Source organism: Bradyrhizobium sp. ARR65, assembly GCF_000472385.1.
Lineage (GTDB): Bacteria > Pseudomonadota > Alphaproteobacteria > Rhizobiales > Xanthobacteraceae > Bradyrhizobium.
In genome coordinates this window covers 1-56004 of the sequence record NZ_AWZU01000013.1, presented here as the reverse complement: position 1 = coordinate 56004, position 56004 = coordinate 1, and the positions used below count along the sequence as shown (strand labels likewise).

59 protein-coding genes (1 of these 59 only partly in view) are annotated in these 56004 nt (G+C 62.4%); 27 read left to right on the top strand and 32 right to left on the bottom strand.

What is annotated here, in order from left to right; all coding sequences use genetic code 11:
• From F758_RS0116515 to F758_RS0116490, 6 genes are all read right to left on the bottom strand, one after another.
• Positions 1–14, bottom strand: the beginning of a protein-coding gene (locus F758_RS0116515; protein WP_024508897.1) for a carbohydrate ABC transporter permease. Its footprint begins 859 nt before the window's first position; 14 of the gene's 873 nt are visible here — the first part of the coding sequence; the start codon lies at positions 12–14; its stop codon lies beyond the left edge, outside the window.
• A 91-nt stretch (positions 15–105) separates the two neighbouring features.
• A complete protein-coding gene (locus tag F758_RS0116510; protein WP_024508896.1) occupies positions 106–1419 on the bottom strand; it encodes an ABC transporter substrate-binding protein in 1314 nt (437 codons plus the stop codon).
• Between the two features lie 144 nt (positions 1420–1563).
• Entirely contained in the window at positions 1564–2517 is a 954-nt protein-coding gene (locus F758_RS0116505) for a sugar-binding transcriptional regulator (protein WP_024508895.1), read from the bottom strand.
• A 9-nt stretch (positions 2518–2526) separates the two neighbouring features.
• On the bottom strand, positions 2527–3186 hold the full coding sequence (locus F758_RS0116500) for an HAD family hydrolase (protein ID WP_024508894.1): 660 nt from the start codon (positions 3184–3186) through the stop codon (positions 2527–2529).
• 166 nt (positions 3187–3352) lie between these two features.
• Complete coding sequence (locus F758_RS0116495; RefSeq protein ID WP_024508893.1) at positions 3353–4630, bottom strand: MFS transporter; 1278 nt, start codon at positions 4628–4630, stop codon at positions 3353–3355.
• 207 nt (positions 4631–4837) lie between these two features.
• Entirely contained in the window at positions 4838–5308 is a 471-nt protein-coding gene (locus F758_RS0116490) for a metallophosphoesterase family protein (RefSeq protein WP_024508892.1), read from the bottom strand.
• 310 nt (positions 5309–5618) lie between these two features.
• On the opposite strand from F758_RS0116490, the gene F758_RS0116485 reads away from it, so the two are divergent.
• On the top strand, positions 5619–6260 hold the full coding sequence (locus F758_RS0116485) for a nuclear transport factor 2 family protein (protein WP_024508891.1): 642 nt from the start codon (positions 5619–5621) through the stop codon (positions 6258–6260).
• A gap of 94 nt (positions 6261–6354) precedes the next feature.
• Here F758_RS0116485 and F758_RS0116480 read toward each other — a convergent pair whose 3' ends face one another.
• Positions 6355–7089, bottom strand: coding sequence for a GntR family transcriptional regulator (locus F758_RS0116480; RefSeq protein WP_024508890.1), 735 nt, complete (start codon positions 7087–7089; stop codon positions 6355–6357).
• A 204-nt stretch (positions 7090–7293) separates the two neighbouring features.
• On the opposite strand from F758_RS0116480, the gene mdcA reads away from it, so the two are divergent.
• From mdcA to F758_RS0116440, 8 genes are all read left to right on the top strand, one after another.
• Positions 7294–8940 carry a malonate decarboxylase subunit alpha gene (mdcA, locus tag F758_RS0116475; RefSeq protein ID WP_024508889.1) on the top strand — a complete coding sequence of 549 codons (1647 nt, stop codon included), beginning with the start codon at positions 7294–7296 and terminating at the stop codon, positions 8938–8940.
• 15 nt (positions 8941–8955) lie between these two features.
• On the top strand, positions 8956–9273 hold the full coding sequence (gene mdcC, locus F758_RS0116470) for a malonate decarboxylase acyl carrier protein (protein ID WP_024508888.1): 318 nt from the start codon (positions 8956–8958) through the stop codon (positions 9271–9273).
• A complete protein-coding gene (locus F758_RS0116465) occupies positions 9270–10187 on the top strand; it encodes a biotin-independent malonate decarboxylase subunit beta (RefSeq protein WP_024508887.1) in 918 nt (305 codons plus the stop codon). The genes mdcC and F758_RS0116465 overlap by 4 nt, the downstream gene beginning before the upstream one ends.
• The gene (mdcE, locus tag F758_RS0116460) at positions 10174–10914 is read left to right on the top strand and encodes a biotin-independent malonate decarboxylase subunit gamma (RefSeq protein WP_024508886.1); all 741 of its coding nucleotides are present in this window, start codon (positions 10174–10176) and stop codon (positions 10912–10914) included. The genes F758_RS0116465 and mdcE overlap by 14 nt, the downstream gene beginning before the upstream one ends.
• Complete coding sequence (mdcG, locus tag F758_RS0116455; protein WP_024508885.1) at positions 10907–11554, top strand: malonate decarboxylase holo-[acyl-carrier-protein] synthase; 648 nt, start codon at positions 10907–10909, stop codon at positions 11552–11554. Before mdcE ends, mdcG begins: the two co-directional genes overlap by 8 nt.
• A complete protein-coding gene (gene mdcB / locus F758_RS0116450) occupies positions 11551–12399 on the top strand; it encodes a triphosphoribosyl-dephospho-CoA synthase MdcB (protein ID WP_024508884.1) in 849 nt (282 codons plus the stop codon). The genes mdcG and mdcB overlap by 4 nt, the downstream gene beginning before the upstream one ends.
• A complete protein-coding gene (locus tag F758_RS0116445) occupies positions 12399–13319 on the top strand; it encodes an acyltransferase domain-containing protein (protein WP_051386914.1) in 921 nt (306 codons plus the stop codon). The genes mdcB and F758_RS0116445 overlap by 1 nt, the downstream gene beginning before the upstream one ends.
• A gap of 147 nt (positions 13320–13466) precedes the next feature.
• Positions 13467–13892, top strand: coding sequence for a hypothetical protein (locus F758_RS0116440; protein WP_157450039.1), 426 nt, complete (start codon positions 13467–13469; stop codon positions 13890–13892).
• On the opposite strand, the gene F758_RS46530 is transcribed toward F758_RS0116440, so the two are convergent.
• The 4 genes from F758_RS46530 to F758_RS44075 all read right to left on the bottom strand — a co-directional run bounded on the left by F758_RS46530 (position 13879) and on the right by F758_RS44075 (position 16694).
• Positions 13879–14544: an EamA family transporter gene (locus tag F758_RS46530; RefSeq protein WP_051386912.1), complete on the bottom strand. Its 666-nt coding sequence runs from the start codon at positions 14542–14544 to the stop codon at positions 13879–13881. The two genes, F758_RS0116440 and F758_RS46530, sit on opposite strands and share 14 nt — an antisense overlap.
• Complete coding sequence (locus F758_RS0116430) at positions 14495–14887, bottom strand: hypothetical protein (protein ID WP_157450038.1); 393 nt, start codon at positions 14885–14887, stop codon at positions 14495–14497. The genes F758_RS46530 and F758_RS0116430 overlap by 50 nt, the downstream gene beginning before the upstream one ends.
• 253 nt (positions 14888–15140) lie before the next feature.
• The gene (locus tag F758_RS0116425) at positions 15141–15878 is read right to left on the bottom strand and encodes an SDR family oxidoreductase (RefSeq protein WP_024508880.1); all 738 of its coding nucleotides are present in this window, start codon (positions 15876–15878) and stop codon (positions 15141–15143) included.
• A 198-nt stretch (positions 15879–16076) separates the two neighbouring features.
• Complete coding sequence (locus F758_RS44075; protein ID WP_035722241.1) at positions 16077–16694, bottom strand: 2-hydroxychromene-2-carboxylate isomerase; 618 nt, start codon at positions 16692–16694, stop codon at positions 16077–16079.
• 244 nt (positions 16695–16938) lie between these two features.
• Here F758_RS44075 and F758_RS0116415 point away from each other — a divergent pair, with 244 nt between their 5' ends.
• Both F758_RS0116415 and F758_RS0116410 read left to right on the top strand, forming a co-directional pair.
• Complete coding sequence (locus F758_RS0116415; RefSeq protein WP_024508879.1) at positions 16939–17451, top strand: winged helix-turn-helix transcriptional regulator; 513 nt, start codon at positions 16939–16941, stop codon at positions 17449–17451.
• A 103-nt stretch (positions 17452–17554) separates the two neighbouring features.
• Positions 17555–18289, top strand: coding sequence for a DUF4396 domain-containing protein (locus F758_RS0116410; RefSeq protein ID WP_024508878.1), 735 nt, complete (start codon positions 17555–17557; stop codon positions 18287–18289).
• Between the two features lie 501 nt (positions 18290–18790).
• Here the strand turns inward: F758_RS0116410 and F758_RS0116405 are convergent.
• Both F758_RS0116405 and F758_RS0116400 read right to left on the bottom strand, forming a co-directional pair.
• The gene (locus tag F758_RS0116405; protein ID WP_024508877.1) at positions 18791–20044 is read right to left on the bottom strand and encodes an MFS transporter; all 1254 of its coding nucleotides are present in this window, start codon (positions 20042–20044) and stop codon (positions 18791–18793) included.
• Positions 20041–21372: an FAD-dependent oxidoreductase gene (locus tag F758_RS0116400; protein WP_035722266.1), complete on the bottom strand. Its 1332-nt coding sequence runs from the start codon at positions 21370–21372 to the stop codon at positions 20041–20043. The genes F758_RS0116405 and F758_RS0116400 overlap by 4 nt, the downstream gene beginning before the upstream one ends.
• A gap of 103 nt (positions 21373–21475) precedes the next feature.
• Here F758_RS0116400 and F758_RS0116395 point away from each other — a divergent pair, with 103 nt between their 5' ends.
• The gene (locus F758_RS0116395) at positions 21476–22387 is read left to right on the top strand and encodes a LysR family transcriptional regulator (protein ID WP_024508875.1); all 912 of its coding nucleotides are present in this window, start codon (positions 21476–21478) and stop codon (positions 22385–22387) included.
• A gap of 22 nt (positions 22388–22409) precedes the next feature.
• Here F758_RS0116395 and F758_RS0116390 read toward each other — a convergent pair whose 3' ends face one another.
• On the bottom strand, positions 22410–24335 hold the full coding sequence (locus F758_RS0116390) for an FAD-binding monooxygenase (protein ID WP_024508874.1): 1926 nt from the start codon (positions 24333–24335) through the stop codon (positions 22410–22412).
• A gap of 113 nt (positions 24336–24448) precedes the next feature.
• On the opposite strand from F758_RS0116390, the gene F758_RS0116385 reads away from it, so the two are divergent.
• Entirely contained in the window at positions 24449–24943 is a 495-nt protein-coding gene (locus tag F758_RS0116385; RefSeq protein ID WP_024508873.1) for a MarR family winged helix-turn-helix transcriptional regulator, read from the top strand.
• A gap of 103 nt (positions 24944–25046) precedes the next feature.
• Here the strand turns inward: F758_RS0116385 and F758_RS0116380 are convergent, their stop codons facing one another.
• Both F758_RS0116380 and F758_RS0116375 read right to left on the bottom strand, forming a co-directional pair.
• Positions 25047–25430 (bottom strand): carboxymuconolactone decarboxylase family protein, encoded by a 384-nt coding sequence (locus F758_RS0116380; protein ID WP_024508872.1) that lies wholly within the window; start codon positions 25428–25430, stop codon positions 25047–25049.
• A complete protein-coding gene (locus tag F758_RS0116375) occupies positions 25427–26836 on the bottom strand; it encodes an MmgE/PrpD family protein (RefSeq protein ID WP_024508871.1) in 1410 nt (469 codons plus the stop codon). The genes F758_RS0116380 and F758_RS0116375 overlap by 4 nt, the downstream gene beginning before the upstream one ends.
• Positions 26837–27063: 227 nt before the next feature.
• Here F758_RS0116375 and F758_RS0116370 point away from each other — a divergent pair, with 227 nt between their 5' ends.
• The 9 genes from F758_RS0116370 to F758_RS0116330 all read left to right on the top strand — a co-directional run bounded on the left by F758_RS0116370 (position 27064) and on the right by F758_RS0116330 (position 37014).
• Entirely contained in the window at positions 27064–27957 is an 894-nt protein-coding gene (locus F758_RS0116370) for an NAD(P)-dependent oxidoreductase (protein ID WP_024508870.1), read from the top strand.
• A gap of 32 nt (positions 27958–27989) precedes the next feature.
• Positions 27990–29384 carry an MmgE/PrpD family protein gene (locus tag F758_RS0116365; RefSeq protein ID WP_024508869.1) on the top strand — a complete coding sequence of 465 codons (1395 nt, stop codon included), beginning with the start codon at positions 27990–27992 and terminating at the stop codon, positions 29382–29384.
• Positions 29385–29496: 112 nt separating this feature from the next.
• Positions 29497–30432 (top strand): branched-chain amino acid ABC transporter permease, encoded by a 936-nt coding sequence (locus F758_RS0116360; protein WP_024508868.1) that lies wholly within the window; start codon positions 29497–29499, stop codon positions 30430–30432.
• A complete protein-coding gene (locus F758_RS0116355; protein WP_035722239.1) occupies positions 30429–32207 on the top strand; it encodes a branched-chain amino acid ABC transporter ATP-binding protein/permease in 1779 nt (592 codons plus the stop codon). The genes F758_RS0116360 and F758_RS0116355 overlap by 4 nt, the downstream gene beginning before the upstream one ends.
• Complete coding sequence (locus F758_RS0116350) at positions 32194–32901, top strand: ABC transporter ATP-binding protein (RefSeq protein WP_024508866.1); 708 nt, start codon at positions 32194–32196, stop codon at positions 32899–32901. The genes F758_RS0116355 and F758_RS0116350 overlap by 14 nt, the downstream gene beginning before the upstream one ends.
• Before the next feature lie 38 nt (positions 32902–32939).
• Positions 32940–34184 (top strand): ABC transporter substrate-binding protein, encoded by a 1245-nt coding sequence (locus tag F758_RS0116345; protein WP_024508865.1) that lies wholly within the window; start codon positions 32940–32942, stop codon positions 34182–34184.
• Between the two features lie 39 nt (positions 34185–34223).
• Positions 34224–35459: an ABC transporter substrate-binding protein gene (locus F758_RS0116340; protein ID WP_024508864.1), complete on the top strand. Its 1236-nt coding sequence runs from the start codon at positions 34224–34226 to the stop codon at positions 35457–35459.
• A 25-nt stretch (positions 35460–35484) separates the two neighbouring features.
• A complete protein-coding gene (locus tag F758_RS0116335; RefSeq protein ID WP_024508863.1) occupies positions 35485–36258 on the top strand; it encodes a 3-hydroxybutyrate dehydrogenase in 774 nt (257 codons plus the stop codon).
• A 48-nt stretch (positions 36259–36306) separates the two neighbouring features.
• Positions 36307–37014 (top strand): GntR family transcriptional regulator, encoded by a 708-nt coding sequence (locus tag F758_RS0116330; protein ID WP_024508862.1) that lies wholly within the window; start codon positions 36307–36309, stop codon positions 37012–37014.
• A gap of 9 nt (positions 37015–37023) precedes the next feature.
• Here the strand turns inward: F758_RS0116330 and F758_RS0116325 are convergent, their stop codons facing one another.
• Positions 37024–37662 (bottom strand): GntR family transcriptional regulator, encoded by a 639-nt coding sequence (locus F758_RS0116325; RefSeq protein ID WP_024508861.1) that lies wholly within the window; start codon positions 37660–37662, stop codon positions 37024–37026.
• Between the two features lie 123 nt (positions 37663–37785).
• Here F758_RS0116325 and bioB point away from each other — a divergent pair, with 123 nt between their 5' ends.
• From bioB to F758_RS0116305, 4 genes are read left to right on the top strand one after another with little or no spacing between them, the layout of a single operon-like run.
• Positions 37786–38793, top strand: coding sequence for a biotin synthase BioB (gene bioB, locus F758_RS0116320; protein WP_024508860.1), 1008 nt, complete (start codon positions 37786–37788; stop codon positions 38791–38793).
• 47 nt (positions 38794–38840) lie between these two features.
• Positions 38841–39995, top strand: coding sequence for an 8-amino-7-oxononanoate synthase (locus F758_RS0116315; RefSeq protein WP_024508859.1), 1155 nt, complete (start codon positions 38841–38843; stop codon positions 39993–39995).
• A complete protein-coding gene (bioD, locus tag F758_RS0116310) occupies positions 39992–40624 on the top strand; it encodes a dethiobiotin synthase (RefSeq protein ID WP_024508858.1) in 633 nt (210 codons plus the stop codon). Before F758_RS0116315 ends, bioD begins: the two co-directional genes overlap by 4 nt.
• Positions 40621–41886, top strand: coding sequence for an adenosylmethionine--8-amino-7-oxononanoate transaminase (locus tag F758_RS0116305; protein ID WP_024508857.1), 1266 nt, complete (start codon positions 40621–40623; stop codon positions 41884–41886). Before bioD ends, F758_RS0116305 begins: the two co-directional genes overlap by 4 nt.
• Positions 41887–41910: 24 nt before the next feature.
• Here F758_RS0116305 and F758_RS0116300 read toward each other — a convergent pair whose 3' ends face one another.
• The 15 genes from F758_RS0116300 to F758_RS0116230 form a co-directional block, all read right to left on the bottom strand.
• A complete protein-coding gene (locus tag F758_RS0116300; protein WP_024508856.1) occupies positions 41911–42183 on the bottom strand; it encodes a hypothetical protein in 273 nt (90 codons plus the stop codon).
• Positions 42184–42214: 31 nt separating this feature from the next.
• Positions 42215–43021: an NAD-dependent protein deacetylase gene (locus F758_RS0116295; protein ID WP_198026506.1), complete on the bottom strand. Its 807-nt coding sequence runs from the start codon at positions 43019–43021 to the stop codon at positions 42215–42217.
• Positions 43022–43220: 199 nt separating this feature from the next.
• Positions 43221–44231, bottom strand: a complete 1011-nt coding sequence (locus F758_RS0116290) for a pyridoxal phosphate-dependent aminotransferase (protein WP_051386923.1) — start codon at positions 44229–44231, stop codon at positions 43221–43223.
• A 308-nt stretch (positions 44232–44539) separates the two neighbouring features.
• The gene (locus F758_RS0116285; RefSeq protein ID WP_024508853.1) at positions 44540–45103 is read right to left on the bottom strand and encodes a carboxymuconolactone decarboxylase family protein; all 564 of its coding nucleotides are present in this window, start codon (positions 45101–45103) and stop codon (positions 44540–44542) included.
• The gene (locus tag F758_RS47840; protein WP_198026505.1) at positions 45069–45575 is read right to left on the bottom strand and encodes a 2Fe-2S iron-sulfur cluster-binding protein; all 507 of its coding nucleotides are present in this window, start codon (positions 45573–45575) and stop codon (positions 45069–45071) included. Before F758_RS47840 ends, F758_RS0116285 begins: the two co-directional genes overlap by 35 nt.
• Positions 45572–47230, bottom strand: coding sequence for an FAD-binding protein (locus tag F758_RS0116275; protein ID WP_283805863.1), 1659 nt, complete (start codon positions 47228–47230; stop codon positions 45572–45574). The genes F758_RS47840 and F758_RS0116275 overlap by 4 nt, the downstream gene beginning before the upstream one ends.
• A gap of 179 nt (positions 47231–47409) precedes the next feature.
• Positions 47410–47790 (bottom strand): cupin domain-containing protein, encoded by a 381-nt coding sequence (locus F758_RS0116270; protein WP_024508851.1) that lies wholly within the window; start codon positions 47788–47790, stop codon positions 47410–47412.
• Positions 47791–47804: 14 nt separating this feature from the next.
• Positions 47805–49283, bottom strand: coding sequence for a 4-hydroxyphenylacetate 3-hydroxylase family protein (locus tag F758_RS0116265; RefSeq protein ID WP_024508850.1), 1479 nt, complete (start codon positions 49281–49283; stop codon positions 47805–47807).
• 36 nt (positions 49284–49319) lie between these two features.
• Positions 49320–49838, bottom strand: a complete 519-nt coding sequence (locus F758_RS0116260) for a flavin reductase family protein (protein WP_024508849.1) — start codon at positions 49836–49838, stop codon at positions 49320–49322.
• Between the two features lie 133 nt (positions 49839–49971).
• Positions 49972–50655 carry a DUF2848 domain-containing protein gene (locus F758_RS0116255; RefSeq protein WP_035722232.1) on the bottom strand — a complete coding sequence of 228 codons (684 nt, stop codon included), beginning with the start codon at positions 50653–50655 and terminating at the stop codon, positions 49972–49974.
• Positions 50586–51329, bottom strand: coding sequence for an ABC transporter ATP-binding protein (locus tag F758_RS0116250; protein WP_024508847.1), 744 nt, complete (start codon positions 51327–51329; stop codon positions 50586–50588). Before F758_RS0116250 ends, F758_RS0116255 begins: the two co-directional genes overlap by 70 nt.
• Positions 51329–52075, bottom strand: coding sequence for an ABC transporter ATP-binding protein (locus F758_RS0116245; protein WP_024508846.1), 747 nt, complete (start codon positions 52073–52075; stop codon positions 51329–51331). The genes F758_RS0116250 and F758_RS0116245 overlap by 1 nt, the downstream gene beginning before the upstream one ends.
• Complete coding sequence (locus F758_RS0116240) at positions 52072–52995, bottom strand: branched-chain amino acid ABC transporter permease (RefSeq protein ID WP_024508845.1); 924 nt, start codon at positions 52993–52995, stop codon at positions 52072–52074. The genes F758_RS0116245 and F758_RS0116240 overlap by 4 nt, the downstream gene beginning before the upstream one ends.
• A 1-nt stretch (position 52996) precedes the next feature.
• On the bottom strand, positions 52997–53896 hold the full coding sequence (locus tag F758_RS0116235) for a branched-chain amino acid ABC transporter permease (RefSeq protein ID WP_024508844.1): 900 nt from the start codon (positions 53894–53896) through the stop codon (positions 52997–52999).
• Positions 53897–53935: 39 nt separating this feature from the next.
• Complete coding sequence (locus F758_RS0116230; RefSeq protein WP_024508843.1) at positions 53936–55228, bottom strand: ABC transporter substrate-binding protein; 1293 nt, start codon at positions 55226–55228, stop codon at positions 53936–53938.
• Between the two features lie 372 nt (positions 55229–55600).
• On the opposite strand from F758_RS0116230, the gene F758_RS44070 reads away from it, so the two are divergent.
• On the top strand, positions 55601–56004 hold a 404-nt coding region (locus F758_RS44070), incomplete at its 3' end, for a helix-turn-helix domain-containing protein (RefSeq protein ID WP_210200098.1).

Sequence of the window (56004 nt, the reverse complement as noted above, 5' to 3'; positions counted from 1 at the left end):
TGTCTGGTCGCCATAAATGCCTCCGCCCGCCGAGGGGAGCGAGAGCGGCCATCCGACAGGATGGCCGCAAGGCTCAGCTCGGGAGAGTGAGCTGACGTTCGCCGCCTATTTGATATAGCCGGCGCGCTTCATTTCCCGTTCGGTCGACGACTGTGCCGCCGCCAGCGCCGCATCAACCGTGGTCGAACCCGACAGCGCCGCCGAGAACTGCTGGCCGACGGCCGTGCCGATGCCCTGGAATTCCGGGATCGCCGCGTATTGCACTCCGACATAGGGCACGGGTTGGACCGTCGGCTTGTTCGGATCAGCCGCGTCGATCGACGCCAAGGTCAGCTTGGCGAACGGCGCGACCTTGAGATAGTCCGGGTTGTGGTACAGCGATGTACGTGTCCCCGGCGGCACGTTGGCCCAGCCCTCCTTGGACGCGACGAGGTTGGTGTAGTCCTTGCCTGTCGCCCAGGCGATGAACTTCTCGGCGGCCTCCACCTTCTTCGAGCCGGCCGGAATCGCAAGATTCCAGGCCCAAAGCCAATTCGCGTTCTTGCCGAGACCAGCGTTAGGTGCAAGCGCGAAGCCCACCTTGTCGGCAACCTTCGAATCCTTCGGATTGCTCACGAACGATGCCGCGACCGTCGCATCGATCCACATCGCGCATTTGCCGGCGTTGAACAGCGCCAGATTCTCATTAAAGCCGTTCGAGCTTGCACCGGGCGGGCCGGCCTGCTTCATCAGATCGACATAGACCGATAGCGTCTTCTTCCATTCCGGCTTGTCGAACTGCGGTTGCCATTTCTCGTCGAACCAACGCGCGCCGTAGGAGTTGGCCATGGCGGTCAGAAACGCCATGTTCTCGCCCCAGCCGGCCTTGCCGCGCAGGCAGATGCCGTAAACGCCGGCCTCCTTGTCGGTCAACTTCTTCGCCGCATCGATCACGAAATCCCAGCTTGGATTTTCCGGCATGGTGAGCCCGGCCTTTTGGAACAGGTCGGTGCGGTACATCGTCATCGAGCTCTCGCCGTAGAATGGTGCGGCATAGAGTTTTCCCGACAGCGACACCGCATCCCTGATCTTGGGAAGCAAATCGGCGATGTCGTAATCAGGACCGAGATTGTCGAGCGGAACCAGCCAATTCTTCTTCGCCCAGATCGGCACCTCATAGGTGCCGATGGTAAGCACGTCGAATTGGCCGCCCTTGGTGGCGATATCCGTGGTGACACGCTGGCGCAGGACATTTTCCTCAAGGGTCACCCATTTGACTGCGATGTCCGGATTCTTGGCGATGAACTCGCCAGTCAGTCCCTGCATGCGGATCATGTCGCCGTTGTTGACGGTGGCAATTGTCAGGGTGGTCTGGGCGATCGAGGGGGCCGAAAGCAAAAGCGCAGCCACGCCCACAAGGGCGCCATGGACGTTTTTCACGGTAACCTCCCATAGTCGCGTGCTTTGAGCATATGCCCACGCGTTGAGCGTATGTTCACATCAACCGCTCGGATTTGTCAAGCCGACGCCAGCCGTTCCGGCCGCGACAGCGTATCCAGAAAGATCTGATGCGGTGCGTGAGCCCTATCGGTCGAGAATGGCCCGTGCGGTCGCTTCGTCGGTGATGAGACCGTTGACCAGACGTCCGATCAGCGCGGCGCGGATCGCAGCGACCTTGGCTGCCCCGACCGCAACAGCGATCGTCGTCGTCTGCGCCGGCGTCTGTGGAGGAATGCTGGTCAGACGCTTGTTCGTACCGCCCTTGATAAGCCGACCTTTTTCGTCATAGGCCCAGCCGGTCACCTCACCCACGGCGCCCAGTCGCATCATCTCGAACAGTTCTTCGCGTGTGACGAAGCCGTCGACATGCACCTGCGCCTTTTGATCCATCTGGCCGATGCCGACCAGACGCAGATCGGCCTTGGCTGCGATCGCCTTGACCTTGGCGATGGGCTCGATCCGGACCATACGGTTGCGCTCGTCTTCCGATGACATCAGAAACGGCAGCGGCATGGGGTAATGGCGCGCCCCGGTGCGATCAGCAAGGCGCCCGACCGTATCGAAAAAGCTCGCCGACCCGTCAGCCGAGATATTCCCGACCAGGGAGACGATCTGGTGATTGGGCCTGTCGATCGGCGTGACCCGTTCCACCGCGGCGCGCACTGCCCGCCCCGTCCCCAAGGCGACGATGACGGGCGTCTCGGAGCGCAGGGTGAGATCGAGCAGATTGGCGCTGCGTTCCGCGACTCCGGCCGTCGTGTTCGGCGCCGCCGGATCGGCCGGCACCACCTCGCTGTGCACGAGGTTGAAGCGGTCCTTTAGCTGCGAGGCCAATTCCATGCATGCCGCAATGGGATGTTCGAGCCGAAAGGTGATCAGACGCTCCGCAAGACACAATGATACCAGGCGCTGGGCCGAGGCGCGCGACACCTGCAGCATCTTCGCGATCTCATCCTGAGTATGACCGGCGATGAAATAGAGCCAGCCGGCGCGCGCGGCATCGTCGAGACGGGACCTTTCGTTCTCGGGCGCAGCCATCATGATCCGCTAGGCTCCCTTCCAGAAGTTCGCCATCTGGTCGAAAACGCGATCGGCCCCGGCGTCGACCAGCATGCTGCGGCCATCGCGGGACCGGTAATGACTGCCACCAACAAATCCCCACACCATCATGCCCGCAGCTTTTGCGGCGCTGACGCCGCTGACGCTGTCTTCGACCACCAAGGTGCGCTGCGGATCGGCCTGCATTTGCGCCGCCGCATGGAGAAAGAGATCGGGAGCGGGCTTGCCGCGCGCCACCATCTGCGCGGTGTACAGCCGATCGCCGAAGTAACGCGCAAGATCGGTCAGCCCGAGCGACAAGCGGACGCGGTCGAGATCGCTCGAGGAGGCGACGCAAAACGGCACCGTAAGCTGCGATATCACCGCGCTCACACCCGGAATGGACCGCAACGACCGCCTGAATTGTTGAAACACCTGGGCCTTGAGCGCTCTCAGAAAGTTCTCAGGAACGAGACGGCCGTCATAGTGCTGCAAGACCGCAGCCGTGCTTCGACCAAGAAACAAGTCGAGTGCGTCGTGCTCGCTGAGCTCAATTCCGCACTGCCCAAGGACTTCCGAGAGACACCCACAACTCAAGACCTCGCTGTCGACGAGCACGCCGTCGCAGTCGAAGATGATCAGATCAGGTTCTGGAAAGCCGAACGTCATCCCGCCATCGGATCATATGCTCAGCAATTGAGCAATAGCCCAGGCCTTTCTATCCGGCCACTTCCGGTCGTGCAGGCCCGATCCCAATCCCGCGCGGATCAGCTTTTTCTCCGACCCGAACGGCGCGGGCCTCTACACGCGCCACGGCCCTTCGGCTCCTGTAAGCTCAGGTCCGCCTTACCTTCGCGGGTGCAGTCTCTGGCATCAAACTCATCGCGATGAGTCCAACCACCGCCGCCACAAGGAGATACCAGGACGGTGCGAGCGGATCGCCTGAAACGTGAAGCAGCCAGGTTACGACGAGTTGCGCGGTACCGCCAAAGCTCGCGATCGCGACCGCGTAAACGGTAGCGAATACCCCGCCGCGGATGTTTTGCGGCAGCGCCTCGGTGAAGGTCGCGTAGAACGCAGTGAACGGCAGCGATCCGATCAACGACAATACGCCAAAGCCAAACAGCAGCGACAACGCGCCGGGCGCATGGACGATCCACACGAAGATCGGATAGGTTAGCAGGAGCGCGATGAGCTGGGGCCAGACCATCACCGGCTTGCGGCCGAGGAGGTCGGCGAGCCAGCCTCCCAGGAGTGCGCCGGCGATCTGAAGACCATTGCTCACCAGCGAAACGGCAAAGGCCAGAGGCGACGGCACATGCAGCGTGTTCTGTGCATAGGTTGTCATGTATTGCGTCACATAGGTCGCAATCGTGCCGCTCGCCAAAATCATCAGAGCCAATACGATCACACGGATGTGCCGGCGCGCCAGCACGAGATGGTTCGAGGTTTCGCGCTCTGCGCCGGATTCATTTTGCGGGATCGTCTCCGGCAGAGTCCGGCGCATCCAGAGCCCGAACGGCAGACAGACGGCCCCGATCAGGAATGCCAAGCGCCAACCATAAGCTTCGAGCGCCTCGGGAGCCATGGTCTTGCTGAGGATCACGCCCACCAATGCGCCGGCGGTCGCAGCGATCTCCTGACTTGTCGGCTGCCACGACACCATCAGTGCCCGGCGTTCCGGCGGGGCGATCTCGATGAGATAGGCGGTGGTGGGCCCGACCTCGCCACCGAGCGCGAAGCCCTGTGTCATGCGTGCTATTATCACGATGATCGGCGCAGCAAGACCGATCGCCTTGTAGGATGGGGTGAGCGAGATGGCCAGGATCGCACCTCCCATCAACGCAAAGCTCAGCATCATTGCCGGCCGTCTGCCGACGCGATCGGAATAGATGCCGAGCACGATGCCGCCGACCGGTCGGGTGATAAAGCCGGCGCCGAAGGTCGCGAGCGACAGCATGAGGCTGCCGTACTCGCTTTGCGAGGGGAAGAAGGTGTGCCCGATCTGGATCGCAAAGAAGCTGTAGGTGATGAAGTCGTAGAACTCGAGCATATTGCCGATGGTTGCGGCAAATGCGGCGCGCTTCACACTGAATCCTTTGGTGCCTTCCATACTCCGCGACAATTTCGGCCCCGCTCGTGTTTCGACAGAGCAGCATATTGCCGCTCGCCCGATATTTGACAACGCATAAGGACGTCACTGCCCTATGTCCACACGGCAGTCGCGATTGTTGACCGTTGGATAGGGAGCTGGCGCGAATTGTCTTTCAAGTCGCGATAAGCCGCCAGATGGAACTCGGGCGCAACGGACCGGACCAGACTAGCGGGGGCTGGCAGAACCAAGATCGTGAAGGAATGGCCGAAGCCCGCTCTCGGTCAGCTGCAGTATTGCCAGAGTGACAGGCAAGTTAAAGCGCCGTGGCCCTGCACTTCCGGGATTAAGGTAGAGCACACCGCCAATGGTCTCGATCCGGGGCCGGTGCGAGTGGCCAGAGATGACCACGTCAACTCCGCTCGATGCCGGATCGAGCTGCAGTTGATGGATATCATGCAGGACGTAGATCGAGCGTCCGCCGAGTTTTACCATCCTGGTGTCGGGATAACATTCCGCCCAGTGAGCGGTATCGACATTCCCTCTGATCGCTATCACGGGCGCGATTCGGCGCAGCTCGGCGATGATCTCCGGCCGACCGATATCGCCGGCGTGGATGATTTGCGCTACTCCGGCGAGGCGTTGCACAGCCTCTGGACGTAGGAGGCCGTGGGTATCCGAAATGACTCCAACTCGCACCTGAACCAGCACCCTGCTTGTGTGGACTACGATAACGAATAGACGGCAGAACACTTTGAGCTTCGCCGACAACCAGGCCCGATTCTGGTCGGCGATGGTTGAGTTCAATAGCGGCGGGCTCCCAGTCAATCGGCGCCGGCACGAGCTTGCCAGCCGCAATATCGTCCTGCACGACTATGCCGCGGCTGGACGAGGATACCAGCGCCACAGAAGCGCTCGCTTGCTACAAGAAGGACACCGCGCGGACATGGCGAAGCCTCCCCTGGTGAGGCAAGTTCAGTTCTTCGGATGTAGCACGGGAGTCCAAGCAATGACCAACGAAGCCACTGTTCCTTCTGAAGAGAGAGACCGCCGCTCAATTCGCGACTTGATCGAGAACTGGGCGATCTGGCGTGATGCCGGCGATTGGGAACGCTTTCGAACCGTGTGGCACGATGACGGGCGCATGAATGCCACCTGGAAACAGGGAACGGCGGACGAGTTCATCGAGGCGTCCATCGAAGGCTGGAATCGGGGCGTCAGCATTCTCCATTTCCTTGGGGGCACTTCGATCGATCTTTCAGGTGAACGCGCGATTGCGCAGACGAAGATGACGATCTCCCAGAGAGCCCAGGTTCATGGAGTGATTTGCGACGTCGTTTGCACGGGGCGGTTCTATGATTTCCTGGAGAAGCGTTGGGGTCGTTGGGGTTTGGTGCTGCGCCAACCCATCTATGAGAAGGACCGAATCGATCCGGTCGATCCCAGCGCCTCGTTGAAGCTCGACGGCAGCCTGCTTTCGCAGTTTCCAATCGGCTATCGCCACCTGGCTTATATGCAGTCTCAGATCGGATATCCCGTTAAGAAAGACATGCCCGGCTTGAGAGGCCCGGAAATCGAAGCACTTTACGCATTGGGCCAAGGCTGGCTACGCGGCGAGCCGTTGACTTCCGTGCATCGAACCCAGACGTGACGGTACTTGCGACCGAATTGGCAAAACGAGCCAAATAGCACTCCGGTGGATCGCGACGGATCCACGATTCTCCGCCCCTCGTCCCGTCCGCCAGCTAGACACCATCCGGCGCCGAGTCCTCGGCCTCTCCGCGCGATCCCGCTCCGCCGAAGCGATCATCAATATAGCGCCTGAGTGCCGTGGCGGCATTGAGCATATGGGCACGCATGCGACGCGCCGCGGTATCGCCGTCCCCCTCCGCGATCGCCTGCATGATGGCCTCGTGCTCCTCCCGAGACCGCCTGATACGGTCGCCCTGACGCAACTGCGTGCGGCGGAAGCCGCTGAGCCGCGAACGGACAGCTTGCGCCTGCTCGGCCAGGAAGGAATTGTGCGTCGCCCGGTAGATGCATTCGTGGAACTCTCGGTTGAACGCGTCATAGGCGTCGACATTGCTAGCCTCGACCATAGCCCGCGAGGCTTCGTGAAGCTCGATCAGATGGCTGCGCTCGAGCGGCGTCATGCGATAGGTCGCAAGTCTGACGCACATGGCTTCCGCCTCCGCGCTGGTCTCGAACATGTCCATGATGCGTTCGGGAGTCATTCGCGCAACGACGACACCGCGACGTCCGCGCACTTCCACCAGGCCGCTGACCACGAGTTGGCGAAGAGCCTCCCGCACCGGCGTGCGCGACGCCCCAAAGCGATCGGCAAGCTGTTGCTCTTCCAGTGCTGAACCGGCCGCGAGTGCGCCGGATGCAATCTCATCAGTCAGCGCGTTGCGGATGCGATCGGAGAGAAGGCCCCCGTCCGCTTCCGCCTCGGCTGTGACTTCAAACAAACGTGTCATTTGGTTTCCTGTGATCGGGGGCACCGCGAAAGGGAGGACGGAGGTTTCGCGGGATACAGATTGTATGCACGAGCATCGCAAATTTCCTCCCATGCGTGCAAATAATTGTGATTACCAGTATTTTGCATACACAAATTGACATACATTCAAAATACGCATACAAAATCCCCTAGGCGCAGCTGACGACGCATGCCAGGAGCGACAATGAACGATTGGGGTATGCAAAAGAGAGCTCTGGGAGAGCGCCTGGCGGCCGGCAGACGGCACGCAGCAGGAAAGATCGTCCCAATCCCGGAACTTCCCGAGTTCCTGAAAGCGGTGATCAGGAGCGGCGATCGGGTGTGCCTCGAGGGAGACAATCAAAAGCAGGCCGATATCCTCGCCTCGGCTCTGGCCGACCTCGATTCCCGTGACATTCGCGATCTGCATATGGTCCAGTCAGGCGTGGTGCTGCCCGCCCATCTCGACATCTTCGAAAAGGGCATCGCGCGTCGGCTCGACTTCTCCTACTCCGGTCCGCAGTCGGCGCGCATTGCGCGTATGCTGTTCGGCGGCAAGATCGAGCTCGGCGCCGTCCACACCTACCTGGAGCTGTTCGCCCGCTACTTCATCGATCTCACGCCGCAAGTCGCCCTGATCGCTGCGGTGAGCGCCGACAAGCACGGCAACCTCTACACGGGGCCCAATACCGAAGACACCCCGACCGTCGTCGAGGCGACGAGTTACAAGAACGGGCTGGTCGTGGCCCAAGTGACCGAGATCGTCGACAAGGTGCCGCGCGTTGATATTCCCGGCGACCTCGTGCATTTCGTGGTCGAAGCAGGCAAGCCGTTCTATGTCGAGCCACTCTTCACCCGCGATCCGGCGGCCATCACCGAGACTCAAATCCTGACGGCGATGCTCGCCATCAAGGGAATCTACGCACCCTACGGCGTGCGCCGGCTCAACCATGGAATCGGCTTCAACACGGCCGCGATCGAACTCTTGCTGCCGACCTATGGCGAGCGGCTCGGCCTCAAGGGCAAGATCTGCACTCACTTCGCGCTCAATCCGCACCCGACGCTTATTCCAGCGATTGAATCCGGATGGGTCGAGCAAATTCACTGCTTTGGATCGGAAGTCGGCATGGAGGATTATGTCGCGGCGCGCCCGGACATCTTCTTCACGGGGCCCGACGGGTCACTGCGATCCAACCGCGCCTTCTGCCAGACGGCTGGCCTCTATGCCTGCGACATGTTCATAGGATCGACGCTCCAGATCGATCTCGATGGACACAGCTCGACGGTGACGACCAATCGCATCGCCGGATTCGGTGGCGCGCCCAATATGGGCTCCGATCCACGGGGCCGCCGCCATCCAAGCGAGCCTTGGCTCAAGGCCGGTGCCGAGGCGGCACCGGACTCCCTCGCTCCGCTGCGCCGCGGCCGGAAGCTCGTGGTGCAGATTGGCGAGACCTTCGGTGACCGCAACGTCCCGCTTTTTGTTGAGCGGTTGGATGCGCTCGAACTCGCGCGCGAACTCGATCTCGATCTTGCACCTGTGATGGTCTACTCCGACGATGTCACGCATATCGTCACAGAAGAAGGAATCGCCAATCTGCTTCTGTGCCGAAACAGGGACGAGCGCGAGCAGGCGATACGCGGCGTCGCGGGCTATACCGATATCGGCCGGGCCCGAGATCCCAGGATGGTCGAGCGGCTGCGGGAGCGCGGCGTGATCCGACGTCCCGAAGATCTCGACATCGATCCGCTCGACGCCGACCGCAGCCTCCTCGCGGCCCGCTCGATCAAGGATCTCATGCTGGCATCCGGCGGGCTCTATCGCCCACCCACCCGCTTCCGCAACTGGTGAGCGTGAGGCCCTCGTATGGAGAAGCTCAACTTCAAACTGAACGCTCCGAACCGCGCGAGGGGGACCCGCGCACAGGCGATCGTCGGCGTCGTCGCCTCGGGCAATCTCGAGGTCCTGCTGGAGCGGGTACTGCCGCCGGACGTCTGCATCATCGAGATCGCTACAGCGGCCCATGGTTTCGGCGCGGTATGGGAAGCGGTGGTCCGCGACTTCGTCACGCGCCGGGCCGCCGGCGGCTTGCGGGTTTCCGTCAACGACGGTGGTGCTAGACCCGACACCGTGGCGTTGCGCCTCGCGCAAGGCGTCCGCATGATCGAGGAGCCGGAAGCATGACAGCCGCTACCGCCAACACGAGCTCGCTGAGCTGGTACGAAGCAGGTGCGCGCCAGCGCATCGACGCCCTCCTCGATCCCCGCAGCTTCAGCGAATTCATCGGCCCTGAGCAGCGCGAAACGAGTCCGCATCTCCCGATCTTCGACCTTCCCCGGCAATTCGACGACGGCATCATTGTCGGCCGCGGCCGCCTCGGCGGGTTGCCGGTACTTCTCGCCGCGCAGGAGGGGCGCTTCATGGGTGGCGCTTTCGGTGAAGTCCATGGCGCGAAGCTCACCGGCCTGCTACGCGCCGCTCGCATGCTGGGCCAGAACGTGCTGATCCTGTTCGACACGGGCGGCGTGCGTCTTCAGGAGGCGAATGCCGGCGAACTCGCGATTGCGGAAATCATGCGCGCGGTCATCGAAGCACGGCGAGCGGGCGTCAGAGTCATCGGGCTGATCGGAGGACGCGCCGGATGCTATGGCGGCGGCAGCCTGATCGCCGGCACCTGCTCGAGCTTGATCGTATCGGAACAAGGTCGGATCAGTGTCAGCGGCCCCGAGGTCATCGAAACCAACAAAGGCGTCGAGGAGTTCGACTCGCGCGACCGAGCTCTCGTGTGGCGCACGATGGGTGGCAAACATCGCTATCTGATCGGCGGCGCCGACATATTCGTTGATGATGACGCATCCGCTTTCCGCCAGGCATCGATCGAAGCGCTCCAGTGCCAGGCCCGGTGCGATCTCCCGATGATTGAAGCTGAGCAGCGGCGACTCGAACGGCGGTTGAAGCACTTCGGCGAAGCCAACGACGCTGTCGAGATCTGGCAGGCGGTCGGTATCGACAAGCCAGCGGAAATCCCCGGGCTTCCCACTGAAGAGTATCTTCGCCGCGCGGCGGATAAGAGGGAGAACGCCGATGACGCTCGATGAAGTCCTGGCCGGGCTTTTCCCGAACGGAAGCGATATCACGCTGACCGGCGGCATCGTATCTGGAAAGGGGTTTCTGGCTGGAGACAGCCAGATCCACGTGCTGGGCGTTGCGCAGGGCTTGCCGCTCGGTGTTGACGAAGCGATTGCGCTGGCACGGCGCGTGATCGACATCATCAAATCGGGTGACCAAACTCCGATCCTGCTCTTGGTGGATTCCGCCAGCCAGCGCATGAGCAGGCGCGAGGAGTTGCTCGGCCTCAACGAATACCTTGCCCACCTTGCCAAAACCTTGCTGCTTGCGGAAGCCGAGGGACACCGCACCATCGGCCTGCTCTATGGCGGCAGCGCCGCCGGTGCGTTCATTGCAACGGCACTTGCGACCGGCAAGCTGGTCGCGCTTCCCGGCGCACATCCCGCGGTCATGGATCTGCCGTCGATGGCCCGGGTGACCAAGCTGCCGATCGACGTTCTGAAGGCCAAGGCGGAGGCGACGCCGGTCTTTGCCCCAGGGCTCGACAACATGGTACGGACCGGCGGCATCCAACTTGTTTGGGACGACAGTACGTCGTTGGCAGCGCAGCTCGCGGCGATTCTGGGGCAACCTGCCGGACAGGATGAGCGCGATCGGCTGGGCGCCGCGCGCGGCGGGCGACTGAAAGCAGCCGAGATTGCCGAGCGCGTCACTTCGCTCGCGGTGAACTCACCCGCCGAGTCGCGTCGTGTCTGAAGCTCTACACCGTCACACCATAGTGAAGCCGTCGAAAGCAGGCTGGACGGCGATCCTGGCACAGCGTCCGGAACTCGCCGAGCAGCCGATCATCGAGAGTTGGGCGCGGGCCGGCAATCCCCTCGTCGTGCGTCGGCGAAGTTGCGGCGATCTCGCGGGAATGATTCCGCTCGGCTTGTCGCTTCCGCCCGTCTACGGAAAGCAGCGCATTGCGGTCGCACTCGCATCAAGCGAGATCATCGAACGCGCGCCACCTCCGCTGCTGGCGGACGCCGCGGCGACCGCACCTTCGGCTTGGCACGGGACGATCGATCGCCTCCTCCGCCTTCTGCCGCAGACCCGCACGTTCGGCAGCCTGGCCTGGCAGCACCTCACCGGCCTGCCGTATCTTTCCGATGGTTCGGACCTCGACTTGCTCTGGCCGTTGTCGTCAGCCAGGGAAACGAACGCTCTGCTGTCTGCCATCGCCGAGATTGCGCGCCACGCGCCGATGAGACTGGACGGAGAGATCGTCGGCGCGGCAGGCGGGGTGCAATGGCGTGAGCTGATCGCTGCTGACGCGAACGACGTTCTCGTGAAGGGGCCGGTCGCCGTCCAGACCATATCCAGGACGGCGTTTCTCTCCGGCGCAGTGCCATGAACGTTGCACTGCGATGGCAATCGCGGCCGAGGTTCGAAGACCATGCGGACCAGCTTGGCAGGCTGGCAACGCTTTGCCTGAAGCTCGAAGTGGAGACCTTTCCCAAGCCAGGACTCGTCAGTCACGTCGATACTGGTTCACACAGCGATATGGACGCAGAACTTCTGTGTCGAAGTGCCGATACGCTGCGCCCATTCTTTCGAGATCTGGCGATCGCCGGCGCCGCGGGCGCCCGAATGGAGCGGCTGCGGGCGATCGGTATCGCGGCCGAGCGCGCGATGCTCGCGGCGACTGGCGGCGTCAACACGCATCGCGGCGCGATTTTCGGCCTGGGCTTCCTCTGTGCTGCGGCCGGGTACCGGAACGCCTTCAACATCCGCAAGCCGCTGGGCAGCTTGATTTCCGGACGCTGGGGCGAAGCCATCATGTCGGGCCCGGTGCCCCTTCGCAGCCATGGCGCTTTGGCAGCACGGCGCTACGGCGCCGGCGGCGCACGGGCGGAGGCCGCTTGCGGTTTCCCGTCGGTCTACCGCATCGCCATTCCCGCATTGCGTGCAGGGCGCAGGATCGCTCCCCATGATGAAGAGGCAGCCCGCATTCAGGCATGCATGGCGCTGATCGCTGCGATCGTTGATACGAATCTGTTGCATCGCGGCGGATCGGAGGGGTTAGGCTTTGCACAAGCATGCGCATCTGGGTTCCTCGCGCTGGGAGGCGTTGGATGCGCGGGCTGGCGTGCGCGGGCAGTCAAGATTCATCAAGCGTTCGTGGCACGCAATTTGAGCCCGGGCGGCGCCGCGGATCTGCTTGCGATGGCCATGTTCGTTGACCGGCTGGCCTCGTGATGCTTGCGCTCCTCTGTGGCGGACAAGGAAACCTGTCGTCAAGGACCTTCGACCTCATCGCCGATGAAGCGGCCGCAGAACCGATCTTCGTCGCAGCAAAGGCCTATCTGGGATACGATCCGCGCGAGTTAGTCCTGACGCGAGACGCTGACGAACTCTCGACCAATCATATCAGCCAAATTCTGACGGTTACGGCAGCCCTTGCAATCCATGCATGCATTGCGGACGTGCTGCCGAAGCCAATCGCAGTCGCAGGCTACAGCGTGGGCGAAATGGCCGCCTGGAGCATTGCAGGAATCTGGCGTGCCGAAGAGGCGTTGCGGCTGACCGATATTCGCGGCCGTATCATGGAAAGTGTGGCCGAACCCGACGGTCGCCTGGGATATGTCCGCGGGCTTGATCAAGGTACGTTGGAGTGCCTGGTTGCAAAGCACCGCTGCGAGATTGCGATCGCCAATCCCAACCTTCTCTTCGTGGTCGGGGGCACCGAGCGCGATGTCGCCGAACTCTGCGATGAGGCGACGGCACAGGGAGCCGCGCGCACCGGCCTGCTCGCAGTGAAGATCGCGTCGCACACGGCACAACTCGAACAGGCCTGCGGGCCCTTCCAGCAGACGCTTGGCTCAAGTGCGCATTCGGCCATCGCAAGCAACCGCATCTTACTGGCTGGAGGCGACGGAGAGCGCATCTTTTCGGCAACCGACGCAATGGCAAAACTGGCGCGCCAGGTCGCGCGCCCGATCGACTGGACCGCAACCCTCCAGGCAGTTGCGGAATTGGGCGCAGAGAGGGTGCTGGACCTGGGTCCAGGATCCGCACTTGCGGACATGATGCGCACCTTTGTCCCCTCGATTCGATGCTATTCGGCCGACGGATTTCGCACACTCGGCGGGCTTCGAAATTGGATCGCTTCCGAATAGCCTGAGAGCGGTGACGTCCAACAACGGCCTGCCCACCCGATTGGCCAAGAACTGCTGCGCAGATATCGTCTGGTCCGCAAGACAGCGGCGCTCAAAAGGCAGATAGCGAGCACAAGCTGGAAACTCGAACAGACGACCAGGATGACAATGCGAAGAACCCTATCGAAAGCCTCTTCGGGCGCATTATTCGCCGGGATGCTCGCGCTCGGCTTGACGAATGCAGCCATTGCCCAGACGGTCAGTACCACCTTCTCAGTGCAGAATTCGTTTGGTGCGGCAATCTCGCTTGATACGGTAAACTGCTCACCCAGCGCTTCGATTTCGCCACCCTTCAGTATAGCAAATAACAAAACCGGTACTTTCAGCGCATCAGCGACGGGAGGCACCCTCCTGTGCACCGTTCGGTATCAGAACGGCTCCAATGGCTGCCAATTCCAGATCCAGGTCAATGTCGTCGGCGGTACCACCACTGGCTTCGTCTCGGCGAATGCCTACAAGGGCTCCGGCGGCCGGCCTCACTGCAGCGGTAGCCCCGGCCTAAACCAGCAGACCGGCTCCTTCACGATGCAATGATTTGGTCCTCATATCGCGGGAGGTCTCTGACGCTGTTGTGTGCAGGTGTTGAGACGGTCACGTTCCATGCGATCACACTCGCGTCCGGTCTTTCTCCATCACCGGGAAGCGGCTGCGGATGCAGACCGCCATGGACAGCAGGACCACGACCGCCGTCGCCAGAAACGGCCAAGAGAGATGCTCGCCCAGCAAAGAGCGCGGACAAGCCAAGAGCCACAATCGGCTGGACCAGATTGAGCTGTCCGATGCGCGCAATACCGCCTGCGGCCAATCCCTGGTACCAAGCGACTGAACCAAGAAACATGCCGACGATGCCTGCGTACCAGAAGCCTGCCCAAGCTTCGCCCGGGACCGCCACCCACGTCCGGCTCTGGATCGCGACCATCAAGACGATGGCGGCGGCAGCAGCCAGCAGGATCATGGCCCAACACAAGGTGACGGTGCCACCCAGTTCGCGCGACACGCGGCCGCCCTCGACGTAGCCATGAAACGCGTGCGCCATGTTGAGGGCGAGCTCGACGCTGTCGACGCTGATATCCTTGCGCAGCTTTGCGTTGATGCGCGGATCTTCGAAGAAGGCCCGGGAGGCAGGCTCTCCCCGGCTACATCTCGTCCGTCTCCAGGCTGGTACGGCGGCGGTCTGGCGCTCCATTCAGGAGACCGGCAAGCCGCAGACCTTGCAGGATGCCTTCCAACCGCTGCTCACGGAGCATGGCAGCAATCATTGAGATGGCGTCCTGCTGCTCGATCGTGAAACGCACGTCGGGCAACTGCTCGGACATCGCCTCGAAGAATGTCTGCGAACGCGTGATGTGATCCCGCAGCGCGCCCGCAACCCCTTCCGCGAGGTAGGTCGCGAAGTCGCTGTCGGTTATCCCACCGAAAGTGAAATCATGATTTGCGCCGTTCTCGATGGATCGCCGAATCAGCTCGCTTTGCTGCTTTGCCTGCATGAACAGCATAAAGGCTGCATCAGGCAAGTTGTCGCGCTGCACGTTCTTCAGATCAGCGATCCGGGCAGAGATCTCCTTGCCGACACTCTCGTTTCGCTCGAATCGGGCCTGCGCCTCCCGCGCCTCTTGATCCCGCGCTATTTTCTCTTGCCGCTTTTTTCCAAACATCGCCCGTCCTTTCGAGCGGCGATATAGTTCGGTTCTCTCCGAAGATCAAAATTTCATTGGACGTGGCCGACGACTCAAGGACACAGCCCGCCGCCTCGCCAGTTGTGTGCAAAACGGTAGGTCTGCTTCACCATTTCTCCTTGAACGGCCGTATCTCCATTTCGAATGTCCAGGCGGTGCGCGGCTGTTGATAGAGCTGCCAATATGCATCGGCGACGGATGCGGGCGGCATCAGGGCATCAGGGTCATTCAGCGCGTCTGGTCCCAGCGCCTCGAGCCGCCGCTGCCGGACCCACTCGGTATCCACGCCGGAGTCGATGATGAGATGAGCGACGTGGATATTCTTCGGCCCCAACTCCCGAGCCATCGCCTGCGCTACGGCTCTTAAGCCGAATTTGGCGCTTGCGAAGGCGGCGTAGCCGATCCCTCCCCGCAGGCTCGCCGTGGCGCCGGTGAAGAAGATGTGCCCCTTGCCGCGGGGGAGCATCAGCCGCGCTGCCTCGCGACCCGCAAGGAATCCCGAGTAGCACGCCATCTCCCAGACTTTGCGAAAGACACGCTCGGTGGTCTCGAGGATCGGGAAGTTGACGTTGGCGCCGATGTTGAAGATGCAGACCTCAAGCGGTGCTTGCTTATCGGCATCGTCGAGGAAGGAGATGATTTCCTCTTCCTTTCGCGCGTCGAGCGAGCGCGCATGGACTTCGCCACCGCTCTCCTCGATCTGCTTGACGAGCGGCGCGAGCTTATCGCCATTGCGCCTGCCGGCGAAAACCTTAAAGCCCTCGGCTGCGAATCTCCTGGCGATTTCCGCCCCGATATAGTCGCCCGCGCCGATCACGGCGGCCGTCGCGTTCCTCTTCTGCATGATTGCCTCCAGGTCATTGGCTTTGATCCCGGTCATCGGGCCGAAGCGGCCAGCTTCAAGAGACTCTGCCAGCAGTTCCCTTTTTGAACTATTCGCGTCGTTCCTGCGAGCGCCTGCTGCTTCGCTGTTCGACGGTCGTCCTTCTGCGGCCGCGCAGGGGTACAGGGCAAGCGCAGCTCACGCTGTCTTGGCCGCGAGCTACCGTGTCTGTTCGACAATGCACTCCTCGACATCGCGCAACTGATCCTTGCCAAAGAACATCTCGTCGCCGACAAAGAAGGTGGGCGAGCCGAAGGCGCCGCGGTTGACGGCATCGGCGGTCAGATCGATGAGCCGCTTCTTCACGTCGTCCTGTTGCGCCCGCGCGATGAGCCTGTCGATGTCCAGCCCTGATGACTTGAAAGCGGCGCGGAAGACTTCGATATCATCCATCTTCTTCGGCTCCTCCCACATATGGTGGTAGGCCGCCCGGAAATACGGCTCGAAGAGCCCTTCGAACTGGGCGGCGACCGCACCCCGCATCAGCATCAGGGTGTTCACCGGAAAGAACGGGTTCTGGTGAAAGGTCGTGATGTTGTGGCGGCGAATGAAGCGCTGGGTCTCCAACGCCATGTATTCGGGCTTGTTCTTAATGCCACGAAGCGACTCCGCGGGCGACCTATTGCCGGTCGCCTTGTAGATGCCGCCGAGCAGCACCGGCACGTATTCGAACTTCACGCCCGTGCGGCGTTCGATCGAGGGAATGACGAGCTGAGCCAGATAGGCATTCGGGCTGCCGAAATCGAACTGGAACTCAACCTTCAAGGGACTTGGCACCGGCCGTCCTCCTTCGCCCGAGCGTCACGCCCGTCAGCCAGGACTGGGAATGCAGCCGCGAACGGGCACCCTCGATTACTATAGTTCTAAATTTGAACTGTCAATCTAAGGGTCACCGGTCGTAATTAGGCTCTCGAGTGCGCCGGAGAGGCGCGTTTGGCTTTGGCAAAGTACCAATTTAGAATGCAGGCTCTGCCGCCTCCGGGTCGAGGCAGGCATTGCGACGGCACATCGGAGAGTTGGGATGAAGTGGGATGCCCTGGAAGAAGAGCCGTGCTCGCTGGCTCGAACCATCGGCGTGATCGGTGACCGATGGACGCTGCTCATTCTGCGGGAGTGTTTTCTTCGCAAGCGGCGCTTCGAGCAATTCCAGTCGGCGCTCGGTATCACCCGCCACCTCCTGGCCGAGCGCTTGAAGAAACTGGTACGCAACGGGGTGCTGCGTCGCGTTTCCTACCAGGAGTCTCCCAAGCGCTACGAGTACATCTTGACCCAAAGGGGTCTCGATCTCCATCCGATCATGATGGCTCTGGTGCATTGGGGCGATACCCACATGCTCGACGAGCGCGGCCGCCCGCTACTCCATGAACACAAGACATGCGGAAAGCTGTTCGACCCCGTCATGGTGTGCTCGGAATGCGGCGAACCGCTCTTTGCCAAGGAAGTCATCACGCACCCCGGTCCTGGCGCCCGTCCCACCGATGGGCAACCCACCGCACAAGACGCGAAGGAACGACGAGACGCGCGCGCGGCCTAAGTGCTTCAGGAACCTCGCGCGCCAGGCGAAAAGGCTTCGCTTTGGAACAAAGACGGCGAGTCCAGGTTCGCTCGGGGAATCCCCGCAGCGTTGGAGCCTTCGCTTGGTCCCCGACTGGCTACACTATTTGTCCATCGTCGTGCTCTGCCTTGGCGCGCTATGCGCCATCCTCCTCGCGCTTGATGTCGCGGTCCATCCGCAGCATATGTGGATCATGAATATCGTTTGGCCGGTGACCGCATTGTTCGGCACCGCCTGGATCGTTTGGCAGTATTTCTCCTATGGCCGATTGGCGACTCGCGACATGGCCCGGAAAGCAAGAGCCAACAACCGGGATCCGCCCAACATGCGGCTCACACCCTTTCCCATCATGGTCGCCAACGGCTCCTTGCATTGCGGCAGCGGCTGCACGTTAGGCGACATTTGCGCCGAGTGGCTCGTCTTCGCGGTCCCCGCGATCGCGATCGCCTTTGGTTGGCAGAGCATATTTCAAGAAAAGATCTTCGCGGTCTGGATCGTCGATTATCTGTTTGCCTACGCGTTTGGCATTCTCTTTCAATATTTCACGATCGCGCCGATGAGAGGCCTTTCACTTTGGCAAGGATTGGCCGCAGCAGCGAAAGCCGACACGATCTCGATTACGGCCTGGCAGATCGGCATGTATGCCTTCATGGCTTTTGCCTATTTCTACCTGTTTCGCTACCTACTCGGGACGAGCCTAGCCGTGAACAGTTTCGAGTTCTGGTTCATGATGCAGATCGCCATGATGTTCGGCTTCCTGACCTCCTATCCCGCCAACTGGTGGTTGCTGAAAAGCGGAATCAAAGAGCGGATGTGAATGGTCTCCGGACGAGGATGGCTGCAATCCGACCGACGATTGTTGGGATCTCCGACTTGGGAGTTCGGCCAATCGTCGCAGCCACAACCGCGTGCGAGGCGCGCTGCGCTGGAATTGCAGCCCGTGCAAATCCGAGCAATGACCGGGAATTCAGCCGGGTGCGAGCTGCAGCGAGGCCGGAGCTCGCAGCCCGGCTGGTTCAAGCAGTCAGCATGGTGATTAAGTGTGATGCCAGATCATCTCGAAATGACGACCGCAACGCGATCTTGTTTTCATCGTTGGCGCGCGCAAGCTCCAGTCGTTCTATATGGACCGCGCGCTGTGGCGTCTCGCGCTATTCCCTAACGTCACCATCATTCCGGTGGTGTCGGAGCCGCAGCACGTCTCGTCCGCCATTCGAACGGGAAGGCCGACCGACTACATGCCGGTCCTGTCGCCTTCAGATCTCGTGTACACGTCGGGTGCACCGGCGATGACCGAGGCTGTCGCCAGGGTTGGGGATCAAGCCGCGATACGGGTGATCTCATCTTCGGCCTTGTAGCGGACGAAGAGCGTGAGTAACGCGGCAACCAGAGGACCCGCGGCAAGCGTCAGAAATGCGAGCTTGAAGGATGCCGTCGCGGAGAATACGAGCCCGATCGCGATGGGAACGACGATGCTGCCGACTTGCCAGACGGCGTTCGTTATGCCGACGGCGGTCCCGGTGCGCTGCATCCCGGCAATTTCGCTGACCAGAGCGACCAATACGGGTGTGTAGACGAACGCAAAAAGACCAAGCACCGGGGTAACGATCCGAAGCTGGGTGACATCGCTCAACAGGCCATATCCCGCGAGAGTGATTGCAAATCCACCAAATAGTACGACCAGAACCGCCTTTTTCCGCGGCGCGCCGACGAGGTCGAGCACAAATCCCATGACGGGCTTCGATATCAGGCCGGCTGCACCGAACAGCGCCATCAGGCTTCCCGTTTCCACTGACGTCATGCCGAACCGCTTGGTCATCAGCGCATTCGCCCAGAATGCCACGCCCCACGTTCCCCACATCGCGCAGAATCCTGCGACGGCCAGCAGCGTCAGATTACGATCGCGGAAGACAACCAGCGGATCGAACCGCGCACTCCGTGGCGGCGCTCCCGGAGCCTTGCGGTTGCGCAAGGCGAAGAAGGCGAACAAGCCGAACAGCGAGGTTGCGAGCCCCAGCACATGGTAAGCACCGCCCCACCCTAAGATGGCACCCAGGTTCGGAACGAGCGCGTTAGCGACCACTACGCCAAACGAATTGGCGCTCGTCAGCAGGCCCATTGCGCGACCTCGCTCGGCCAGGCCAAACCAGGATACGACCAACTTGACCGTGGCCGAGTGATTGGCCCCTGCGGACAGGCCCATCAACATCTGCAGGGCGAAGCCGAAAGGAACACTCGATGTAAAGCCGAAGCAGAACGTCGCGATCCCGAGCGGCACAAGCGACATCAACATCACGCGCTCGGGCCCTAGCCGGTCACTCGAAAGTCCGCCAACCACGTTCGAAACGACGTAGCCGGTGTAAAAGGCCGTGACAAAGACGCCGAGCGCGGCCACGGGAATACCAAGCGACTGGCCCGCGGCAACGGCCACGGTTGCCCATGCGAGCCGATCCGTAAAGGTCAGCGTCACAGCGGTCCAGGAGATAAAGAGAACGGCCCAGCGGAAGGCCGGCGCAAGGCGCGTCTGTCCGTCGGATGCCGACGTGGCGGAGATGGGTGAAACGGAGCTCACAGGAGCACTCCCTGCCCCACGAGAGCATCCTGTAGCGCCTTCGGATCGACGGCGCGCGGCCGAATATTGCTGCGCAGGGCAATATCCGCGGCGGTGCCGGCGGCCTCTCCCATGGCAAAGCAAGCGCCCGTCACGCGGGCCGCGGACTGACCAAGATGCGTCATCGACGCGCAGCGGCCGACGACGAACATGTTGTCGATCGCGCGCGGAAGGATCATTCGGTACGGCAATTGATTGTAGCCCCGCGCGTTCGGGATACCCGGCCAGCGCCAGGCGACATCGCCTTGCGCGTGCTCCTCGATCGGCCAGCCATTCCGACCTATGCTGTCTGCGAAATCGGCGCAGCCGAGCACGTCGTCCTCGGATAGAACGTAATCCCCGGCGATCCGCCGGGTCTCGCGGATGCCGAGTTGCGGCGCTATATCGACGATGTACGAGTTCTCAAAGCCCGGCACCGTCTGCAGGAACCGAAAGGTGCGCAGCACCTGCTCGCGGCCCTGCAGCTCGCCGCGACTGAGGCTGGCCGCGTCAGTGCCGTCGACAGCCGAGCCATCCGCCTCATGAAGCTGAGTGATGTTGACACGCCATTCGATGGGATTCTTCTGCGGCCGGACGATTGCCCCCTTGCGCGGAAAGGAGAAGCGTCCTTCGGCTTCCGCCTGCTCCATCAGTCTCGGAATCGTCGACCATGCCTCACCGGCCCGCTCCGGATCGACGCCATTGATCCGAAACATCGTGGAGGGATAGAGCATGTTGCCGGAGCCATCACCCTTTTCGAAGGGCGCGCCCGCCCAGACAGCCAGGTCACCGTCGCCGGAAGCGTCGACGAAGAGGCGGCCCTTGACGGCCATGCGCCCGGATTTTGTTTCCAAGATCACCGCGTCGACGAGGCCCTCCGAGGCCATTGCAACGCCCACGGCAAAGGCGTGAAAGAGGACATCGACCTTGGACTGAAGCAGCAAGTCGTCGGCGGCAAGCTTGAAGGCGGGCACGTCGTAGGAGCGCGCAAGGATCTTGCCGAAGATGACGTGGGGCGTGTTCAAGCCGCCCAGGCGCTCGATCCTCGCGAGCAGCTCGTCGGCCAGTCCTCGGACGACTTGAACGTGCTCGCCATGAACATTGGCATAGAGGCCGCAGAAGTTCGTGACCCCCGCGGCGGTGCCCATTCCGCCGAGAAAACCGTGGCGCTCAACCAGGAGAACCTTGCGACCGGCGCGCCCCGCAGCGACGGCGGCCATCAGGCCCGCGGGCCCTCCACCCAGCACGACGAGTTCATATTCACCAAAGAGAGGTGTGGTTCGTTGCGGTTCGACGATCGACCCGGGCATCTCTTCCCTCAGCTCCGCTTGTTGATTTGCCGGGACCGTAACCACGCCCGCCCAGTTGGAAAAACCGGCTTGCCAAGCATTCACTTTTCGTGAATCGTGAATAATGGACATGCTCGAAAACATGCGGGCTTTCGTCGCGGTCGCGAAATCCGGCAGCTTCACGGCGGCAGCGGAAACGCTCGATCTGGCGACGTCAGTCCTCACGAAGCGGGTTTCGCAACTCGAGCGCGCGGTTGGCACGGCGCTTCTCCACCGCACCACAAGACGAGTCGGCCTGACCGCCGAAGGCGAATATCACCTCGCCCGGATTACGACCGCCGTTTCCGCTTACGATGAAACCATTGCAGCGATCCGCAAAGGCACGCAGCGGCTCGAAGGCTCGATTCGCATCAAGGTGCCGAGCACGCTTGGCCTGGTACGTCTCAACCGCCTGATCCGCCAGTTCGTCAACGAGCATCCTGGGATCGACGTGGAGGTGCTTCTTCTGGACGGGCCCCTCAATCCAAGTGCTGAAGGGATCGACATCGCCATCACGGCATTTCCGGCAAGCTTCGCCGGGGTTACGGACGAATTCCTATGGCCTCTTCGTCGCAGCCTGGTTGCCAGTCCCGAATATCTCGCGCGGAAAGGCACACCTGAGCATCCGCGGCAATTGGCGGCGCATCATTGCATCGTCTACCAGCCGACGGGTGCGAGCTGGTCGTTCCTTGGTGAAACCGGGGTGATCAGTGTCACCGTTCCTCCCCGGCTGTCGAGCAATGACATGCTGATGCTTCTGGATGCGACAAAGGAAGGCATGGGGATAGGGCTGCTCAGCGACTACATCACGGCGCAGGATCTCAAGACCGGCGCGCTGACCTGCGTGCTTCCCGACTTTGCCGTGCCTGACCTGTGGGTCAAGGCGATGGTGCCGGTGGAAAGATTGCACCTGCCGCGGGTTGCAACGCTACTCCGCTTCCTGCGCTTGAATGGCGGAGACAACCCGGCCGCAAGTTCGCCCGAGATCAACGACTAGGGGCTGAACAGACGCCCTGAATTCAATTCGGCTGCACCATAAAGCCATCGAAGTACGCCGCAAGCTGCTTGTAGCCATCGAGCGGGAGAACGTGCGCAACATACTGATCCGGCCGCACCACCACCATGCACCCGGTTTCGCGTTTGATGCCGCGCATTGCAAAGATGTCGTGACCGGATTTCATATCCGGACAGAACATCTTTTCGTAATCGCAAAGCCCGTAGCGGCCCTTTCGCGGGAGAAGAAGCGCCGGCATGGTCTCGATGGCGAGTTCGCGATGACCTTGCTGGAATATGGCACGGACGTCGATCATCGAGTCGATGTCCGCCCCCGTCGGGGTGTACCTCCTGACAGGAGACTCCCCGCTGTCCGCAAGAAAGCTGCACAACGCGCGGAGGGCGGAGTTGCCGGCTGCGGGATCTTCCGCTCCGGCAAAGGCGAAGATGCGAAAGCGCCCGTCCGCCTTGACAACGTGACCGAGGTGGACAGGCTTCGCATCCGCAAGGCGGATGACCGGTGCCGAATGAAAGCGTTTGCCGATCACGAATCCTTCGGCGAGATGCTGGTAGATCGGCTCCGCGGTGATGATTGACGGACGGTAGTGCGTCGCCGTGCCCGCGGTATAGCGCCCGTGCCTGACGAAATAGCTCTGCGTCTCGGCTGGATCGACGGTCTCACCATGCCGATTGGCAGAGGCGAGGATCGCGGCCCATTGGCGATCGAAGTCGATCAGCTCCTTCGCGACGGCCTGACGTTCCGTCGAATAGGTGTGCAGAAGGCGTGGCGCGGACTGCTTGCGGAGGACCGAGGCAAGCTTCCATCCGAGGTTGAAGGTGTCCTGCATGGAGACGTTCATGCCCTGCCCCGCTTTCGGGCTGTGCGTGTGACAGGCATCGCCGGCGATGAACACGCGAGGCAGGCGCGTCGCTGCCTCCTCTTCTGGCACGTCGTCGAACTTGTCGCAGAGCCGTTGACCTATCTCGTAGACCGACCACCAGGGGACCTCTTTGACCTCCAGCGTGTAGGGCTTGAGAATCCGCCGCGCTTTTGCGATCAGGTCGTCCAGGGTGATGTTGCGGTTTGCGACCCGCTCGCCGATTTCAAGCTTTGCGAGTTCGACATAGAGCCGAACAAGATAGCCACCCTCCCGCGGGATGATGAGCATGCTGCCGTCGGAGGCTGACTGGATCAACGACTTGAATCGAATATCCGGGAAGTCGGTGACAGCCAGCACATCCATGACGCCCCAGGCGTGGTTGGCGGAATCGCCGCGAAGCTCACGCCCGATCGATTTGCGCACCGTGCTGCGTGCGCCGTCGCAACCGACCACGTAGCGGGCCTTGACCGTTTCGATCTGCCCCTCATGCGATGGATCGATCCGCTCGAGCCTGACAGTCACCGCGTGATCTGCAAAGTCGGCGGCAGGCTCGGTCCGAACTTCCAGCAGCCGTCGCGCGTAGTACGGCTCGAGCTTTGCTGCCGATCTGCGCATGACGTCGAGAAAGAAATCATGCACACGTGCCTGGTTCAAAACGACATGCGGAAACTCCGAGAGCCCGTCTTCGACGTCCTGCACCCTGCCGCTGCGGACGATCTTGTCGCTTGTCTTCGCATCCGGCTTCCAGAACGTCGTCTCGTTGATCCAGCAGGCCTCCTTCAGCACACGCTCGCTGAACTGATAGGCGTGGAACATCTCCATGGTACGGCAGGCGATGCCATCGGCCTGCCCGAGCAGCAGCCGGCCCGACTTCTGCTCGACGATGCAGGTCTTGATGTCGCCAAAAGCAGACAACTGGGCCGCCAGATTGAGGCCAGCCGGCCCGCAACCAATGATCAGGACATCGACCTCCTCCGGAACGGAGCCGGACGCGCCCGAGGCCGGAATGCGCTCCGCCGGGTCAAAAATTTCAGGGTCGCCCGGCGCAAATCCGTTCAGGTGAAATTGCATGACACCGGTCCTCCCTTTTCAGCCGCTCAGGCAGGTCGCAGATTTTCGATATTGATAAGTATGCTGATGATCAGTATACTTGTCAACATTGCGGGCACCTCCTGGAGAATTCGGTGAGCGACATCAACGACATGCCCGGACATTTGGCGCGCCGCTTCCAGCAGATTGCGGTCGCGGTGTTCCTGACCGAAGTCGAGGAAGCGGGCTACGACCTCACGCCCGTGCAATATGCGGCGCTGGTGGCAATCAGGGCAAATCCTGCAATTGATCAAGCGACCCTTGCCGGCTTGATCGCCTATGACCGCACCACCATCACGGGCGTCGTCGATCGTCTCGTGCAGAAGGGCTTGGTGATCCGCCAGTCCAGCAGTCACGACAGGCGCGTCCGCCAGCTCCAGATCACGGATGAGGGCAAGCAGACGCTGCGCGGGATCACGCCGGCGGTCGAGGCCGCGCAGCGGACCATGTTGCGGGGGCTCACTGCAAAGGAAGCCGATGAATTGATGCGACTGCTGCGAAAAGCAATCGCCGCGGGCAACGAACTCAGCCGCGCGCCGTTGCGGGGCGCGGCGACAAGCGAGCCAAGCGCCGACCGTCCAGCCAAGTGAAGCGCGCACGGCGCGGCGATCCGACGCGACCTATTGTCTCCGCTCCGCGAACGTCGGCTCGTTTTTGATTAGCGTCGGCTCGAGGTACTCACTGTGGAGCTCGTCACTGCTCCTCCAGCTCCTTGAACGCCTCACGGGCATTGCGGAAGGCATCGATGCCCGCAGGCACGCCGCAATAGACCGCGACCTGCAGGAGAATCTCCTTGATCTCATCCTTGGTCAGTCCGTTCTTCAGCGCACCTTTGACATGCAGCTTCAGTTCGTGCGGCCGGTTCAGCGCCCCGAGCATCGCCAGGTTGACAATGCTGCGGGTACGGCGGTCGAGACCTGGCCGGGTCCATAGGGCGCCCCAGCAGAACTCGGTCGACCATTCAGCCATGGTGCGGGTGAAATCGTCCGCGCCCGCAATCGACTTGTTGACGTAGTCTTCCCCGAGAACTTCCTTGCGGACCTTCAGACCCTTCTCGAACAGACTGCTGTTGCTCATGATCGTCCTTCCATGTTTGAGGGAAATGGTTCGGTTGTAGATGGCTGAGCGATCCACCCGCCCCCATCCGAGGGGCTCACCAGCGACGTTACGTCGTCCAGCGTATCGAGGCGCCACACGGCATCGATAAGCCCTTCCGCGTCCCAGTCGCTTCCGCCCAAGCTCAGACTCGCGCGCAGCTTCGCTTCGATATCGCGATCGGAAAGCGGATCCGCGAGACTGCCACGCGGCGACATCACGGTTTCAGTCGAGGTCTCGCCCGATAGCAGCCGGACGGTGACGCGCGCGGCTCCGTCCGGCAACGACGCATCGAGCTCCGCCCTGACCTTTCTCCGCAGCCGCACAAGGTCCGGCCGAAACACCGTGGCCGGCGAAAACTCTTCCACACCGGCGGCACCGATCCACAAGCTGCAGGCGACGGCATGATGAATGCTGACTCTCGCATCGCGTTCGTTTTCGACCGGACGATCACCACGCGCGAGCAGCAGTGGAGAGCCCGCTACCGTAACCGAGGCGATTTGATCGAGGCGTCCCTCGAGGCGAGATCGCAGCCTGAAGCAGGCATCGATCACCGCATGAAACACGATCCCGGCGGGATAGGGCTTATAGGTGTTCTTGGCGATTTCCCAGGTTTCGCCCAATCCGCGCGTGAGACGTTGCAGGTTCAGCTCGTCTCCCATGGCCCGCGCCCAGCCCAGCGGCCCTTCGATCGCGCGCGGCGCCGCCGCATATCCTTCCGCCGCCAGCAAAGCGGCAAAGAGTCCGTTCCGCGCGGCGTTGCCAACGCTCACATTCTTCGCCGCGGTGGGCAGGTTCTCCACGATTCCGGCCGACTGGCTGGCGGCTATCCCGATCGCGTTTGCGACCCTCTCCGCCGGCAGCCGGAGCAGTTTGGCGCTAGCGACAGCCGCTCCAAATATCCCGCAGGTGGAGGTGATGTGCCAGCCGCGTGCATAATGGCCCGGAGAAACCGCGCTGCCGATACGGCACTCGATTTCCACCCCGAGCACAAAGGCGGTCAAGACATCGCGCCCCGAGAGCTTGCGCGCTTCTGCAAGCGCCAGCACGGGAGCCGCGACCGGTGCGGCCGGGTGAATGATCGTGTCGGGATGCGTATCGTCGTAATCCAACAGATTGGCCGAGATCGCGTTGACGAACGCCGCGCAAAGCGCATCCAGCCGTTCTGTCCGGCCGATGATCGCCGAGCTTGCCGCACCGCTGAATGGAGCCAAGATGCGAAGCGCGGTGCTGACCGCCGGATCAAAGGCAGATCCCAGGCTTGTGGCGAAGAAGTTCAGGATTGACCGTTTCGCTTCATGACTCTGCGCCGCAACCGCCCCCCATGACGCGCCGGCGACGAAATCCCCGAGCGTCTTGCTGATGCCGGAAGCCTCGTTCCCTTGCACTGGGCGATTTCCCCGAATTGTTTTCGCGATCCTAGTCCGAGCTGCGACCAACTGTCGACTGCAAATTCTCCAGCTTGACAGATTGACTGACAATCTTAACAGTTAGGAGGAACGGCTCGAACGATGCCGGTCCGTCGCGAACAACGACGAACACATAACAACGACAGACAATAACAACGACAACCATAAGAGCGCGCAGCTCGAAAGCGCGTTGCAGGGAGTGAACCATGGCGGGAGAGACACTCGGCTTCATTGGCACGGGCCGCATGGGCGGGCCCCTGGCGGGGCGATTGCTCGACGCCGGCTATTCCCTCATCGTCTACGACACGCAAAGCGAGGCCACCAAGCCGCTCGTAGCGCGCGGCGCGCGGGTGGCCGCATCGCCAGCCGACGTGGCGTCCCATGCCGAGATCGTCCTGACCAGTCTGCCTACGCCGGACATCGTCAAAGCGGTGGCGTTGGGACCCGATGGAATCGTCGGGGGAGACCGCGCCCGGATCATCATCGACCTGTCGACGACGGGTCCCGGCGCAGCCAAGCAAGTCGCGGAGGGATTGAAGTCCCGCAGCATGACCCTCGTCGATGCGCCGGTGAGCGGCGGCATCAAGGGCGCGGTCAACGGCACGCTTGCCGTGATGGTGTCGTGCCCACAGGCGACCTACGAGACTGTTCAGCCCATCCTGAAGAATTTCGGCAAGCTGTTCTACACCGGCGACAAGCCAGGCGTGGCCCAGACGGCGAAGCTCGCCAACAATCTGATGGCAGCCGCAGCCCTGGTGATCACCTCTGAGGCCGTGGCCATGGGCGTCAAGGGCGGCGTGAATGCCAAGGTGCTAATTGACATCATCAATGCCAGCAGCGGTCGCAACAGCGCTTCCGAAGATAAATTTCCGCGCTCCGTGCTTCCGGGTACGTTCGATTTCGGCTTTGCGACCGGGCTTTCATACAAGGACGTAAGGCTCTGCGTGGATGAAGCAGAGGCCATGGGCGTACCGATGGTGTGCGGCGCGGTCGTCCGCCAGATGCTGGCCATCACCAACGCGAAATACGGTGCATCTTCCGATTTCACCTCGATTGCGAAGGTCGTCGAGGAATGGGCCGGAGTGCAGATGCGCGGCTAAGGGCGAAAACAGTCGCGGGAGCGGCGATCCTCATGAGCATCGGCCTGAGCGGATCCGGCGAAACGTCCCTGGCGCGGCAAATGGCGCGCTCCGTCCTCGCCGTCCGCTTGCCGGATTTCGATGCCGAGGTCATCGCGAAGGCAAAGATCTGCCTTCTGGATTTTCTCTCCTGCGCATTCGAGGCTTCCGATCATCCCTGGAGCCGTCAGGCCATTGCGACCGCTTATGCGGCCAACAACGGCTCCACGATCATCGGCACGGGCCTGCTGGCAAATCCCGGTGATGCCGCATTCGCCAATGCGGTCATGGGCCATGGCCTGGTTCGCGAGGACATGCATGCGGCGAGCATTTCGCACCACGGCGTGGTGATCTGGCCGACGCTGCTCGCGCTGTCAGAACAAACTGCGCTGTCGGGCGCCGCCCTGCTGGCTGCCGCGATCATCGGCTACGAGACCGGAGCGCGGATCGGGCGCGCGCTTATGACATCCGATCTTGCCCGCCTGCATCGCCCAACCGGGCTGGTGGCGCCGCTTGGCGCTGCGCTTGGGGCCAGCTACGCGCGGGGCTTGACCGAAGGCGCCGCGACCAGCGCGATGGCCATTGCCGCCAACACCTCCAGTGGACTCAACGAGTGGCCGCAAAGCGGCGGCTCGGAAATGTATTTCCATCCCGGCTTTGCTGCGGCCAACGCAGTCAGGGCCGTCCAGCTTGCCGCGGCGGGCGCCATTGCCTCCGAGACCATTATCGAGGGTGAGGCTGGTCTCTTCGCCGCCTACGGCCGCAAGCCCGCGCCCGATCGAATCGAACTGTTCCCTGGCGGCGAGGCCGAGCTCATGGCCGTCTACAACAAGCCGGCGCCGGCCTGCAATTTCGCGCAAACGGCCTCGCAGGCGGCGCTGCGTGTCACGTACCAGCTCGCCGGTTCCGACGAGATCGAGGCCATCGCAATCCGCGCTCCTCAAGCCGCGGTTCGTTATCCCGGATGCGATTCGAAGGGTCCATATCGGAATGCGCTCCAGGCGAAGATGAGCATTCCCTTTTCCGTGGTGTCGACGTTGGTACGAGGCGAGATCGAAGAAGACAACTATATCCAGTTGGACGATCCCGAAATTGCGCGGCTGCTCGCGCTGACCGACCTGCAGACCGATCCCGGCTTCACCGCCGCGTTTCCCGCCAGGCAGGGTGCGGAGGTCATCGTCCACCTGCGTCAAGGGAAGACGATCCGGCAACGGCTCGCTGACGTCATCCCCGCTAGCCCTGCGCAAATTCGCACTCGGTTTCGCGATGCAGCGGGGCGCTCCATCGGCCAAGACCGCGCGAAGCGCTTGGAGCATCTCGTTGATGCCTGCGACTCCCTGCCGAATGCCCGTGTGATCGCGGCACACTGCCGACAGCCCTCCGAGCAAACTGTGCGATCAGCGTTATAGCGGTCTCACCCCCGAGGACGATCAGAATGACAGACCTGAAGCCAAGCCTCGCGATGAGACCGACGTATGACCTGCGAGCCAGCAACACAGAGCCGGCAAGGAGCCGTCGCTAATGGAGGGATTCCTGCAAGCGCTCGCCGCGGGCCTGCTGATCGGGGCGGTCTACGGGCTGATGTGTGTCGGGCTCGGCCTGATCTTCGGCGTCATGCGCGTCATCAACTTCGCCCATGGCGATTTCATGATGCTCGGGATGTACACCGCCTTCTATCTCTTCACCACGTTTGGCATCCAGGCGGTCTTCGGCAATGCCATCGGCCCTTTCGTCGCGATCCTGCTGGCCGGGCCGCTGCTCGCGCTGTTCGGCTATCTCGTTCACCTTGCACTGATTTCACGCGTCTCGGGCACGCGCACGGCCTTGCTCGAGGGAGAAGGTCACTACGCGCAACTCATTCTCACGCTCGGCATTGCATTGATCCTGCAGAACGGCGGGCTCATCATCTTCGGATCGGTGCTGGCTTCGATCCGCACGCCGCTCTCGAGCTCGGCGTGGGAGCTCGGGCCGTTCTTCGACATCAGTGTCTTCATCAACAAGGCACGCGGTATTGACGCGATCGCCTCATTGCTCATCCTCGCGCTGCTCACGCTGTTGATGACGCGCTCGCGGATCGGAAAATCCTTGCGTGCCGCCGCCGATAATCCGACGGCGGCGACTTACATGGGCATCGACGTCGATCGCGCGCACCGGATCGCCTTTGCACTCGGCAGCGGCATCACCGCGATCGCGGGCGGGCTGCTTGCCACCAACTATCCGTTTCATCCCTTTGTCGGACTCGAATATGTGATCGTGATGTACGCAGGCGTCGTGCTCGGAGGCATGGGCAGCATTATCGGCGCGTTCTGGGGTGGCATGACCATCGGCCTGGTCCAGCAGATGTCGACGCTGATGCTGCCGACCCAGTTGCAGAATGCGGCAATCTTCGTCGTGTTTCTCCTGATCATCTTCTTCCGTCCCCAGGGCTTTTTCGGGCGCATGGTCGAGAGGACATGAGCATGCCTACGTTGCGCTCGTTGCTCCCCGCGCTCGCCTTCACCGCGATTTACGCGGCGATATCCCTAAGCGTCAGCAATTCATATTATCAACTCGTGCTCACGCTGGTCCCGGTCTGGGCCGTATTCGGCCTGTCCTGGAATCTGCTCAGCGGCTACACCGGGCTGATCTCGTTCGGCCATGCGGCGTTCTTCGGCATTGGCGCTTATGCGACCGCGCTCGGCCAGATCTATTTCGATCTCTCGCCCTGGTTCTTGATCCCGATGGCCGGCCTGCTTGGCGGTGTCGCCGGCCTGTTGATCGGATATCCGACCTTCCGCCTGCAGGGGCACTATTTCGCGCTGGCGATGCTCGCCTACCCGCTCGCCATCCTCTACGTATTCGAATGGCTTGGTTTTCAGGAAATCACCCTGCCGATCAAGCGGGACAACCCGATCGCCTATATGCAGTTCGGCGATCCCCGCCTTTATACGCTGCTCGCACTGGCGATGATGCTTGCGACCATCCTGTTGACGCGGCTCGTTGAGCGATCGCGCTTTGGCATGGCGCTGTTGGCAATCAAGCAGAACGAGGCCGCCGCGGAAGCCGCAGGCATCAACACGCTGGCCTGGAAGCTGCGGGCCATCAGCCTGAGTGGCGCGATTGCCGGGGCAATCGGCGCTTTTTACGCCGTCGTACTGCTGGTGGTGACCCCGCAATCGGTGTTCGGCATGCTCGTATCAGCCCAAGCTCTTACGGTCGCGATGTTCGGAGGCGTCGGAACCGTCTGGGGCCCGGTCATCGGATCGGTCATCCTGATCCCGCTGGCAGAAACGCTGAACGCCGAAGCCGGCTCGCGCTTTCCCGGGATACAGGGCGTGATCTTCGGGCTCGCCGTCGTCTGCGTCATTCTGGTCGCGCCCGAGGGGTTATTTTGGAAGCTGCGTGATCTCCACCGCAAGCGGTCCGCACCGAAAGCCGGCGATGCGCAGCAAGCTCCCGCATCGACTGCGACCATAACTACCTTGCAGCGTGAACTGCGGCGACGGCCCGCCTCCGCGGATGTCGTGCTCGAGGTGCAGAACCTCTCGCGCTCGTTTGGCGGGTTAAAAGCCGTTCAGGATGTCAGCTTCAAGCTGCACAAGAACGAGATCCTCGGCATCATCGGCCCCAACGGCGCTGGCAAGACCACGGTCTTCAACCTGTTGAACGGCTTTCTGCGCCCCGATCGGGGCAAGGTCCTCATCAGCGGCCGCGACATGTCCGGTCAGAAGCCGCACGCGATTTGCGAAGCCGGCATCGGCCGCACCTTTCAGGTCATGCGCCCGTTTCCGCGCATGTCGATCCTGGATAACGTCGTCGTCGGCGCCTATGTCGCCGCAAAGAGCGATGCGCAGGCGCGACAACTCGCGGCTAACGCCGTCTCTCGCGTCGGGTTGTCCGCAGTCGCAGGTCGCCTCGCCGGCGAGCTCTCGACCAAGGAACTGCGGCTGATGGAGCTCGCCCGCGCCTTGGCCGGGCAGCCGCGCATTCTGCTTCTTGACGAAACGCTCGCCGGTCTCGGCCATGGCGAAGCGGACGAAGTCGTCACTGTGATTCAGCAGCTCGCCCGCGACGGCATGACCATCGCCATCATCGAACATACGATGCAGGCCATGGTTCGCCTCGTCGACAGCTTCCTGGTGCTCGACCATGGTGCCGTGATCACCGAAGGCGAGCCGGAAGCCGTCACACGCGACAGCCGCGTGATCGAGGCCTATCTCGGCAAGAAGTGGGTGGCTCATGCTCCGCATTGAAGGGCTGAGCGCAGGCTATTCGTCCAAGCCGGTCCTGAACGGCGTCTCGATCAACGTCGAGGCCGGCCAGTTCGTAGCGATCGTAGGTCCGAACGGGGCCGGCAAAACCACGCTGTTCAAGACGATCTCCGGAATCCTGCGGCCGAGCGCGGGACGGATTACGTTTGGGGATATTGATCTGTTGGCGGTGCCGCCGGCGCGGCGCCCTCATCTCGGCATCGCCCACGTGCCCGAGGGCCGCCAGGTCTTCCCCTCGCTCACGGTGATGGAAAATCTCGAAATGGGCGCGATGACGGAAGCCGGCCAGCGCGGCTGGAAGCAAAACATCGAGCGCATCTTCGAATGGCTGCCGGTGCTTGCGGAGCGGCGCGGTCAGTTCGCCGGTACGCTATCCGGCGGGCAGCAGCAGATGCTGGCGATCGGACGCGGACTAGCCTCTTCGCCAAAACTCTTGATGCTCGATGAACCCTCGATGGGGCTCGCCCCCTCGACCGCAGACTTCATTTTCGAGCAGTTGATCCAGATCCGCCGGCAATCGGGGCTGACGATCCTCTTGGTCGAACAGCGCGTCGCGGAGGCCCTCGAGACCGCCGACCACGGCTATGTGCTCGAGGCCGGGCGCGTCGTGCTCGAAGGCAACAACGAGACGCTGCGGGCCGACGACCGTGTGCGCAAGGCCTATCTCGGCATGTGAGGACAGCGATCAAATAACAAGAACTTGGGAGGAAGAGAATGAGGAAGGACACGACGTACAAAGGAGGCATCACCCGGCGCACGGTGCTCTCGGGTGCGGCTGCGATGGGGCTATCGCGAGTGGCACGCGCAGAGCAGCCCCAGGAGGTCAAGGTCGGGCTGATCGTTCCGCTATCCGGAATCTACACGCGACCCGGCCAAGTGATGAAGATGGGCGCCGAGATGGGGATCGAGCACATCAACGCGCAAGGCGGCATCAAGGCGCTCGGCGGTGCAAAGCTCAAGCTCGTGGTGATCGATTGCGGAGACACCACCGAAAAGGCCAAGAACGCGGCGCAGCGCATGGTGGCGCAGGAGACCGATCTTGTCGCCGCAACCGGTGCTTATCTCTCGTCCTTCACCCTTGCCGTCACCGAAGTGACGGAACGGGCGCAGCTGCCGATGCTGACCCTGTCCTATTCGGACCTTTTGACCGAGCGCGGCTTCAAGTTCATCTTCCAGACCGCCGCCACCGCAAGCCGTCAGTCAGAACTGGGGCTGCCGACGCTCATGAAGCTCGCCGAATCCGCATCCGGCAAGCGACCCAAGACCGTGGCGATGCTGATGGACAACACGGCGACGTCGGTCGCCACCGCCAAGGCGTTGAAGGAAAAACTGTTCGCGCAGGAGGGTTTGCAGCTGGTTGTTGAAGAGGTTTGGACGCCGCCGCTCTCCGACGCCACCCCGCTGATCCAGAAGGTCAGGTCGGCGCGGCCCGATCTGTTGCTGTTCATGCCCAACGCCGTTTCCGACGCCAAGCTTGGCCTGGAAAAGATCAGCGAATTCGGGCTCGGCCAGGGCAAGATCCCGACCGTCTCCTTCAGCATTACGATCGCCGAGCCCGATATGCTCCAGAGCGTCACGCCCGACGTCGTGCAGGGCATCATGACGATCGTCGCCAATTGGGGTTCGAAGGGCCACGAAGACCTGATCGCCGAGTTGAAGGCCAAGTACAAAGAGCCTTGGATGACGCAGAACGTCATCTCGACCTATGGCGACATGTGGCTGATGAAGAACGCGCTCGAGAAGGCCGGCAAGGCGGACCGGCTCGCTGTTGCGGAAGCGTTTCGCAACCTCGATGGCGGGCCCTCCAAATACTATCCGGGCGGCGAGCTCAAATTCGACGACAAGGGGCGCCGCGTCGGCGCCGGCGTCGTCATCGTGCAGTGGCAATCGGGTGTGCCGGTCACCGTCTATCCACCCGAGCTCGCCCAAGCCTCGCCCTTCTGGCCGAAAAAATCCTGACCACAAGGCCTCGCGACCGTACAGGGAGGAGGAATAGTCATGAACCGGAGAACGGGGAGTTCAATCACGCGGCGCATGCTGCTCGCGGGCGCATCGAGCGCGATGATCGTGTCGCGAACATCGGCGCAAGGGCCATCCGAGGTGAAGGTCGGGCTTCTGGTGCCCCTGTCCGGGCTCTATGCCCGCCCGGGGACGGTCATGCGGGAAGGCGCCGAGATGGCGGTCGATCACATCAACGCGCAAGGCGGCATCAAGGCGCTCGGCGGGGCCAGGCTGAAGCTGATCGTGCTCGATTCCGGCGACACCACGGAAAAGGCCAAGAACGCCGCGCAACGTATGGTAGCCCAGGAGCCTGATCTGGTGGCGGCGAGCGGCGCCTATCTCAGCTCCTTCACGCTTGCCGTCACCGAGGTCACCGAACGGGCCAGCCTTCCGGTGCTGACGCTGTCATATTCCGACCTGATCACCGATCGCGGCTTCAAATATGTATTTCAGACGTCGGCGACCGCTGGCTCTCAGGCGCGCCAGGCCCTGCCGCAGCTCGTCAAACTGGCCGAAACAGCCTCAGGCAAGCGGCCCAAGACGGTTGCGATTCTGACCGACAACACTGCCGCTTCCGTTGCCTCGGCAAAATCGATGCGCGAAGGCTTGTTGGCGGAAAACGGCCTGCAGCTCACGGTGGACGAGACCTTCACGCCCCCTCTCGCGGACGCGACCCCACTGGTGCAGAAGGTGCGTGCGGCCAGGCCCGACCTCCTCTTTTTCCTCCCCACTGTCATCTCGGACGCCAAACTGCTGCTTGAGAAGATGAATGAGTTCGGCCTGGGCCAAGGCAAGGTGCCGACCATCTCCTTCGGCATCGCCATTGCCGAGCCGGACATGCTGCAGACGGTCAGCCCCGAACTCCTGCAGGGAGTCCTGACCTGCGTCGCGAGCTGGGGCGCCAAGGGACATGAGGCGCTCATTGCCGAGCTGAAGAAGCGTTACAACGAGCCATGGATGACGCAGAACGCCATCTCCACCTATGGCGATATGTGGGTGATCAAGGAAGCGCTCGAGAGGGCCGGCAAGGCCGACCGCGCCGCCGTTGCCGAGGCGTTGCACAGCATGGACGGCGGTCCCTCGAAATATTATCCGCTCGGTGAAATCAAGTTCGATGACAAGGGCCGACGTCTCGGCGCCGGCATGACCATCGTGCAATGGCAATCGGGTGTACCGGTCACCGTATTCCCGCCGGAGCTTGCTCTGGCGCAGCCGTTCTGGCCCAAGAGTTGAAGCGAAGGCAGGGAGCTCCGGAGCGATGTTAAATGGCAAGTGGGCGCTCGTAACCGGGGCCGCCGCCGGGCTCGGATTGGCGATCGCGGACAGCCTCGCCGGCGCGGGAGCCAACATCGCCCTGCACGATCTCGCCGAACCGAAGGAGGCAGCCGACCGCCTCCGCGCCAAGTCCGGCGTCGAGGTCTTGAGCCTCGCCGCCGATCTGTCGCGGCGGGCCGCCATCGAAAACATGGTTTCCCATCTGCTCGGCAGATGCGGCGGGATCGACATCCTTGTCAACAACGCCGTCGTCAGGCACTTCGCGCCGGTCGAGCGGTTCTCACCCGACGATTGGGATGAAGCCCTTGCGGTAAACCTGTCGGCCCCCTTTCACCTCACCCGCCTCGTGCTGCCCGCGATGAGGACGCGGAGCTGGGGCCGCATCGTCAACATGGGCTCGATCTATTCGACCCGCGCCGTCGAAGACCGCATCGATTATGTCACCACCAAAACGGCCATCCTCGGCTTGACTCGCGCGATAGCCCTGGAGACCGCCGGGAGCGGGATTACCTGCAACGCAATTTGCCCCGGCACACTTCCGACGCCTGCCATTCAAGGCAAGATCGCGTCGATGGCGGCGAATGCCGGCCAGTCTTTCGAGCAGGCGACGAAAGCATATCTCGCCGACCGCCAGCCATCCGGGCGATTCGTTGCAATGGAATCTGTGGGCGCCACGGTGGTCTTCCTTTGCAGCGCGGCGGCCCAGGATATAACGGGGACCACTCTTCCGATCGACGGAGGCTGGTCGATCGCGTGACGCAAGCAGCCTCCTCGATTTGCCGGCAGCCAACGAAGGCAGCAGACGATGGACAAACGCACTGAACTGCAGTCCACACTCCGCATAGACGACGTTCCGACTGTCAGGGGCATGGTGGCGCAGAAACTGCGCGAAGCAATCATGTCGGGCACGCTGAAACCGGGCCAGCGTCTGGTGGAACGCGAGCTCTGCGAAATGATGGGCGTCAGCCGTCCCTCCATCCGCGAAGCGCTGCGGCTGTTGGAAGCCGATGGCCTTGTCAACACGGTCCCCCACCGCGGACCCGTCGTCAGCACGATCAGCCTGGATGAGGCCAAGCAGCTCTATGCCGCCCGCGCGGTCCTGGAAGGTTTCGCGGGCCGCGAATGCGCCCGCCTGCACGATCCGGTCGTAGTGCGCAGGATCGGCGATGCGCTCGCCAAGTTGAAGACGGCGGCGTCCAGCTCCGATCTGGTCGGGTGCCTGGAGGCCAAGACCGAATTCTATGCAGCGTTGATCGGCGGATGCCGCAACAGCTTTATCGAGCGAATGCTCAAGCCGCTGCATGACCGCATCACGCTGTTGCGGATCACCTCGATGTCGCAGCCCAAGCGCATCAACAAGAGCCTGCGCGAAGTGACGGCGATCTGGCGCGCAATCCAGGATGGCGATCCCGATCGCGCCGAGGAATGCTGCGTCAAGCACGTGAAGGCGGCAGCCACGGCCGCGCTTGACATGATCGCGCGGACATCCGCGAAGGCGTCCCTGGACCCGTAACGCGCCCAGTCAGGATGCCGAAATCGCGAGGCGCTCGATGGTTTGAATGTGACGCGCCAGCAGATTGCAGGCCTGATCGAGACTGCGCGCGCGCAGCGCTTGCAGAATGAGACGATGATCCTGATTGGACCGCGGTTGCCAGCCGGCACTGCGCGCCATCGCAAAGACCAATCGCGAATTTGCAAGTTGCAGGCCGTCAAGACTGGCGAGCAATCGCGGCATCGCGCAAGGCGACACGAGGGCCTGGTGGAAGGCGCGGTTGGCAGCCTCAAACTCTTGGATCGTCTCGGCGTTATCGGCCTCAATCAGGGAGAGCTCGATCCGCGCTAAATGGGCGGACGTGAATTTCGGCGCCGCGTTCCGCAGGGCGACAACTTCCAACGCCGCGCGCATCTCGGCAATTTCCTTCACCGACTTGGTATCGAGCGGCGCAACGCGCACCCCGCGACGGGGCACTGCGACGACAAGATGCTGGGCTTCCAATTGCCGAAACGCCTCCCGGACCGGGACGTGGCTCGAGCCGAACTCGCGCGCAACGTGGTCCTGCCGAAGCGGCGCATCCGGCGCCAGCGCACCGCTGATGATGCGGTCCGCAATCGCATCAGCGATGCGCGCCGCCGTGGTCGTATTCTCACCCTCAACTGTCATAGATTATCTATCAGAAAAGGGGATGCAGCCGCATGATGCATGGGTTAGCATGAGCTCGAAACCAATATCATAGATAATCTGGGAATTATCTATGATCCGGATGCAAATGGAAAGGCAAATCACATGCTCCATGCCTCGGAAGCCAGACAAATCGAGAGTGGCAGCATCGCGCCGGTTCGTACCGACTGGACCCGCGAGCAGATCGACGCGCTCTACGCCCTCCCCTTCGCCGACCTGATCTTTCGGGCCCAGAGCATTCATCGCAGCAATTTCGATCCCAACCACATCGAGACGGCGAGCCTACTCAGCATCAAGACGGGCGGCTGTCCGGAGGACTGCGGCTATTGCTCCCAGAGCGCGCATTACGACACCGGGCTGAAGCCTACGCGCCTCATGGAGGAAGCGGATGTGGTCGCGGCCGCGCGGCGCGCCAGGGATGCCGGCGCGACACGGTTCTGCATGGCGGCGGCATGGCGCAATCCAAAAGACCGGGACCTCGAGAAGGTCAGTGACATGGTGAGCAGCGTGAAAGGCCTCGGCATAGAGACCTGCGTCACGCTGGGCATGCTGACGCCGGCGCAGGCGACGCGCCTCGCCGAAGCCGGGCTCGACTTCTACAATCACAACGTCGACACCTCACCCGAGTTCTACGACAAGATCATCACCACCCGCACGCTGCAGGATCGCATCGATACGCTCAAGCACGTGCGAGAGGCCGGCATCAAGGTTTGCTGCGGCGGCATCATCGGCATGGGTGAGCGCGTCGACGATCGTCTTGGCATGCTGCTCCTGCTCGCCAATCTGCCGAGCCATCCCGAGAGCGTGCCGATCAACCTGTGGAACGAGGTCGAGGGCGTGCCGGTCAACGACACGGCGGAGCGGCCGGATCCCATCGCGCTGGTGCGACTGATCGCGGTCGCGCGCATCCTGATGCCGAAAAGCGTGGTGCGGCTTTCGGCCGGGCGTCAATACATGACCGACGAGTTGCAGGCCCTCTGTTTCCTGGCCGGCGCCAACTCCATCTTCATTGGCGATGTCCTTCTGACGACCAAAAATCCGCAGCGCGACCGCGACCAGAAGCTATTCGAGCGGCTCGGCATCACGTCTCGCCTCGTCCAGACTCAGCCATGATCGCGAGACGATCGGCCGTCGTGGCCGATGCCGCCCCCGAAAGGGACATGAACGTGATCCACGCGGATAAGTTCGCCACCTATGCCGACGCGCTGCAGGCGCTGAACCGTGACCATCGGCTGCGCAATCTAAGGCCGCGTGCGGGCATCGATTTCGTGTCGAACGACTATCTCGCGCTGGCGAGCGCCCCGCGCATGAGAAATGCCGTCGCCGCGGCACTCGAGGCGGGCGCCCCCATCGGCAGCGGCGGCTCGCGGCTTTTGCGCGGAAACTGCGAGGAGCACGAGAGCCTCGAAGCGGAGGCCGCCGACTTCTTTGGCGCTGAGACGGCCCTGTTCTTAGGCGGAGGATATGTCGCAAACTTCGCCGTGCTGACAACGTTGCCGCAGCGGGGCGATCTGCTCGTCATGGATTCCCTGGTCCACGCGAGCATTCATGAAGGAGCGCGAGCCGGCCGGGCAGAGTTCTGCGAAGCGGCCCACAATGACGCGCAGTCCGTTGAAGATGCAATTCGCAACTGGCGATCGAAAGGCGGAGTTGGACGCGCCTGGATCGTAGTCGAAAGCCTCTACAGCATGGATGGCGATTTCGCGCCACTTGAGGAGCTTGTCGCGATTGCCGACCGGCACGATGCATTCCTCGTGGTGGACGAAGCCCATGCCACGGGCGTCTATGGCGAACGAGGACGAGGGCTAACCGCTCCCTATGAGGGGCGCGACGATCTGATTGTCATTCATACCTGCGGCAAGGCGCTGGGCGCCGCCGGGGCGATCGTCACCATGAGCCGCGTGCTGCGCGACTTCATGGTCAATCGCTGTCGTCCGTTCATTTTCGCCACAGCCCCCTCTCCTCTCATGGCCGTCGCGGTCCGGGAGGCGCTGTCAATCCTGCAGCAAGAACCTGCGCGTCAGCAGCGTCTGGCCAGCCTGGTCGCATTCACGCATCGGGAGATAGCAGCGCGCGGCGGCCAAAGCAGCTCCCGCTCGCAGATCGTTCCATATATCGTCGGCGACAATGCGCGTGCGATGGCGCTGGCGTCGGCGTTGCAGGCCCGCGGCTTTGACATTCGTGGAGTCCGGCCGCCAACGGTGCCTCCCGGGACGGCCCGGCTGCGTATTTCGCTGACCCTTAACGTCGGCGAGGATGAGGTGCGGGCCATGCTCGGCGCCTTGTTCGAAGAGGCGGAGCGCGCGTCTCGATGAGACAGCGGATTGTGGTGACCGGTACCGACACCGGAATCGGCAAGACCGTGTTCTCGGCGGGCCTCGCCAATTTCCTTTCCGCCAAATATTGGAAGCCCGTTCAGGCGGGCCTCGACGGGCAGACCGATAGCCAGCACGTGGCGCGGCTGGGCGGCCTCTCCGATGATCGCATCCTGCCCGAGCGTCACCGGCTCAACACACCCGCCTCGCCCCATAGGGCGGCGGAAATTGACCAAGTCACCATCGACGCGGAAGCGCTTGACGTGCCGAATACCGGGGAACATCCGCTCGTCATTGAGGGCGCAGGCGGGCTGATGGTGCCGTTGAGCCGCGACACGCTCTATATCGACGTTTTCGCGCGATGGCGGCTGCCGGTCCTGCTTTGCGCGCGCACGGCGCTCGGCACCATCAATCATTCCCTGCTGTCGATTGAAGCGCTGCGGCATCGCCAGATCGATATTCTCGGCATCGCCTTTATTGGCGACGAAAATCTCGATACCGAGAAGACGATCTGCAGAATTGGCCAAGTCCGGAAGCTTGGCCGGCTGCCCTGGCTTACGCCTCTGGATGCCACCACGCTTCGCCCTGCCTTCGCAGCCTCCTTCAACCGTGATGACTTCATGCCATGAAACCCGAGACGACGTCGCGGATTTGGCATCCGTTTACCCAGCACGCACTGCAGGACGAGACGCCTAAAATTGTCCGCGGGGACGGTGCCTATCTCTACACCGCGGACGGCCGCCGCATCATCGACGCCATTGCGTCCTGGTGGGTGGTGACCCATGGCCATTGCCATCCGGAGATCGTCGCCGCCATCCGGAAACAGGCGGAACAGCTCAATCAGGTCATCTTCGCCGGCTTTACGCATGAGCCGGCCGAAGAGCTTGCTGCGCTGCTCCTCAAATTGACGCCACCGGGTCTGGATTACGTCTTCTTCTCCGATAGCGGCTCGACCAGTGTCGAGGTCGCACTTAAGATGGCGCTGGGGTACTGGCGCAACATCGGCGAGCCGCGATCACGCATCCTCGTGATGCAACACTCCTATCACGGCGACACCATCGGCACGATGTCGGTCGGAGCCCGAGGCGTGTTCAATGCCGCCTACGAGCCCATGCTGTTCGACGTGACATCGGTGCCATTTCCCGAGCGCGGCCACGAGCAGGCGACGCTCGATGCGCTGGAAGCTGCGTGCCGGGGCGACAATCCGGCCGCCTTCATCGTGGAGCCGCTCATCCTGGGCGCGGGAGGGATGCTGATGTATCCCGCCTGGGTACTGAAGGAGATGAAGCGGATCTGCGAAACACACGATGTCCTGTTCATCGCCGATGAGGTCATGACCGGCTGGGGTCGCACGGGAACACTGTTCGCGTGCGAGCAAGCGGACGTGTCGCCTGACGTTGCCTGCTATTCAAAGGGTCTTACGGGCGGGTCGCTCCCGCTCGCGGTCACTCTTTGCCGCGCGGATATCTTTGATGCACATTATTCGAGGGATCGCCAGCGGACCTTTTTTCATTCGAGCTCATATACGGCCAATCCGATCGCCTGCGCCGCGGCGAAAGCAAATCTGGGGCTCTGGCAGCGTCAAGAAACGCGAAAGCAAGTCGCGTCCGTGGCGGTGATGCAGGAGGAGAGGCTCGCGGCGTTCCGCGCCGATGCACGATTCAGGAACGTTCGGCGGAGCGGCACCATCACAGCACTCGAACTGGACGTACCTGACGGCGGTTATCTTGCCGGCATCGGTCCGCAGCTTCAGAGCTATTTCCGCAGCCGGAATCTTTTGCTGCGCCCACTCGGCAATACGATTTACGTGATGCCGCCATATTGCATCACCGCGGCCGACCTCGACGCGATATACGCCGGAATCAGTGATGCCTCAGACGCCTTGATTTGAACGCGCTCGACGCCGGCGGGCGGTTCACTTCGCCAATGCCATCCAATGCTCGGTCGCAGCAATTGCACTCGCCCAAAGCGAGCCGATGGGTTGCCCTCGATGCAGCGCCTTGCCGACTTCGCACACCGACAGGAACGCGGTCGAACGCGCCTCTTCGAGTTCGAGCGGCTGATTGACGCTTTCGCTACGCACCAGTCCCATCAAGCCGTTCAGGATCGCCAATGCAGCATCCGGAGCTGCAGACTCAGCCGATTTCAAGGCCAGCAAGACTTCGCGAGCTTTCTCCGCTTCGGTCACTTGGTGTCACCTCGTGAAAAATGGCGCAGGCTCAGAGCAAAAAGGAGAGCGCCCTTTCGCAGCGCTCTTCGACCTTCAGCGTAAGGAGCTCGTCGGCACGGGTCCGGCCAAGATTGACGGCTGCGATGGGTATCCCCCGTCGAGCTGCCGTTTGCACGAAGCGAAAGCCGGAATAGACCATGAGCGAGGAGCCCACGATCAGCATCGCATCGGCTTGATCGAGATGCTCTTGAGCCGTCGCGACGATATCGCGCGAAACGTTCTCGCCGAAGAAGACGACATCGGGCTTGAGAACGCCGCCGCAAGCCCGGCAGACCGGCACCTCGAAGGATGAGAAATCTGCCGCTTCCAGGTCGGCGTCGCCGTCCGGCGCATCCGCGGCGTCCATGGCAACCCAATCGCTGTTCAAGCGGCCCAGCTCGTGTTGAAACGCCTCGCGCGGAGTTTTCGATCCGCATCCCATGCAGCGCACCAGATCAAGCCGTCCGTGCAGATCAATGACCTGCCGGCTGCCGGCGGTCTGATGCAGCCGGTCGACGTTCTGGGTCAGGAGAAGCTCGCTGCGGCCCCTCGCCTCCAGCCTGGCGAGAGCATGATGGGCATCGTTCGGCTGCGCCCGGCCGAAGCGCCTCCAGCCGATCAGGCTTCGCGCCCAATAACGCTGGCGGGTCGCTTCATCGCCCATGAAGGCCTGATAGCTGACCGGCTGCGTCCGCTTCCAGTTGCCGTGCCCGTCGCGATAATCCGGGATGCCGGAATTCGTGCTGCACCCCGCCCCCGTCAGAACGAAGAGGCGTTGGTGCCGTCCAATGAAATCCTTGAGTGCGTGACGTTCCATGGCCACGCTCATTTAATGTGCCATGCGCGCGATTGCCAGACGCAATTTTCGCACGATCCGGGCTGCCGGCGCGTCAGGCCCTAATGCACGCGTCTCACGCGCATTGGACTGAGGCGCGCGCGCCGCCCGGCGGCCCCGACGGATTGCGGCACGCAGCTCCGGATGCTGGATTGGGTTCTGCGCCGATCGGATGACCCGACTAGCCCAGCACCGCGGCGACCGCCTCGCGGGCGATCTCATTTTCGGTCGGCAGCCCGATCGAGATTCGGGCCCATTGATCAAGGGGTGGGAACGCGCGACCGATATCGATCCCCTTCGCCCGCAGCGCCTGCGAAAACTCCGCGTGCGGCCTGCGCGTCTCGAAAAAGACGAAATTGCCGCGCGAGTCCGTGTGCCGAACATTCAAGCTGTCGAACAGCCGATGCCACTTGTCGCGTTCGGCCGCCACCTTGGCCCTCATCATCGGGATGTATCCAGTGTCTTGCAGGCTGGCGAGTGCCGCTGCGAGGGCCAACCGGTCAAATGCGTCGGGGCCGCCGATCCCGGCGCGCTTCAAGGCGGCCGCATGCGCCTTGGGTGCAACAGCGTAGCCGATCGAAAGACCCGCGAGCCCGAAGATCTTGGCGAAGGTTCGGAACACAATCACATTGTCTCCCGCACGCGTCAGTCCAACGGCGGTCCGCTGCTCGAAGTCCGGCTCGAACTCGAGATAAGCTTCGTCCACGATCACGGTGGTATGAGTAGACATCTCGCGCACGAACCGCAGGAACGCCTCGCTGTCGCTTACGGTGCCGCTCGGATTATGCGGGTTGACAAGATAAATCGCCTGAGTTCGCGCGCTCATTTTCGAGGAAATGGCGGGAAGGTCGTTCTCAAGCTTCTCGTTCAGCGCAACGGGAACGACCAGCCCACCCCCGGGCGCGACAGCATCGACCAACGCCGTGTAGCCTGGCTCGGAGTAGATGAACTCTCCTCCGAGCGGTCCATTGGCCGCCAACTGAAATCCCAACTGGCCCAAAATCTCTCCAAGCACGATCTGATCGCCCGGCACCTCCTCCCTCGTCGCGATCGCCTTGGTCAGCAGCAGATCGGCCTTTGGGCCCGGGTAGCGGCAAATCTGATCGATCTCGTTTCGGATCGCTTCTTTGGCGGCCGCCGAGGGTCCAAGCGGATTTTCATTGAGCGACAGGCGGAGAAGAGAATGTGGCATCGACTCCGTTCCCGCGGCAGCCCGGGCAAGACGAAAGCTGCCGAGTGCGATGCCGCTGGCAGCCAGGCAGTCGCGGCGCGTTATGGTTCTGCTCTTGGTGATCATGGGTGCCGAACTCTGGAGCTTGCGGCCAACGCAATCCTGCCTGACGTCGTGAGGTGGATCGAAACGACGGGCCGGCGGGGAAACACGTGAGGCCCCCTGCACAAGCCGTTTGAATTCGTACCGCCGACGTGTTGCTGTCGCGTTTCAAATCCTCTTTGCATCGTTACAGGCGTGACGCAAGACTTGCGCCGGCACGCAGTCGCTCAATGCTCCGGAACGGGAACATCGAATGTATTGAGTGTGACCGAGACCATGCAGTAGAGACCGATCAGATAGGATAATTCCGCCGCTCCGTGCGGCCCAAACTGCTCCAGCGCCGCCCTGTAGGTCAGTTCCGGCAAGACCCCACCGGACACCAGCGCGGATGCGAAGTCGTAGGCGACAGCCTCCTGCTTCGTCAGGTCGACTGGACGCTGGCCGGCCACGATGGTTGCGAGCTTTTCGTCGGACAATCCCTTCCGCTCGGCAACGATCACATGCGCGTAGAGTTCGTATGCCGCCTTGAAATGCGCGCCTGTCACAAGGATCGCGACTTCGCGGACCGCAGCCGGCAGCGAAGGATTGAATGCCATCGCCTTGGTCAGCTCCCAAACCGGTTTGCCGAACTTCGGCTCCTGCAACCAGGGATTCCAGGGCCCCAATAGCGCGCCGTCATCGCGTATGTTCACGAAACCCTGAAAGCTCCTGGTGATCCCCTCTTTCATATCGGCCGCCAGGGGCTTTTGTTCGTCGTTAAGCTTGTCGGGCGGAATAACGGGCAAGCGCATCGCTCTGTCTCCTTCTTCGGATAGCTCCCGGCCAAAACCTCATCACCTCACGCCCGCAAGCAAGCGATATTGCGGCACGCCAACATTCACTGCCGTGCATTTTGGAAACGGATCTCTTTCCGTCCCCTTTCAGCTTCGGCTGACGCGCTCCAGCCGTTCGTCGGGAGGTGCGATTTCGGTGACGAGATCGCGTACAAGCGCCTTTTTCGGCAGTGGCCCGAGCCTCGTCACGCCCTCCTTGAGACGGACGGTGCAGGCAATAATCGACCTCGCCGTCGATCAGCATCATGCATTCCTTGCAGGCGTTTGCATTGATGCAGGAGAAGCGGAAGGCGAGCGAAGGATCCTGATCGCGACGCAATACCCGTAGGCCATCGAGCACCGACTGACCGGCTTCGAACTCGACCTCGAACGTCTCCATACGAGGCGCTTCACCCGGAGTACCGCGTTGAATGGCAAGCACGGCTTTCATGCGGCGATCCTCTTTTCCGCAAGCGTGACGTTCAGGGTCTGACCCGCAAGCTCCACGATCTGATTGACGCCCCAATTGTCGCTCTGTCCGGGATAATCCTCCCGCTGATGGGCGCCCCGGCTTTCGGTGCGGGCGAGTGCCGGCAAGGCCACGGCGTGGGCGACCAACAACATGTTGCGCAGGTCAAGCCAATCGACCAGCACGGGATCGAAGCCACCGGCCGATGACGCGATCGGGTTATCGCCGATCTCGTTCGTGATCTCGGCTAATTCTGCGATTGCCGACCGCAGCTTATCGTCGGCACGAAAAGGCCCGACTTTCTCCGCCATCAGTGACTGCACGGCAGCAACGAGCGCCGCGGTGTTCGGTGCATCGCGGCGCGTCGCGCGGCGCAGAAGATCGATGGCCGCAACGTCCGGCTCCGCCGCCCCCGATTGCTTTACCGCGCGCAAAGCGGCATGACGTCCGGCGCGGGCACCAAAGACGAAAGTCTCGGTGATCGCATTTCCGGACAGCCGATTGGCGCCGTTCGCACCGCCGATAGCCTCGCCGCAAGCGAAAAGTCCCGTAACCCGCGTTTCGAGTGTTTCGTCCACACGGATTCCGCCCATGTGATAGTGGGCGATGGGCGCCACCTCGATGGGCTGGCGCGCGAGGTCGATGCCGTTGGCGGCAAGCCGATCGACCACAGGGCCGAAGGCGCGGCGTATCTCATCGGGCGCGACGTGCTGAAAGCTGAGATAGGCCCCGCCGGCCGGGCTGCCGCGCCCGGCTTCCACTTCCTTGGAGATGGCGTAGGTCGCAAGGTCACGCGTCAGAACGTATCGGCCATCGCTGCGCCCATCGCGATTGGCATAGTCCGCCTCGAACTCTCGCATGTCGGCATTCAAGAGCTTGCCACCGAGCTTGTAACGGAAGGGATCCCACATGATCGGGTCCATCCCGACCAGCCGCGGCGCGAGATGGCCGATCGGAAAGAACTGCACGAACTCCATATCGACGAGCTCCGCACCGGCGCGAAGCGCCAGCGCATAGCCGTCACCACCCATATTGGACGAGGCGCTGTTGCGCCGATAGAGCCGCGTCAATCCCCCGGTCGCGATGACCACGGCCCGCGCCGCGATCGTCACGATGGTGCCGGTCGCAAGATGCAGGGCTGTCGCGCCGCAGGCTTCACCGTCGCGAACCGTGATATCGACGATCAGGAGATCGCCGATCCGCCGAATGCCGCTCGCCTCGTTCAATTGGCCCCGAAGCGTCTTGGACACGGCCGGGCCGGTGGAGAGAAAGTCCACATAGACGCAGCGCGGCCGATCATGGCCGGGCGCCTGGACCTGCTTGATGTGACCATCCTCGCGGGCCCATCCCACCTTCCAGCCATCCATCTCGCGAATGCGCCGCGGGCCATCCTCACACAGGATCGCCGCGAGCTTTTCATCACACAGCCCGCGGCCGGCGGCGATGGTATCGCCAAGATGATGTTCCCAATGATCCGGCGTTTGCTCGCCGAGCGCCGCCGCGACCGTCATCTGCGCCATCACGGTCGCCCCGCCGCGGCCAATCAGGCTACGGTCGGCCAATATCACATCAGCGCCGGTGCGCGCGGCCTCGAGCGCGGCATACATCCCCGCGCCGCCCGCACCGACTACAAGCACATCTGTCTTAAGAGGTGTCCCTACTTCCCGCTGCACCCCGAAATCCCATCATGAACGCATGATAGATGAACGCTTGCGTTCATCGCCGCCATTAGCACGCAAGCACCGTTCGTGCCACGTGCGAGAGCGCGGCCCAACCATGCGAGCAAGCCGGGCATTCCGACCGGCGGATGACCGCTTTAGGCCGGATCGAAGTAATGGATCTCGAGCAGCAGGCAACCTTTCTCGGATTTGAACGGACCGTGCACCGCCCCCGGGGGACGGCAGGCGTAAGTGTACGGCTTGAACGATTCGCCGCCATTGCCCTGAGCGTCATTGCCGACCGTGAGGTCGCCCGAAACCAGGAACACCTCTTCCCAATATTCGTGGACGAACGGCGCCGTGGTGTAGACGCCCGGATCGAACTTTAAAAGCCGCGTGCGGCTGCCGCCGCGCCCGGCCTCGTCGAGAGCCCCCGAAAGGATCTTCTGCTTGATGCCCGTGGGATAGCCGGGTGGCGTTTCCCACCCCGCGTTCATGTCCAAGGTGTGGAATTCGTCGTGGATCTTGTTGATTGCCATCGTGCGTTCTCCTCTCAGGCCGCGGCCTGCTGATGCTTCACCTCGTCGGCGAGTTCGTAGCCGCCGAGCATGCCGTCGACGAGCGCGCCCGCGGCGGCCCAGTCGTAGGTTCGGAATGAATGTCCCTTGGTGACGAAAGTCGCGCCCGCGTAGAACATCTCATACTGCTGGTGCCGCGAGGCGAATTCGGAGCCGACGGCGTCCCACGCGAGCCTGAAGAACTTGACCCGTTCGGTGGCGCTCGCTACCGGTGACTGCTGCGTCGCGTCGATCAGCGCCGCGACCTCGGGATTGGCGAAGTCCTTCACCGATGACGGCAGCATGATCATGCCGCCGCCCGCGAGGTCGCGCAGCGTGTTGATGATCTTCGGGTAAAGCTGCTGAGTCAGCGTCTGCGCGGCGTACAGCGTATGCCGGTCCGGAACGAAGTAGCCGTTGTAATTCGTCCCCTTCGCTTCCATGGCCGCGACCATCGCATCGATCATGCCGGCCTCGGCGGCGAGCTGGCCGAGCGTCTCGCGCACTTGCGGGAAGGCGAGAACTCCGTTGACCTCGGAGATGCGCCGCGCGATTCCGAGCAGGAACCGCACCTTGACCGACAATCGGACCATGGCCTGGTAGTTCTGGTAGACATGCGCCGGGGTTGCGTGGAATTGCTTTTGGCACATCTCCAGGTTCTTGAAGATGAAGATGCGCTCCCACGGCACCTTGACGTCGTCGAAATACAACACCGCGTCGTTCTCGTCGAAACGGCTGCCGAGCGGATTGTCGAAGACGGACGGCGAGGCCGCTTCATACGACTTGCGCGACAGCAGCGTGAGGCCCTTCGCGTTCATCGGCACCGCGAACGACAAGGCGTAAGGCTCGTCGCCGGGCTGCAGCGGCTGGATGCAGGTAACGAAAACCTCGTTCGCCACCACACCGCCCGTGGCAAGCATCTTGGCGCCGCGCACGGTAATGCCTGCCGCATCCTGGTCTACCACCGCCGCGGTCAGGAATGCATCCTTCTGCTGCGAGGCCGGCTTGGAGCGGTCCGCCTGCGGGTTGATGATGACGTAGGTCAAGTAGAGATCGCGGTCGCGCGCATAGGCGTAGTAGTCGGCAAGCGCCTTGGCGCGCGCAGGGTCATAGGCCTCGAACGCGTCGAGGCCCATATACATCCCGGCGATGCAGGAGGCGACGTGGTCCGGCGCGCGGCCAAGAAACCCGGCGTGGAGACTTCCCCAGGCCTCCAGTGCCCGGCGGCGGCCGACAAGATCCTCGCGGCTGCGCGGAAGTTCCCAGATGCGGTTGACACGCTCGCCGTCTGCCGTCGCATAGGTCATCAGTTCGCGGTTCTCGGGCGCGGCCACGAAGTCATAGAGTCCGCCAACCGAATGGACCAGGCGCGTGAAGGCAGGATGCCCCGTCGGATCATCGATCTTGTTGCCGTCGATCACGATGGTCCGACCGTCGCGCAGCGATGCAATGTGCTGTTCGCCTGTCTTGATCATTGGTCTTGCTCCTCGCATTGGAGTGGCGTACGCCGATCAGTAATGGATCGGCAACGGCCAGGTTGGCTCGCGCTGGCCGCCTTCGGCCAGCGCACAGTACTTGCCCCGAAAGAACACCAGCGGGGATTCGTCCTCCCGCGCGCTGAAACGCACGACGCGGCCGACGAAAATGACATGGTCGCCGCCATCGTGCTGGGCGTAAGGCTCGCATTCGAAGTGCGCCAGCGCGCCCTCGATCAAGGGCGCCTCCGCATGGCCAAGCGAATGGGCGACATCGCGCCACTTGTCGCCAAGCGCTTTGGCGAACTGGTTCGACAGTGCCTCTTGCTGGCGGCTCAGGATGTTGACGGCATAGCCCGCCGCATCGCGCATCGCCGGCAGGCTCAGCGCGCGGCGGTCGACGCTGAACAGCACCAGTGGCGGATCGAGCGAAACCGAATTGAACGAGCTCATGGTCATGCCGACCGCCTCGCCCGCCGCCCCGCGCGCCGTGATGACGGCGACACCGGTGGCGAACTGCGACAGAGCGCGACGGAATGAGAGTTCAGATGACATCCAGAGTTCGCTTTAAAGGATAGCTTTATTTCAAAGCTATTATTTGGGGACGGTCAAGACAGAAGTGATGGCTCGTCGCGATATTGTTATGCTGCACCGCATGCCCGTTCCGCCTCGAGCCATCGTCGCGCCTTCAGGAGATGACCGGAAGGGCCTCGATCTCATAGCTGTGCGTCAGCGAGCGCTTGAGGACGGGATCTTGCAGCTCCATCTCGAAACGGGCCGCCGGCCGGATCCCGCCGATCGCGCCGGGCGTTCCGCAAAACATCAACGTACCGGTTGGAAGTGTATCGGCGCCGGTGCGCTTGCGAATGAGATCTCGCGGCGTTCTCAAGCTCGAGACCGGGCTCTCCTGATAAAGAACGCGCTCGCCGTCGATCGACGCCCAAGACCGCAGGATCAGCTCATCCCAATGCCCTTCGACATCCGCATAGGACCATAGCCGCGTCCCCACCGGCTTGCCGCAAAGCTGCTTGGATAGCGCAATCCCCGCGGCTTCCGCCTTCCGGTCGGTGTGGTCCGAACCGAGGCCGATCCAGAGTCCGTCGGCCATCGCGACGACGACAGGCTCCACTTCTCCCGACGTGTCCGGGCCGAGCACGGCCAGGCGGCTTGCCTGGGTCAAGGTCTGCGCCGCGACGCGGTAATAGAGCGGTGTCGTCGACGGCCGTGGCACGCCGATCGCGGCGAGTTCCTCGATGTGGTGCTCGATCGCCGCCGTGTCCCTGCCGGCCCAACCCGCGATGATCAGAGCATCGATCTCGACCCCGACATGGTCGGTTCTGTCTCGCGCGATGCGCTCGAATTGCAGGAACATGACTTTCCCTCATTCTCGTTTGGCTTGATGATTTCGCCGCGCTCGATCTGCAGCGTGCAGTCGGCGATACGATCGAGCAGTGCCGGCGTCGATTCGGTGATCAGCAGAGCGAGCTCGGGACGATGCTTTCGCAGCTCGCCAAGCGTGCGCGCGTAGTTGAGTGCGAGCGCCGGGGCGAGGCCCTGGAACGGCTCATCGAGCAGGAGCACGGTGCGCGCCACGGTCAGCGCGCGGCCCAGTGCGACCATTTTCCCCTGCCCGCCGGAAACGCCGCCCGCGGGTCTTGCCCGCATCACATGCAGTTCGGGCAGCAGCGTATAGACTTCGTCCAGCCGGCGACGGCACTCCGCCTTCTCAAGCTTGAGCGCGAGCGTCGGCAGACGAATGTTCTCCTCGACGCTCAGATCGGGAATCAATCGACGGTCCTCGGGCGCATAGCCGATACCGAGGTGGGCGCGTCGGTGCGCCGGCAGCCTGTCGAGCTCGTCGTCGTCCAGGCGGATCGTGCCGCCATCCAGGCCGATCAGCCCCATGATCGCGCGCAGCGTGGTGGTTTTGCCCGCGCCATTACGTCCGATCAGCACCGTGGCCTTGCGGTCGATCAGCTCGCAGCTCACGTCGCGAAGCACACGGACGCCCTCGATGGAGACGCTGACCTTTTCGAGGCGAAGCATCAGGCCACTCCCACGACGCGTTCAAGAACCCGTGCATCGCTGAAGACGTCGTCGGGGCGTCCCTCGGCCATGATCTGCCCTGCGTTCCAGACCAGGACGCGATTGGCATAGCGGGCCACCACCTCCATGTCGTGCTCGACGAACAAGGCCGTGATCCGCGCCTGCCGCAGCGCGGCCATCAACGCCTCCATCAGCGGGAAGCGTTCCAGGACGCTGACCCCGCTGGTCGGCTCATCCAGAAGCAGCAGGCGTGGCTTCAACGCCATCGCGACGGCAATGTCGAGCAGCTTGCGATGGCCTTCCGGCAAGGTACGGCTGATGCGCTTCGCATCATCGGCCAGCCCGACCAGCTCAAGCAGCCTCGTTGCTTCCTGATGTCGCGCCTCGGTTTCGAGCGGCCTGATCGCGCTCCATAGCCCGTCCTTGGCAGCCAGCGCCAGCATCATGTTGTCGATGACGCGCTGGTCCGAAAAGAGCTGCGGGATCTGGAACGCTCGTGCAACTCCTCGCCGAGCGATCGCGCGCGGTCCAAGGCGCGTGATGTCCTTTCCTTCGAGACATACGCGTCCTGATTGCGGCTTGATATAGCCGGTGCAGATGTTCAGAAGCGTCGTCTTGCCGGACCCATTCGGCCCGATGACCGCCAGGAATTCGCCCTCGCCCACCCTCAAGTTCACGCCGTCGGCCGCCTTGACCCCGTTGAACGCAACGTGAATATCCTTGGTTTCGAGAATGGCCGGCTTCATAGCGCGGACGCCTTCTCGCGTTCGAAGAAGCCGTAGAAGCCCCGCGGCAGGAACATGATCACGATGATCAGGGCGGCGCCGACAACAAGATTCCAGGCATCGGTCACCGTCACTGCGGCGCTATGCAGCAGTTCCAGAAAGAACGCACCGATGAAGGCACCGGGCACCCCGCCGATCCCACCGAGGACGGCGACGAGCACGAGATGCCCGGAGGCGGTCCAGAACGCAAAATCCGGCACCACGCGTCCGATCGCAAAACCTGCAATGGCACCGCCAAGCCCGGCCAGCGCAGCCGAGATGACGTAGGCGATCAGGAGAACGGCCCACACCGGAATCCCCAGATATTCAAGCCGTATCTCGTTGGTATGGACGGCTGACAGTGCATGCCCCAGCGGGCTGTCGAGATAGCGGTGTACGGCGGCGCCGACGATCACGATCAGCATCAGACTGACATAGAACAGAACTTGCTTGAACGCGGCCTCGCCGAGCGAAATCCCAAAGATGGTCGGGATAGGCACGGGCATGCCGTCCGTCCCGCCGGTGACGCCGTAGAGCTTGGCGCAGAGCGCATAAAAGACCATCGACACCGCCAGGTTCAGCATCGCAAAGAAGATCGCGCGGTAGCGGACGAGGAACGAGCCGACGATCGCGCCGACGGCCGCGGCGGCGAGCACCGAGACGGCCAGCAACACGGCGAAGTCGTTGACACCCAAGCGCGCCAGGAACGTAACGCCATAAGCGCTCGCGGCAAAGAACATCGCGTGCCCGATGGAGATCAATCCCGCACGCAGGAGAACGGCGACACCGAGGGCCGCAAAACCTTTGGCGACCGCGAGCGTCAGCACGAACTGAAGCCAGGGCGCGACGAGAGGAAGGGCCGCGATCACAAGGATCCCGGCTGCGGCAAGGATCGTTCGCACCCTAGACCCTCCTCACGCTGGTTGATCCGAACAGGCCGTAGGGGCGAATGAGCAACACGACCAGCATCGCCGCATAAGGCGCCACCGCATCGAGCTCCGGCGCCACATAGATCGCCAGCACCCGCGCCAGGCCCACGATCAGCGAAGCCACCGCCGCACCCTCGATCTGACCCAGGCCGCCGATCGCCGCGACCGCGAAGGCGAGCACCATGGTGTCGGCGCCGAGCCCGGGTGCGATGCCGGAGGTCGGTGTCGCCAATGCGCCACCGAGGGCGGCCAAGAACACGCCGAGAGAAAAGGCCAGCATGAAAATCCGATTTGTATCGATGCCGACCGCCTGCGCCATTTCGCGATCGGCGACGACCGCCGTCATCAATCGCCCTGTCCGGGTATGCCGGATCAGGAAGCGCAAGCCGACCACCACGGCAACCGCCATGACGATCAGCACGATCTGGTAGTTCAGATAGACGACGCCGCTGAGGTTCGTCGTGCCGAGCAGACGCATCGGCGTGTCCTCATAATAGGATTGCACGCCGAAGATCATGCGCTGCAGGTCTTCAAGCATGAGGAAGAGTCCGAACGTGATCAGGATCTGAACGGCCTCCGATTTTCCGTAGGTCCACCGGACCAGGCTGCGCTCGACGACCGGCCCGAAGATCGCGGCGACGAAGACAGCGCTGAAGAGGAGCGCCACGAAAGAGAGATAGGGGTTCATCTGCCGGCTCGCGATGAACAGGCAGGCCGATGCCGCGACATAGCCGCCGATGGAATAGAGGCTGCCATGCGCGACATTCAGCACACGAAGCACGCTGAACACCAGGGTCAGGCCGACCGCCGCAAAGAAGATCAGCGCCGCACTGGCGAGGCTGTCCAGCAGCAGGGGAATGATCGCATTCAACATCGGCCCTCACCCGGCATCGCAAGCAGCGATGCCGCCACCCTATTTGTAGCTTCCCGGCTTCGGCAGGCTCTTCGCGAACTCCGGCGTCAGGGTCGAGATCCAGCCGATTGGATCCTGGCCAGCCTGCGGCATCAGCTTGTCGCCCTTGTAGCGGACCATCTGCCCGATAACAGGGAACGGGTGGTCCGGCGACTTCACTGTCACGCCCACGATCTGGTCAACGAGGCCATCATTGTCGGCGCGGGTTTCCGTCGTGCCGGTCAGCGTCGCCACTTTGCTTGCCTTCATCGCTTCGGCGATTTCCGCGCGCGTCGGCCACTTGCCGCCGTTCTTCTGCATCGCTGCCTGATACGCCGCCTTCACGTAGATAAGCGTGTTGGCCATCTTGATCGAAGGAAACACCGGATACTCGCCGAAACGAGCCTTGTAGGCGGCAACGAAAGCGGCTGTCTCCGGATTGGCCTTGGCGTCCGGCGACATCCACCAGCCGTCGCCGAGCACGCCGACGATCACGCCTTCGGGCAAATCGACCCGCTGCAGCACGGTCTCGCCAAGCGCGAGGATCACCTGGCTCGAACGGAACAGGCCGCGTGGCGAAGCCTGCCGCACGAAGTTCTCGAGGTCGCCGCCCCACAGATTGGAGAACACGACATCCGGATGCGCGGTCGTCAAGCGCGAGATTTCGGTCTGGTAGTTCGGCGAGCCGAGTTTTGGGTAGAGCTCCGCCACCACTTCCACATCCGGCTTCAAGGCCTTCAACGCGGCCTTGAAAATCGTCGCTGCGTCGTGGCCGAAGGCATAGTCCGGATTAATGATGGCGACCGTTTTCACATCCGGCTTGCGGTCCAGCAGATAGATCGCATACGCGATGAACTCCGGAACGGTGTTTCCGTTGGGCCGAAATACATATTTGCTCTTGCCATCGGTCAGAAGCTGATGCGTGTCGCAATTCCAGCCGACGGTCGGGATTTCGAGCTGCTCGGCGATCGGAGCCAGCGCCAGGCAATTTGCACTCGATAGCGCGGCCACCATGACCTGGTTCTTCGCATCTGCCGCCAGGCGCCGGTACTCGGCAATCACGCCCTGCGCGCCTTGCGCTTCATCGACATAGGTCGCGCTGACCGGCACGCCCCCGATGCCGCCCTTTGCATTGATCTGCTCGATCATCAGGTCGGCCGCGTTCTTGCCCGGCATGCCGTAGGCCGCCGCGGGCCCCGAGGTGAAGGTGAATATGCCGAGGCCCAACGCATCAGGCTTTTCCTGCGCCGCGGCAGGCCAAGCCGCCGCGAGTCCAATCGTAAGCGCAACCGCGGACAGGCCGATTCTCTTCATGTCGCCTTCGCCTCTATTTCCTGGCTGTTGGGGATTTTTCATACCGCGCAAGCACGAATGGCTCGCGCTCGCATGATCGATCGGTGCACGTATCTATCTACCTTTAAATACTAGCTTTATTTCAAAGGTATTGATCCAGATCGGTCAAGATGAAAATGATAGCGGCTCGCATCTTTTTTGTGCTGCACTGCGAAGCAGATGCACTGCGCGCCGATCAAGTTGCAGAGCCGAACGAGCGCCTTCAATGAGGCGCGTCATTGCTGTGCATGTTCACTAATTCGGTGATCGAATCCAGCCCAGCGGGGGGATTCGATGCGCGACAACAGCTTCGACCGGACGATTGAGCGGAATTACATTCAGAAGTGGCGGTTCTTGATCGCGGACTATGAGGAGGTGAAGGCAGGCCGGTCACCGACGTTCCGGCGGGTCGGGGACTTCTACCGCCACCACGGCACCTGCTCGCAGACGTTCCGGAAGTACTACAACCGCTATCTGCGGAGCGGCGCGGAGGCCGACCTGTTGCCGCAGCGCCGCGGGCCGAAATGGCGGGAGCGCCGCGAGCCGGAGGGCATCGAGGCCGAGATCATCGCCTGCCGGCAGCGCGGCATGAACCGCTATGAGGTCCACGCCGCCTTGCGCGAGCGGCGCGATACGGTACCGTCGCCTTCGACCATTTACCGCGTCTTCAAACGCCATCAGCTGAACCGCCGCAACCCGGCCATGCGCGAGGAGAAACGTCGCATTATCAAGGACAAGGTCGGCGAGCTCGGCCATGT

Excerpts from the sequence above, each read along its gene's own strand:
- mdcE (WP_024508886.1), top strand. The coding sequence starts at position 10,174 with ATGACGCTCGATGAAGTCCTGGCCGGGCTTTTCCCGAACGGAAGCGAT.
- F758_RS0116380 (WP_024508872.1), bottom strand. The coding sequence starts at position 25,430 with ATGAGCAACAGCAGTCTGTTCGAGAAGGGTCTGAAGGTCCGCAAGGAA.
- F758_RS0116335 (WP_024508863.1), top strand. The coding sequence starts at position 35,485 with ATGTTAAATGGCAAGTGGGCGCTCGTAACCGGGGCCGCCGCCGGGCTC.
- F758_RS0116440 (WP_157450039.1), top strand. The coding sequence starts at position 13,467 with ATGCGAAGAACCCTATCGAAAGCCTCTTCGGGCGCATTATTCGCCGGG.
- F758_RS0116365 (WP_024508869.1), top strand. The coding sequence starts at position 27,990 with ATGAGCATCGGCCTGAGCGGATCCGGCGAAACGTCCCTGGCGCGGCAA.
- F758_RS0116415 (WP_024508879.1), top strand. The coding sequence starts at position 16,939 with ATGAAGTGGGATGCCCTGGAAGAAGAGCCGTGCTCGCTGGCTCGAACC.
- F758_RS0116260 (WP_024508849.1), bottom strand. The coding sequence starts at position 49,838 with ATGTCATCTGAACTCTCATTCCGTCGCGCTCTGTCGCAGTTCGCCACC.
- F758_RS0116250 (WP_024508847.1), bottom strand. The coding sequence starts at position 51,329 with ATGCTTCGCCTCGAAAAGGTCAGCGTCTCCATCGAGGGCGTCCGTGTG.
- F758_RS0116465 (WP_024508887.1), top strand. The coding sequence starts at position 9,270 with ATGACAGCCGCTACCGCCAACACGAGCTCGCTGAGCTGGTACGAAGCA.
- F758_RS47840 (WP_198026505.1), bottom strand. The coding sequence starts at position 45,575 with ATGAAAGCCGTGCTTGCCATTCAACGCGGTACTCCGGGTGAAGCGCCT.
- mdcA (WP_024508889.1), top strand. The coding sequence starts at position 7,294 with ATGAACGATTGGGGTATGCAAAAGAGAGCTCTGGGAGAGCGCCTGGCG.
- F758_RS0116350 (WP_024508866.1), top strand. The coding sequence starts at position 32,194 with ATGCTCCGCATTGAAGGGCTGAGCGCAGGCTATTCGTCCAAGCCGGTC.
- F758_RS0116255 (WP_035722232.1), bottom strand. The coding sequence starts at position 50,655 with ATGTTCCTGCAATTCGAGCGCATCGCGCGAGACAGAACCGACCATGTC.
- F758_RS0116480 (WP_024508890.1), bottom strand. The coding sequence starts at position 7,089 with ATGACACGTTTGTTTGAAGTCACAGCCGAGGCGGAAGCGGACGGGGGC.
- F758_RS0116245 (WP_024508846.1), bottom strand. The coding sequence starts at position 52,075 with ATGAAGCCGGCCATTCTCGAAACCAAGGATATTCACGTTGCGTTCAAC.
- F758_RS0116290 (WP_051386923.1), bottom strand. The coding sequence starts at position 44,231 with ATGCCACATTCTCTTCTCCGCCTGTCGCTCAATGAAAATCCGCTTGGA.
- F758_RS0116425 (WP_024508880.1), bottom strand. The coding sequence starts at position 15,878 with ATGCAGAAGAGGAACGCGACGGCCGCCGTGATCGGCGCGGGCGACTAT.
- F758_RS0116390 (WP_024508874.1), bottom strand. The coding sequence starts at position 24,335 with ATGCAATTTCACCTGAACGGATTTGCGCCGGGCGACCCTGAAATTTTT.
- F758_RS0116400 (WP_035722266.1), bottom strand. The coding sequence starts at position 21,372 with ATGCCCGGGTCGATCGTCGAACCGCAACGAACCACACCTCTCTTTGGT.
- F758_RS0116230 (WP_024508843.1), bottom strand. The coding sequence starts at position 55,228 with ATGAAGAGAATCGGCCTGTCCGCGGTTGCGCTTACGATTGGACTCGCG.
- F758_RS0116315 (WP_024508859.1), top strand. The coding sequence starts at position 38,841 with ATGAACGTGATCCACGCGGATAAGTTCGCCACCTATGCCGACGCGCTG.
- F758_RS0116265 (WP_024508850.1), bottom strand. The coding sequence starts at position 49,283 with ATGATCAAGACAGGCGAACAGCACATTGCATCGCTGCGCGACGGTCGG.
- F758_RS0116505 (WP_024508895.1), bottom strand. The coding sequence starts at position 2,517 with ATGGCTGCGCCCGAGAACGAAAGGTCCCGTCTCGACGATGCCGCGCGC.
- F758_RS0116295 (WP_198026506.1), bottom strand. The coding sequence starts at position 43,021 with ATGGAACGTCACGCACTCAAGGATTTCATTGGACGGCACCAACGCCTC.
- F758_RS0116355 (WP_035722239.1), top strand. The coding sequence starts at position 30,429 with ATGAGCATGCCTACGTTGCGCTCGTTGCTCCCCGCGCTCGCCTTCACC.
- mdcB (WP_024508884.1), top strand. The coding sequence starts at position 11,551 with ATGAACGTTGCACTGCGATGGCAATCGCGGCCGAGGTTCGAAGACCAT.
- F758_RS0116345 (WP_024508865.1), top strand. The coding sequence starts at position 32,940 with ATGAGGAAGGACACGACGTACAAAGGAGGCATCACCCGGCGCACGGTG.
- F758_RS0116305 (WP_024508857.1), top strand. The coding sequence starts at position 40,621 with ATGAAACCCGAGACGACGTCGCGGATTTGGCATCCGTTTACCCAGCAC.
- F758_RS0116370 (WP_024508870.1), top strand. The coding sequence starts at position 27,064 with ATGGCGGGAGAGACACTCGGCTTCATTGGCACGGGCCGCATGGGCGGG.
- F758_RS0116395 (WP_024508875.1), top strand. The coding sequence starts at position 21,476 with ATGGACATGCTCGAAAACATGCGGGCTTTCGTCGCGGTCGCGAAATCC.
- F758_RS0116495 (WP_024508893.1), bottom strand. The coding sequence starts at position 4,630 with ATGGAAGGCACCAAAGGATTCAGTGTGAAGCGCGCCGCATTTGCCGCA.
- F758_RS0116330 (WP_024508862.1), top strand. The coding sequence starts at position 36,307 with ATGGACAAACGCACTGAACTGCAGTCCACACTCCGCATAGACGACGTT.
- F758_RS0116485 (WP_024508891.1), top strand. The coding sequence starts at position 5,619 with ATGACCAACGAAGCCACTGTTCCTTCTGAAGAGAGAGACCGCCGCTCA.
- bioB (WP_024508860.1), top strand. The coding sequence starts at position 37,786 with ATGCTCCATGCCTCGGAAGCCAGACAAATCGAGAGTGGCAGCATCGCG.
- F758_RS46530 (WP_051386912.1), bottom strand. The coding sequence starts at position 14,544 with ATGGAGCGCCAGACCGCCGCCGTACCAGCCTGGAGACGGACGAGATGT.
- F758_RS0116360 (WP_024508868.1), top strand. The coding sequence starts at position 29,497 with ATGGAGGGATTCCTGCAAGCGCTCGCCGCGGGCCTGCTGATCGGGGCG.
- mdcC (WP_024508888.1), top strand. The coding sequence starts at position 8,956 with ATGGAGAAGCTCAACTTCAAACTGAACGCTCCGAACCGCGCGAGGGGG.
- F758_RS0116340 (WP_024508864.1), top strand. The coding sequence starts at position 34,224 with ATGAACCGGAGAACGGGGAGTTCAATCACGCGGCGCATGCTGCTCGCG.
- F758_RS0116285 (WP_024508853.1), bottom strand. The coding sequence starts at position 45,103 with ATGCGCTTGCCCGTTATTCCGCCCGACAAGCTTAACGACGAACAAAAG.
- F758_RS0116445 (WP_051386914.1), top strand. The coding sequence starts at position 12,399 with ATGCTTGCGCTCCTCTGTGGCGGACAAGGAAACCTGTCGTCAAGGACC.
- F758_RS0116235 (WP_024508844.1), bottom strand. The coding sequence starts at position 53,896 with ATGTTGAATGCGATCATTCCCCTGCTGCTGGACAGCCTCGCCAGTGCG.
- F758_RS0116270 (WP_024508851.1), bottom strand. The coding sequence starts at position 47,790 with ATGGCAATCAACAAGATCCACGACGAATTCCACACCTTGGACATGAAC.
- bioD (WP_024508858.1), top strand. The coding sequence starts at position 39,992 with ATGAGACAGCGGATTGTGGTGACCGGTACCGACACCGGAATCGGCAAG.
- F758_RS0116325 (WP_024508861.1), bottom strand. The coding sequence starts at position 37,662 with ATGACAGTTGAGGGTGAGAATACGACCACGGCGGCGCGCATCGCTGAT.
- F758_RS0116500 (WP_024508894.1), bottom strand. The coding sequence starts at position 3,186 with ATGACGTTCGGCTTTCCAGAACCTGATCTGATCATCTTCGACTGCGAC.